We start from the raw sequence: 54,651 nt of genomic DNA on the forward strand, positions 1-54,651 counted from the left end.
GGCGAATGAATTCGCCCCTACAGGAGCTGCCCTGCCGTTGTAGGGGCGAATTCATTCGCCAAGGACCGCGTAGCGGTGCCGAAAGGGTTCAGTCCCGCAGCGCCTCCAGCCGCCGCTTCTGCCGCCCTTCGCCATCGAAGTTATCCACAGCCAGCCAGCGCTCGAACGCCTCGCGACACTTCGGCCACTCGCTGTCGATGATGGCGAACCAGGCGGTGTCGCGATTCCGCCCCTTGACGATCATGTGCTGGCGGAACAATCCCTCGTAGCTGAAGCCCAGGCGCTCGGCGGCGCGCATGGAGCGGGCGTTCTGCGCGTTGCACTTCCATTCCAGGCGGCGGTAGCCGAGATCGTCGAAGGCATGCCGGGCCAGCAGCCAGACCGCCTCGGTGGAGCCCGGCGTGCGCTGCATGGCCTTGCCGAAGGCGATATGGCCGATTTCGATGCAGCCGTCCTTCGGCGCGATGCGCAGGTAGCTGAGCACTCCCAATGCGCGGCCGCTGGCCAGGTCGATCACCGTATAGAAGAGCGGGTCGCGGCTGTCGGCATTGCCGGCCAGCCAGGCGTCGAAGGCCTCGCGGCTGGCGAAGGGGCCGTAGGCCAGGTAGTCCCAGAGCGCCGGGTCCGGGCCCTGCAAGGCCGGCCAGAGGTCATCGCCGTGGCGCACCGGGTCCAGTGCTTCCAGGCGCACGAAACGGCCCGGCAGCGGGGTGTGGGCGGGGGCAGGGCGGGGCTGCCATTGGCTCAGGTCCTGGGTGGTCATGGCACTCTCCCTTCAGAGGATCTTGCGGTACTGGACGAAGCCGGAGCGATCCGCGATGCGCTCGTAGAGCTGCATGGCGTCGGTGTTGGTTTCGTGGGTCAGCCAGTGCACCCGCGACGCGCCGGCCGCACGCGCCTCCCCGTAGACGTGTTCGATCAGCTGGCGGCCGATGCCGCCGCCGCGCAGGCCCTCGGCCAAGTAGAGGTCCTGCAGGTAACAGTAGTCGCCAATGGTCCAGCAGCTGCGGTGGAAGATGAAATGCACCAGGCCCACGGCCTTGTCGCCGTACCAGGCGAGGGTCGCATGCATGGGCTCGTCCGGATCGAGGAAGCGCTGCCAGGTGACGGCGCTGGTCTCGCTGGCAATCTCGGTCTTGTAGAAACGCTGGTAGCCCTGCCAGAGCGGCAGCCAGGCGGCGTGGTCGGCGGCGCTGACCGGGCGGATTTCGAGTGGTGCGGCGGACATGGGTTCCTTCCTTTGCTGGGTCAGTCGTTGACGTTCATGCGCGCGGCCAGTTCGTGGTCGCGCGGGTTGGGCGATGTGGCCAGCCCTTCGCGCACGCTGCTCTGGTCCGCGGCGGAACGGTTCTGGCCGAGCTTCCACTTGCCCTCCAGACGGCGGATCGGCAGGGCGAAGCCGACGATGGCGCGAAGCATGGCGTCGAGGTAGTCGCGTGGCGCTTCGTCCACCGACCAGGGCTGCCCGCGGCCGGCCTCATGCTGGTCGCTGAGGCGGCGCACCAGGCGCACCAGACGCTCGGGATCGTCGAATACCTCGGCCTGGCCCCAGGCATGCACGGCGATGTAGTTCCAGGTGGGGACCACCTTGCCGTGCTCGGCCTTGGCCGGGTACCAACTGGGGGTTACATAGGCGTCCGGGCCGGAAAACACCACCAACGCTTCGGTGCCTTCGGCCAGGTCGCGCCAGTGCGGGTTGGCGCGGGCGAAGTGGCCGTAGAGGGTGCCGAACTCGCCCTCGCCGGGCTCCAGCAACAGGGGCAGGTGGCTGGCCAGCAGGCCTTGGGCGCCGGCACTGGTGAGCACCGCGAGGCCGGTGTCGCGCATCTGGGCGTGGAGCTGGACGAGATCGTCCTGACGGAAGGCGGAAGGGACGTACATGCAGGCTTCTCCTGGCGGAATGGCTTCATGCTAGGCAGGATATTGGTCTGTTGTAAGAGCCATTACCCGTCAGTTTGATAGAGCCAATCAGGGGCCGAAGATGCCAGCCACGCCACCCCTTCCCGTCGACCTTTCCGGAATTCGCCTGGATTCCTCCCAAGGGCTGGCGCGCCAGCTCTACCAGGCCCTGCGCGAACGCATCCTCGATGGTCGCCTCGGCAGCCGCGCACGCCTGCCGGCCAGCCGCGACCTGGCGGCGCAACTGGGGGTCTCTCGCAACACCGTGACCCGCGCCCTGGACCAGCTCTACGCCGAGGGCTATGTGGATAGCCGGGTGGGCGACGGCACCTACGTGGCCGAGTTATCCACAGCACGGCGAGCGCCATCGCCGACACCTGCCGGTCCCGCGCCGGGGGCGGCGTTCGAGCGCCTGCAGACCCATCACCTTCCACCGCCGGTGACGGGCGCACCGAGGGCCTTCCGCATCGGCGTGCCGGCCTTCGACCTGTTTCCCTTCGAGACCTGGGCGCGACTCTCGGCACGCTTCTGGCGCAAGCCCTCGCCCGCGCGCCTGGGTTATGGCGACCCGGCGGGGGACTGGGGGCTGCGCGAGCTGGTCGCCGCCTACCTGCGCAGCAGCCGTGGGCTGGCCTGCGACCCGGAGCAGGTGGTGATCACCTGCGGCGCCCAGCAAGCCATCAGCCTCTGCGCCCAATTGCTGGTGCAACCGGGCGATCGGGTCGCCATCGAGAATCCCGGCTATCGCGCCGCCGGCCATGCCTTCGCCGTGGCCGGCGCCGAACTCTGCGGCGTGCCTGTGGATAACGATGGCCTGGACAGCGCCGCGCTGGCGCGGGTGGAGGATTGCCGGCTGGCCTACGTCACGCCCTCGCACCAGTACCCCACCGGCGTCACCCTGTCCCTGGCGCGGCGCCTGGAATTGCTGGAGTGGGCCGAGCGCCAGGGCGGATGGATAGTCGAGGACGATTACGATGGCGAGTACCGCTACAGCGGCACCCCGCTGGCGCCCCTGGCGGCGCTGGACCGGCAGGGGCGGGTGATCTATGTCGGCACCTTCTGCAAGATCACCTTCCCGGCTCTGCGCCTGGGTTACCTGGTGCTGCCCCCGGCGCTGGCCGAGGCCTTCGCCCAGCGCCGCGCGGTGGACATGCGCCACTCGGAGATTGGCACCCAGGCGGTGATGGCCGAATTCATCGCCGCCGGCCACTTCCAGCGCCACGTGCGGCGCATGCGCCAGGCCGCGCGAGCCCGGCGCGATGCCCTGCTGCAGGACTGGCCGGCAGCGATTCCCGGCTGCGCGCCCATGCCGCAAGTGGACGCCGGGCTGCACCTCTGCGTGCGGGTTGAGAGCCTGGCCCGCGAACGGGAACTGCTGGCCGCCGCCCGCGCCGCCGGGGTGGAAATGAACGGCCTCAGCGAATACTGGCTGGAGAACAGTGCCGAGCCTGTGGATATCCGCGCCGGGCTGGTGCTGGGCTTCGCCGCCGTGCCGGAGGCGCAAATCGCCGAGGCGATCCGTGCCCTGCGAAAGGCGTGGGGGATCGCCGTGTAGGATGGGTCGGGCGGCGTTCCGCGAGCCTGCGATACCCATCGTTTCCGTTTGATGGGTATCGCTCCGCTCCACCCATCCTACGATCCTGGTGCTGGGTTTCGCCGCGGTGCCGGAGGCGCGGATCGCCGAGGCGATCCGGACCCTGCGAAAGGCGTGGGGGATCGTCGCGTAGATCCAACCTTCGCCATTTCATTCGCGTCCGCAGCCCTGGCTGGGCGGCGGGTTACAGCGCGCACTCGAACAAGGCTGCCGCGCCCTGGCCGCCGCCGATGCACATGGTCACCACTGCGTATTTCACCTGCCGGCGCCGGGCTTCCAGCAGGGCATGCCCGACCAGGCGGGTGCCGCTCATGCCGTAGGGATGGCCGAGGGCAATGGCGCCGCCGTTGACGTTGACCCTGTCCTCGGGCAGCTGCAGCGCACGGATGCAGTACAGCACCTGGGAGGCGAACGCCTCGTTGAGCTCCCATAGGCCGATGTCCTCCACCTGCAAGCCGTTGCGTCGCAGCAGCTTGCGCACCGCCGGCACCGGGCCGATGCCCATCTCGTCCGGCGCGCAGCCTTCCACCACGCAGCTGACCAGGCGCCCCAACGGGAGCAGGTCGTGACGGCGCAGCATCGCCTCGGAGACCACCAGGCAGGCGGCGGCGCCGTCCGACAGCGGGCAGGCGTTGCCGGCGGTGACACTGCCGTTGTCGAAGACCGGCTTCAAGGCGGCGAGGCCCTCCAGGCTGGTGGCCGGGCGGGCGCATTCGTCGTGCTCCAGGCGGATCTCGACCGACTCTTCCCGACCGCTGTCTCTATCGGTGCGCAGGGACTGCACGCGGACGCCGACTATTTCTTCGGCGAAGATGCCGCGCGCCTGGGCCTGCGCGGCGCGTTGCTGGCTGCGCAAGGCGTAGGCGTCCTGCTCGTTGCGGCTGACGGCGTAGCGCCGGGCCACCACCTCGGCGGTCTGCGCCATCGGCATGTAGACGCTGGGCAGACGTTGCATCAGGCCCCGGTCCTGGCGCCGGTGGGCGTTCATGTGCGCGTTCTGCACCAGGCTGATGGATTCCACCCCGCCGGCCAGGATCAGCTCGCCGTCGCCGGCCTGGATGCGCTGGCTGGCGATGGCGATGGACATCAGTCCGGAGGAGCACTGGCGGTCCACCGTCATGCCCGGGGTACGCAGCGGCAGGTCGGCGGCGAGCGCCGCCATGCGGCCGATGTTGTAGTACTGCGAGCCTTCCGGCAGGGCACAACCGAGGATCACATCGTCGACCCGCTCGGGGTCGATGGCGCTGCGCCGGACCAGGGCATCCAGCGCCAGGGCCGCGAGGCTTGGCGCGTCGGTGTCGTTGAAGGCGCCCTTGTAGGCGCGGCCGATGGGCGTGCGGACGTAGGCGGCGACATAGGCCGCCGTCGAGGCGTGATTCATGATGGACTCCGGATCAGGGGCGGGCGTCGCGGAACGGCGCGGTGATCGCTTGCAGTTGGGCGGGGCTGAGGTCGCTGAGGATCTCCCGCAGCAGCAGACCTTCGGCACCGATATCGAACACCGCGTGCTCGGTGATGACCCGGCTCACGCAGCGGCGGGCGGTCAGCGGCAGGTCGCAGCGCTCGACGATCTTGGCGCGGCCGTCCTTGTCGCAGTGCGGCATGGTGACGATCACGCGGCGGGCCTTCTGCGCCAGTTCGGCGCCGCCGCCGATACCGGCGACCACCTTGCCCGGCACCAGCCAGTTGGCCAGGTCGCCATGCCGGGAGACCTGCAGGGCTCCGAGGAAGGTGATGTCCAGCAGGCCGCGGCGGATGATGCCGAACGACGTGGCGCTGTCGACGATGGCTCCGCCGGGAACCAGGGTGACGTAGCCGCCGCCGGCGTCGATCAGTTCGGCGTCGAGCTGATCCCGGGCAGCTTGCGGGCCGACGCCGACAATGCCGTTTTCCGAGTGGATCCAGACTTGCACGCCGTCCGGTACGAAGGCCGGGATCAGGGTTGGCAGACCGATGCCGAGGTTGACCAACTGACCGTCGCGCACTTCGGCGGCGGCGCGCCGGGCGATCACCTGGCGCGGGTCAGCGGGGGATGGGCTGGTATTCATGGGAGCTCCTGTCGACCTGCACCAGGCGGTGCACGAAGAGGCCGGGGGTGTGGATGCTGTCGGGCCGCAGCGGCTGTTCGTGGAGGGCGTAGACCTCGGCGATCACGCAGTCGGCAGCCATCGCCATGAGCGCGCCAAAATTGCGCGAGGTGCCCTGGTGGCGGAGGTTGCCGCTGTGGTCGGCGGCATGTCCGGTGATGAAGGCGTAGTCGGCTTTCAGCGCCGGCTCGACGTACAGATGGCGGCCGCCATAGTTCACCGTCTGGCGCGCCTGGCCGAGTTCCGTCGGGACCTCCAGGTCGGTGAGGAAAGCCGGCAGGCCAACGCCCGCGCAGCGGATGCGCTCGGCGAACAGGCCCTGGGAGACGAACTCCACCTCCAGCGTGCCGGCGGTATAGGCGCGCCGCGCCGCGCCACTGAGGCCGAGGTGGGTAGTGACCATCTTGCGCACGACCCCGGCTTCGATCAGCCGCGAGACGCCGTAGCCGTCTTCGTTGGCGTCGTTCTTGATGATCACCAGGTCGCGCTTGCCTTGCCGGGCCAGTTCGTCCAGCAGGGTGAAGGGCGTGCCCGGCGAGCCGAAGCCACCGACCATGATGGTGCTGCCATCGGCCACCGGAGCGACGGCGTCGGCCAGGGAAAACAGCTTGTTCATGGGCGGACCTGCTGGGCCTGGAAGGCGTCGAAGGTCTGGCCGAGCAGCTCGACGATCTCGTCGCACTGGGCGCGGCTGGTGACCAGTGGCGGCGAGATCAGCGTGTGATCGCCTTTCTCGCCCATCAGCGAGCGGCGCGGGTAGATGATCAGGCCGCGCTCGCGGGCCAACCGGGTCATGGCGTCGCTGACGTTGCGCGCCAGCGGGAAGGGCTCCTTGCTGTCGCGGTCGGCGACGTACTCGATCGCCTGGAGGTAGCCCAGGCCGCGTACATCACCGATGAATTCATAGCGTTTGCCGAGCGCCTGCAGACGCTGCAGCAGGTAGGCGCCATTGTCGGCGACCCGCTGTACCAGGTTCTCGTCCTCGATGGCCTGGAGCACCGCCAGCGCGGTGGCGCAGGCCAGGGGATTGCCCGCGTAGGTATAGCCGTGCTGGAAGCCGCCGGAGGCGAGGATCGGCTCGGTGAGTTCGGCGCGGGTAAGCACCGCCGACACCGGGTAATAGCCGGCGCCGAGGCCCTTGGCCAGGCAGACGATGTCGGCCTTCACGTTCCAGTGCTCGTAACCGAACCAGCGGCCAGTGCGGCCGATGCCGGTCATCACCTCGTCGAGGATCAGGAGGATGCCGTGGCGCCGGCAGATTTCCTCGATTCGTGGGAAGTAGGCGGCGTGGGGGACTTCGGCGCCGGTGCTGGCACCGCCGACCGGTTCGGCAATGAAGGCCGCGACCTTTTCCGCGCCGACCGCCAGGATCGCTGCCTCCAGTTCGTCGGCGCAGGCCAGGGCGTGGGCCTCGGCGGTCAGGCCGGCGGGTACCCGGTACTGGGTGGGCGAGGCGATCTTCGGATAGTGCTGGAACATGGGTTCGAAGGGTGCGGTCAGCGGGGTGTAGCTGGTCATCGCCAGCGCGCCCATGGTCGAGCCGTGGTACGCCGGCTTGCGGCTGATGAACACCTGGCGCTGCGGCTCGCCCCGGTTGAACCAGTACTGGCGGGCGATCTTCAGCGCCGACTCCACCGACTCGGAGCCGCCGGAAGAGAAGAACACCCGGTCGAAGCGCTGGCCGGTAAGGTTGACCAGGCGTTCGGCAAGGTCCAGCGCCGGCTGGTTCTCGAACTGTGTGCGGTAGGCGAAGGCAACCTTGTCCAGCTGCGCCAGCATGGCCTCGCGCACCGCCGGGTGGCCGTGGCCGAGCTGGGCGACTATGGCCCCGGAGCAGGCGTCGATGTAGCGCTTGCCGTGCTCGTCCCAGGCGTAGATGCCTTCGGCACGGTCGATGGTCGGCAGGCGCGTGGCAGATTGGTAGAACAGGTAATCGGACATGTGGGACCCCATGGGAAACGGGCGGCAGCGGCGTCAGCCGATATCCGCGAGGAACTGTCGGGTGCGTGGTTGTTGTGGTGCGCCGAATACCTGCGCCGGCGTGCCCTGCTCGACGATGTTGCCGCCGGCCATGAACACCACGCGGTCGGCGACCTTTTCGGCGAAGCGCATCTCGTGGGTCACCACCATCATGGTCATGCCGCTGCTGGCCAGGCTTTCCATGACCGAGAGGACGCCGCCGACCATTTCCGGGTCGAGCGCCGAGGTCGGTTCATCGAACAGCATGGCGTCCGGCTTGAGCGCCAGCGCCCGGGCGATGGCGACGCGCTGCTTCTGTCCGCCGGAGAGGTTGCCGGGGTAGACGTCGCGCTTGTCCAGCACGCCGACCTTGGCCAGCAGCTCTTCCGCTTCGGCACGGGCCTGGCGCGGGTCGACGCCCTGTAGCTGGGTCGGCGCGATGGTGATGTTTTCCAGGACCGTGAGGTGCGGAAACAGATTGAAGTGCTGGAACACCATGCCGACCTTCATGCGCATGGCATTGAGGTAGCTCTCCCTGGCCCGGTGACTGCGCTTGCGGTCATTGACCAACTGGTCCTGGAACAGGATCTGGCCGGCGCTCGGCTCCTCGAGCATGTTCACGCAGCGCAACAAGGTGCTCTTGCCGGAGCCGCTGGGGCCGATCAGCACCACCACTTCGCCCTTGTGCACATCCAGATCGATGCCTTTGAGGACTTCCAGCGCGCCGTAGCGCTTGTGCACGTTCTTCAACTGGATCTGCGCATTGCCGGTGTTCATGTGCGTCCTCCCTTGAGCAGCAGGCGCCGCTCGAACAGTTGCAGCATCAGGCTGGTGATGGTGGTGAGCAGCGCGTAGATCAGCGCGCAGGCGAAATACAGCTCGAACGGCTTGAAGGTGGCGCCGACCAGTTGCTGGGTGCGCATGAACAGTTCGGCCAGGGTGATGGTGGAAACCAGCGAGGTGTCCTTGATCAGGATGATCAGGTTGTTGCCCAGCGGCGGCACGATCAGCTTGAAGGCCTGCGGCAGGATGATCAGGCGCATGGTCCGGCCGGCGCCGAAACCGAGCGAGCGCGAGGCTTCGACCTGCCCGTGGGGGATGGCCTGGATCCCGGCGCGGATGGTTTCTGCGTTGTAGGCGCCGACGTTGAGTGCCAGGCCGATCACCCCGGAGACGAAGGGGGAAAGCTCCAGGCCGAACTGTGGCAGGCCGAAGTAGATGATGAACAGTTGCACCAGCAGCGGCGTGGAGCGGATCAGCCAGATGTAGCCGGCGGCGAGCCAGCGCAGGGGCGTGTGCCGAGACAGCCGGGCGAGGGCGGCGAGGAGGCCGAACAGCAGGCCGAGGAGAATGGCGAGCACGGTCAGCTCGACGGTGATGCCGGCTGCCTTGAACAGCATCGGCAGGTATTGGAGCACCAGGTTGAAGTCGAACATTCTTATTCTCTTGTGCTGTCGACGGAGGGCATGACGCGCCATGGTGAGTTACTTCACGCTGGCGGTCGGCGGAGATTGACCGGGTCTTACCTATCAATTGTTTTCATACCCTGACGTTTCATTGAAGCCCTTTACTTGCAAGGGCTACAGTGCTGTCTGAGCGCGTAGTGAGTCTTGCATTGGGAAAAAACAGCGTCAATTTATGATATTTTTTAATCATTTGACCGACCCGGAGCTCTGCCATGCGTACGGACTTCAGCCTGCGGGACCTGGAAATCTTTCACGCCATCGCCACCACCGGCTCTACCCGCCAGGCGGCGCTGCAGCTGGGCCTCACCCAGTCGGCGGTCAGCCATGCCCTGGCACGGCTGGAGGAGTCACTGAAGATTCGCCTGTTCGCCCGCGAGAACCAGCGGCTGCAGATCACCGCGGCGGGGCGCTACATGCTCAACGAGGCGGTGCAGCTGATGGCCAACCTGGCGCGTATCGAAGGGGATATTTCCGTGCTCCAGGACAGCGGCGTGGCATCGCTCAGGCTCGGCTGCGCGCCGGGCCTGGGGCATCGCTTCGGTCCGCGCCTGGTGTGGCACTACCTGCAGGCGCACCCGGGGATCGCCGTCTCCCTCGACGTCGCCGCCAGCGGCTGGCTGATCGCCGAGGTAGAGGCGGGACGGCTCGATCTCGCGCTGGTGGCCTACGAGGTGCATGAGCCGAACCTGCTGTTCACGCCAGTGGTGGCGGCGCGTATGCGCGCGCTGCTGCCGGCGGACAGCCCGTTGGCGGCACAGGCGCAGGTCGAACTGGCCGACCTGGACGGTCAGACGCTGATCAAGCCCATCCAGTCCGACCACCTGATCTATCGCGACAACAGCTTGCGCCGCCTGTTGCGCCACGAGCTGCAGGCCAGCCTGTCCTCCATCGGCGCGATGATCGAGTTCAGCGGCGGCCTGAGCCTGGTGAATGCGATTACCGCCGCCGACCTTTGCGAAAACCCCCGCCTGTGCAGCCGGCCCTTCGCCCTGGAGCAGTGGTTCAATTTCTACCTGGTGTACCGGCAGGAGCTGAAGAGCAATCGCCTGGTCGGCGATATCCGCCAGGCCCTGGACGCGGTGGTGGAGGAGATGCGTCGGCGCGAGGATTGCGCCGACGCGTTGCGCCAGGGGCCGACGGGCTGAAGCCGGAGCGTGCCGGGGTCAGGCCTGGCGCCTTGACCCCAGGAAGCCACCGAAGAACTGCTCGGCATTGGCTTGCAGGCTGTCCAGGTGGTAACCGCCTTCCTGCACGATCAGCGTTGGCAGGCCGAGCAGGCCGATGTCCCGGCCGAGCCGGGCGAAACCTGCGCTGCTCACGGCCACTTGCGACTGCGGGTCTTCCACGTAGATGTCGAACCCCAGCGACAGCACCAGCACGTCTGGCTCGAAGCGCCGCAGCGCGGCGACAGCGCGCTCCAGTTGCTCGAAGAACACGGACTCCGGTGAGCCGTGGGGCATGCAGAGGTTGATGTTGTAGCCGTGTCCGGCGCCGCTTCCGCGTTCGTCCTCGTAGCCGGCGACCACCGGATAGTAATTGGTCGGATCGCCGTGGATCGACACGTAGAGCACGTCGTCGCGCTCGTAGAAGATTTCCTGGATGCCCTGGCCGTGGTGCATGTCGGTATCCAGGATCGCCACTCTCTCATAGCCCTGTCGCAGGTACTGGGCGGCGATAGCAGCGTTGTTCAGGTAGCAGAAGCCGCCGGCGGCGTCGTGCCGCGCATGGTGTCCCGGCGGACGGCACAGGGCATAGGCTTCGGCGCGGCCATCGAGCAGGGTGCGGGCCCCGGCGATGGCGCTTTGCGCCGACCAGTAGGCGGCGCGCCAGGTCTGTTCGCCCACCGGGCAACTGCCATCGGCCAAGTAGCGCGCTGCCTTGGCGAGAATGCCGCGCAGCGGGTTGGGTTCGCGGATGAAGACGTTGGACATCACCTCGTCGCCCCAGTCCTGCCCGGTGGCCAGCCATTCGCGATGGGCCTCCTCGAGGAAGCGCAGGTATTCGGCGCTGTGCACGGCCTGCAGCGGCTGCATGCCGAAGTCCTCCGGCTGGCGCAGCTCGAAGCCGAGGCGCTCGACCGCTTGCAGCAGGCGTCGCGGGCGTTCGGGTATTTCCTGCGGGGTGCGCATCTGTCCGCGCGAAAGGTAGCTGCGCGGATGGTGCAGGTACTGGTCGGGGTGGAAGTAGGTCAGCATCGTTCGTCCCTCAACGAATGTCGGTTCCCAGCCATTTCTGGCTGATGCCGCTATAGGTGCCGTTGGCGGTGATCTCGGCCAGTGCGGCATTGATCGCGGCTTTCAGCTCGGGGCTGTCCTTGCGCACGGCGATACCCATCTTTTCCGGATAGAGCAGTTCGCCTGCCGGCCTGGCGTCCAGGCGCCGGTCGCGAATGGTCAGCAGGCCGGCGATCTTGTCGGTGACGAAGCCGTCGATGCGCTTGTTCTGCAGGTCGAGGAGGATATCGGGCAGGCCCTTGTAGGTCTTCAGGGTGACGTTCGGCTTGTGCTCGCGCAGCCAGCCCTCGTAGGTCTCGCCAAGGGTAATGCCGATCACCTTGGCGTCCATTTCGTCGATACCCCGGACGGGGCTGTCCTGGCGGACGAACAATTGGGCGCCGGACTGGTAGTAGGGTTCGGAGAAGTCCACGGCCTTGAGGCGTTCGTCGGTGATCGCCAGGCTGCCGATGATGGCGTCGTACTTGCCGGCCAGCAGGCCGCCGATGATGCCGTCCCAGGCGGTGGTGACCGGCATGGGTTGCACGCCGATGCGCTGTGCCAGGCTGTCGCCGATGTCGACGTCGAAACCCTGCAGCTTGCCGTCCAGGTCGATGAAGCTGAACGGCGGGTACTTGCCGGTCAGGGCGAACTTCAGCTCGCCCTTCTGCTTCACGGTTTCCAGGTCGCCGGCATGGGCAGCGAGCGAAGCGATGCAGGAAGTGGCCAGCAGGATGCCGGCGGCCAGGGTACGGATTGTTTTTATCATTGGCGTGGTTCCCGGTTGGTTGTGGGGCGGTGCAACGGACCGCCGCAGTGTTTCAATCGGCTCCCAGTGGCGTCAATCTATGTTGTTTTTCAATCAGTTGAGTCGTTTTTGTAAGCACCTTGGCGGATTTTCGCGGCCACTTGCGTGGGCTGGCCTTGGGCAAGGTCACGCCCGGCACAGGTCTCGGGATGATGGATTGGCTGCGGACCGTTGTTGCGGAGGATCGGGCCCCGCGATCCGGTAGGGGCGATTCAGTTGGCTGTGTCTGCATTAAGTGTTGCTAGAACGCCCTGAGCCAAGCTGATTATCGAGTGGACTGTGAGTCCTTGTTTCGCCTCCCGGCGAGTCACTTCTTTCAAACGCCAAAGAAGTAACCAAGAACGCTTGCCCCTACATCCGGCCCCGGCTTCGCCGGGGTTCCCTCCCTCCATCGTTGCGCCGGGGGCTCGGCGTGAGGGGCCATCCGTGGCCCCGCACGCCTCTCGCGGCATCCATGCCGCTCGTCCCCCTCTGCAACGATTCCGCTCGGCCTCCTGACGGGGCGGAGGCGCTGCCCCACCTCTCCGGCGTCGGTTCAGGCACTGAGCAGGCATCAGGACTGCCGCGCCTTGTCAGGCGCGCGTCACCCCTCTCCCTCCGGGAGAGGGGCCGGGGGTGAGGGAAGTGTCAGGCGGATACGGAGAGCTGAAGGGCCCGCACTAGAGGCTTCTATTCGGTTCTGCAACAACTAACGCAGACATAGCCAATCAGTTCGCCAGGGAGCGCGCAGTGGTCCCGCTTTCCTGCAGGCAAAAAAAAGGATGGTCAGGCGACCATCCTTTGGAATGAGGGGCTGCGCCCCTCCTGGTGAGTTCGTTGCCTGATCAGCCCTTCAGCGGCACGAGGCGCGGGGCGATCATGTTTTCCGGGCGCAGGATGTCGGCCAGCATGGATTCGTCCAGCAGCTTCTCCTCGCGCACCAGTTCCAGCACGCCGCGGCCGCTTTCCAGGGCTTCCTTGGCAATGCGGGTGGCGTTCTCGTAGCCGATATAGGGGTTCAGCGCGGTGATCAGGCCGATGGAGTTCTCCATCAGGCGGCGGCAGTGCTCGACGTTGGCGGTGATGCCGACGATGCAATGCTCGCGGAGCATGTCCATGGCGCGTTGCAGCAGGCGGATCGAGTCGAAGATCTTGTAGGCGATCAGCGGCTCCATCACGTTCAGCTGCAGCTGGCCGCCTTCGGCCGCCAGGGTCAGGGCCAGGTCGTTGCCGATGACTTCGAAAGCCACCTGGTTGACCGCCTCCGGGATCACCGGGTTGACCTTGCCCGGCATGATCGAGCTGCCCGGCTGGCGCGGCGGCAGGTTGATCTCGTTGATGCCGGTACGCGGGCCGCTGGAGAGCAGGCGCAGGTCGTTGCAGATCTTCGACAGCTTGACCGCGGTGCGCTTGAGCATGCCGGAGAACAGCACGAAGGCGCCCATGTCGGAGGTGGCTTCGATCAGGTCGGCGGCTGGGACGACCGGGTGGCCGCTGATGGCTGCCAGGCGCTCGACGGCCAGCTTCTGATAGCCCGGGTCGGCGTTGATGCCGGTGCCGATGGCGGTGCCGCCGAGGTTCACTTCAGTCAGCAGCTCGGGCGCCAGGCGACGCAGGCGGTCGAGGTCTTCGCCCAGGGTGGTGGCGAAGGCATGGAATTCCTGGCCGAGGGTCATGGGCACCGCGTCCTGCAGCTGGGTACGGCCCATCTTCAGTACGTCGGCGAACTCTTCGCCCTTGGCGGCGAAGGCCTGGATCAGGCTGTCGAGGCTGGCCAGCAGGGCGTCGTGGCCCAACAGCAGGCCGAGGCGAATGGCGGTGGGGTAGGCGTCGTTGGTCGACTGCGCCATGTTCACGTCGTTGTTCGGGTGCAGGTACTTGTACTCACCCTTCTGCTTGCCCATGGCCTCGAGGGCGATGTTGGCAATCACCTCGTTGGCGTTCATGTTGGTGGAGGTACCGGCGCCACCCTGGATCATGTCCACCACGAACTGGTCGTGGAAGTCGCCGCGGATCAGGCGGGCACAGGCTTCGCTGATGGCGGCGTGTTTTTCGGCGCTGAGGTGGCCGAGCTGCTTGTTCGCATCGGCGGCGGCCTGCTTGACCATGGCCAGGGCGATGACCAGCTTCGGATAGTGCGACAGCGGCACGCCGGACAGGCGGAAGTTGTGAACCGCGCGCAGGGTCTGGATGCCGTAGTAGGCCTCGGAGGAAACTTCGAGGGTACCGAGCAGGTCTTTTTCGATGCGGAAGGATGCAGCGGAGGACATGATGTCATTCATCTCTGGGGGAGCGCGGCAAGTGCCGCGATGCCCAATAATCTAGGCCTGTAGCCATTTGTCGGCCAATGCTGTTATTCGCTGCCCTATGCACAATCGGCATAATGTCCGAGTGACGCGGGTTTGACCGCGAGCGTGTGCACCAAAATCGAGCATTCTGGAAACCTCAGATGAACCTGGAAACCAAGTGGCTGGAAGACTTCGTCGCCCTGGCCAATACCCGCAGCTTCTCCCAGGCCGCCGAGCGGCGCTTCGTCACCCAGCCTGCCTTCAGCCGGCGCATCCGCAGCCTCGAGGCGGCGCTGGGGCTGACCCTGGTGAACCGCTCGCGCACGCCGGTGGAGCTGACCGAGTCGGGCCAGCTGTTCCTGGTCACCGCGCGCAGCATGGTGGATCAACTGGGCGAGGTGGTGCGCCACTTGCACCACCTGGAGGGCCAGCAGGGCGAGGTGCTGCAGTTCGCCGCCGCCCACTCCCTGGCCCTGGGCTTCTTCCCGCAGTGGATCGCGCGGCTGCGCGGCGAAGGGCTGAACATCGCCAGCCGCCTGATCGCCACCAACGTGGGTGAGGCGGTGCACTCGCTGCGCGAGGGCGGTTGCGACCTGATCCTGGCCTTCTACGACCCGGATGCATCTCTGCAGATGGACCCGGAAATCTTTCCGTCGATGCACCTGGGCCGCACCGAGATGCTCCCGGTCTGCGCGGTGGGCGACGACGGCAAGCCGCTCTTCGAGCTGGACAGCGGGCAGAGCGTGCCGCTGCTCGCCTACAGCGCCGGCGCCTTCCTCGGCCGTTCGGTGAACATCCTGCTGCGCCAGCGCGCGCTGCGTTCGACCACCGTCTACGAGACCGCCATGGCCGACAGCTTGAAGAGCATGGCCCTGCAGGGCCTGGGGGTGGCCTGGGTGCCGCGCTTCAGTGCCCAGGCCGAACTGGCGCGCGGTGACCTGGTGGTCTGTGGCGGCAGCCAGTGGCACGTGCCGCTGGAGATTCGCCTGTACCGCTGCGCCCTGGTGCGCAAGGCCGCCGTACGCCTGCTCTGGCGCAAGCTGGAAGGCGGCATGGGCGGCGAGGGCTGAGGGTGGGGGAGCCGGCCGGGCCGGCTCCCGTAGGGATCACATCTCGACGACGATCCGCCCTTCGATCCGGCCGGCGCGCATTTGCTCGAAGATGCCGTTGATGTTGTCCAGCTTGTCGCGGTGGATGGTGGCCTTGACCAGGCCTTCGCCAGCGAAGTCCAGGGCTTCCTGCAGGTCGGCGCGGGTGCCGACGATGGAACCGGTGATGCTGATGGCCTTGAGCACCACGTCGAAGATCGGCGTGGGGAAGTCTCCCGGCGGCAGGCCCACCAGGGCCACGGTGCCACCGCGCCGGGCCATGCCGATGGCCTGGCCGAAGGCGCTGTTGGATACCGCCGTGACCAGCACGCCGTGGGCGCCACCGATGTCGCGCTGGATCACCTCGGCAGGGTTCTCGTTGCGGGCGTTGATGGTCAGGCTGGCGCCCAGCTTGCGTGCCAGTTCCAGCTTGGCGTCGTCGACGTCGATGGCGGCCACGTGCAGGCCCATGGCGCGGGCGTACTGCACGGCGACATGGCCGAGGCCGCCGATGCCGGAAATCGCCACCCACTGGCCGGGCCGCGCCTGGGTGACCTTGAGGCCCTTGTAGACGGTGACGCCGGCACAGAGGATTGGCGCGATCTCGGCGAATTCGACGTTTTTCGGCAGGATTCCGACGTAGTTGGGGTCAGCCAGCACATACTCGGCATAGCCGCCGTTCACCGAGTAACCGGTGTTCTGCTGGCTCTCGCAAAGGGTTTCCCAGCCGGTCAGGCAATGCTCGCAGCAACCGCAGGCGGTGTAGAGCCAGGGCACGCCGACCCGGTCGCCTTCCTTGACCCGGGTCACGCCGGCGCCCACCGCCGCCACATGGCCCACGCCCTCATGGCCGGGGATGAAGGGCAGGCTCGGCTTCACCGGCCAGTCGCCTTCGGCGGCGTGCAGGTCGGTGTGGCAGACACCCGAGGCCTCGATCTTCACCAGGATCTGTCCGGGGCCGGGCAGGGGAACCTTCACTTCCTCGATCCGCAAGGGCTCGCCAAAGGCGTGGACCACCGCGGCTTTCATGGTCTGGTTCATGGCATTCACCTCCTTGGTTGAGGTGTCCGATTCTGCGCCGCCGAGTGGTGCGGACCTTGCTCTGGAGCAAGGTTTTGCCGGGTCGGGAGGCTCTATTGCCGGGCTCTGGACGAGTGGTCAGTGCAAATGCACGCCGGACGCGGCTTTGCGTTATACTGCGCGGCCTTCGGCCGGCAGCGCGCCCCGCAATACCGGCCCCCATTGCACAACAAGCCACGCCATTGCGTGGCTTGTTGGTTTTTCGACCATTGACGAGGCACGACGATGAGCGCACTGGTAGGCGTGATCATGGGCTCCAAGTCCGACTGGAGCACCCTCAGCCACACCGCCGACATGCTGGAAAAGCTGGGCATTCCCTTTGAAGTGAAGGTGGTTTCCGCCCACCGCACCCCGGACCTGCTGTTCCAGTACGCCGAAGAGGCCGAGGCCCGTGGCATCGAGGTGATCATCGCCGGCGCCGGTGGTGCCGCCCACCTGCCGGGCATGTGTGCCGCCAAGACCCACCTGCCGGTGCTCGGTGTGCCGGTGCAGTCGTCCATGCTCTCGGGCGTCGACTCCCTGCTGTCCATCGTGCAGATGCCCGCCGGCATCCCGGTCGGCACCCTGGCCATCGGCAAGGCCGGCGCGATCAACGCTGCCCTGATGGCCGCCAGCATCCTCGGCGGCAAGTACCCGAAGTACCACGTGGCGCTGAAGGACTTCCGTCGCGAGCAGACCGACATGGTCCTGGACAACCCGGACCCGCGTGAGGCCTGACCCATGAAGATCGGCGTAATCGGTGGCGGCCAGCTAGGCCGCATGCTGGCCCTGGCGGGCACCCCGCTGGGCATGAACTTCGCCTTCCTCGACCCGGCGCCGGACGCCTGCTCCGCCGCCCTGGGCGAGCATATCCGCGCCGACTACGGCGACCAGGACCACCTGCGCCAACTGGCCGATGAGGTGGACCTGGTGACCTTCGAGTTCGAGAGCGTGCCGGCCGAGACCGTGGCCTTCCTCTCGCAGTTCGTGCCGGTCTACCCGAGCGCCGAATCCCTGCGCATCGCCCGCGACCGCTGGTTCGAGAAGTCCATGTTCAAGGACCTCGGCATTCCCACCCCGGAATTCGCCGATATCCAGTCCCAGGCCGACCTCGACGCCGCTACCGCCCGCATCGGCCTGCCGGCGGTGCTCAAGACCCGCACCCTGGGCTACGACGGCAAGGGCCAGAAGGTCCTGCGCACCCCTGCGGACGTGGCCGGCGCCTTTGCCGAGCTGGGCAGCGTGCCCTGCATTCTCGAAGGCTTCGTGCCCTTCACCGGCGAAGTCTCGCTGGTGGCGGTACGCGCCCGTAATGGTGAAACCCGCTTCTACCCGCTGGTGCACAACACCCACGAGACCGGCATCCTGCGCCTGTCCATCGCCAGCACCGACCATCCGCTGCAGGCCCTGGCCGAGGATTATGTCGGCCGGGTGCTGGAGAAGCTCGACTATGTCGGCGTACTGGCCTTCGAGTTCTTCGAAGTGGACGGCGGCCTGAAAGCCAACGAGATCGCCCCGCGGGTGCACAACTCCGGCCACTGGACCATCGAAGGCGCCGAGTGCAGCCAGTTCGAGAACCACCTGCGCGCCGTCGCCGGCCTGCCGCTGGGCTCCACCGCCAAGCTGGGGGAGAGCGCCATGCTCAACTTCATTGGTGAAGTGCCGGCTGTGGATAAGGTCGTCGCCATCGCCGACTGCCACCTGCACCACTACGGCAAGGCCTTCAAGGCCGGCCGCAAGGTGGGCCACGCCACCGTCCGCAGCGCCGACCGCGCGACCCTCGATCGCCAGATCGCCGAAGTCGAAGCGCTGATCGTCAAGGCCTGATGCCCGCCCGGCCGCTCCGCAAGGGGTGGCCGATGGCGAGCCATATTGCGGGCAACTAGGCTCAGGCATGCCTCAACTACCTTCGGAGGGCATGACATGGGCATCATCGGCACCATCATCATCGGGCTGATCGTTGGCCTGATCGCACGCTTCATCAAACCCGGCGACGACAGCATGGGCTGGATCATGACGATCCTGCTCGGCGTTGGCGGTTCGCTGTTGGCCACCTATGGCGGCCAGGCCGTGGGCATCTACCAGGCCGGACAGGCAGCGGGCTTCATCGGCGCGGTGGTAGGCGCGGTGGTGCTGCTGGTCATCTACGGCGTTGTGAAGAAGACTTAGCTGACCGCTCCTCGGTGGGGCTGGGAACCGGCCCGGTGCAGGGTTAGTCTTAGCGCCTGACGTTCCCGCCCCACGCTTTCACGAGTCTTTCCATGCGCCGTCTCGCCTGCCTCCTGCTGCTGTTCTGCTGCACCCTCGCCCGCGCCGAACTCCCCGAAACCGACTGGTTGGAACTGATGCCGCCCGAGGACCGCAAGGCCCTCGAGGAAATGCCGGAAATCAGCCACGACAGCCCCGAGGCCGATGGCACCTTCGACCAGAAGGGCGGCCTCAAGCAGCAGAAGGACCTGCCGGCGGTGATGTATTCGGCCAGGACGGTCGCCGCCCTGGATGGCAAGGAAATCCATATCGGCGGCTATCCGGTGCCCCTGGAAAGCGACGCCAAGGGGCGCAGCACCCTGTTCTTCCTGGTGCCATACCCCGGCGCCTGCATCCACGTGCCGCCGCCGCCGCCGAACCAGATCGTCCTGGTGCGCTACCCCAAGGGCATCGCCCTGGACGATATCTACGCGCCCATCTGGGTGGACGGCACCCTCAAGGTGGAGAAGGTCAGCAACGACCTGGCCGACGCCGCCTATGCGATGGACGCCGGGCAGGTGCGGTTGGTGGAAGAGGGCGACCTCTGATCCATTCGCCCGCTGGCAGGAGAGGCGCTTTTGGCGCCCTCTCCCTCCGGGAGAGGGCGGGGGGTGAGGGATGGTTCAGGCCGTCGCGGTCTGCAAAGGCAGGCCTGCGGCCTGCTTGGCGAATGAATTCGCCCCTACAAGAATCAACCCCAGCGAGTCGGTCGCCCAGGCGCTCGTAATCAGAGCGGCTTGCTGGTGACCTTGAGCTCCATCCTGTGCTCCTCACCGGGCCTTAGCACCAGGAAGTCGTCCGTCACCCGCGCCGTCTCGATGCAGAGCATGCCCTGCCACGCGTCCTCGGCGAATTGGCTGAGGCGCTTGGACTTGTCGATCCAGGGGTTCCACACCACGGCCGAAGCGGAGCCGCTCACCTCCAGCTGGATGCGGCGTTTCCAGGCGCGGTCGAGGATGGCCATGCGCCGGGACGTTTCCAGGTAGATGCGGTCGGTTTCGCCGCTGAAGACGATGTTTCCCTGCTGTTTTCGCTGCTGCCAGTCTTCCAGGGTCTCGATATAGCGGCAACCGTCCAGGCCTTCCACCTCTACCTCACGGATGTCGCTGACGGTGAAGTAGCTGTGCAGCGCCTGGCTCAGGGCCAGGGGGCTGTCGCCGGTGTTACGGGTGGAGAGGGCCAGTTGCAGGTTCTCGTCCAGCAGGATGGAGAATTTCAGTTGGGCGCAGTGGGGCCAGCCCGGCAGGGGCTCTTTGCTGGTGTCCAGGGCGAATTCCAGGCGCACCGCCGGCCCTTCGCTGTCGATGCCCAGCAGGTCCCATTCGCGCTCGCGCACCAGGCCGTGGGCCGGGCAAATGGGGCCGCCCCGGTGCATGCCCTGGATTTCGGCCGGATTGCGCCGCAGGTCGCCGAACCAGGGCCAGCACACCGGTACGCCGCCGCGCACAGCCTTGCCCTTCTGGTACACCGCCTGGTCGCTCAACCAGATCACCGGCTCCTCGCCATGGGGCTGATAGCTCAGCACCTGTGCACCTTGCTGGGCCACCAGCAATTCCGCGTGGCGGGTATGCACCCGCCAGCAAACCAGTTCATCCACCTCAAGCTGTTCCACGGTGGGCAGGGTTTCGTCGTACATCGCAATCTCCGCTTGCTGTGCTGTCGGGCCGCCGAGGCGCCATCTGCTATTTCGAATCAGCATGGCAGAGGCGGCAAGGGCTTTCTCGGCATTCGACCAAGTGATCGGCAATTGGGTTGCGAGTGACCGGATTTTGACGCGTTCGCATTTGGCTCTCGCAAGTGAGGGTCCACTTGTCGGCGTTTTGACATGGATGGTCAGAGACCCCGTAGCCCCTGGTTTGCGATTGGCGCTGCTAAGGCTGTGATTTCTCGACTCTCCTTGCCGGAAGGCCGGTTGCGGACGGGACATTGGTACCGAAAGGCCCCCCACTGGCGGACCTAGACTTTTTTTATTCGCTCGCAAGTGGAGTCGATGCCATGCGCAAGCTGTTGATAATAATTCCTATTTTCGTCGCCGTGGCGGCGCTCGCGGGCTTCTGGGCGCGCCCCGAGCCCGTGCCGGTGCAACTGGTGGAAGTGGCCAAGGGCGAGGTGGAAACCCTGGTGGCCAACACCCGCGCGGGCACCGTGAAAGCCTGCCGGCGCGCCCATCTGTCGTTCAAGACCGGTGGCCAGGTAAGCGAGCTGCTGATCCATGCAGGGCAGCGGGTGCAGGCCGGCGATGTGCTCATGCGCCTGCGTCAGGACGACCTGCAGGCGCGGGTGGACGAGGCCCGCGCGCGGCTCGACGCCCAGCGCAATCTGCGCGAGCAGAGCTGTAGTCAGGCGAGCCAGGACCAGCGCGACCTGCAACGCCTGGACCGCCTCGCCGAACGCAATTTGGCCCCCCAGGATCAGCGGGACCAGAGCGCCACCCGTGCGCGCCTGTCGCAGCTCCTGTGCAGCGGTGGTGAGGCAAGGATTCGCGAGGCCGAAGCCAGCCTTGAGCTGCAATTGGCGCAACTGGACCAGGCCACCTTGCGTGCGCCCTTCGCCGGCATAGTCGCCGAGATCAACGGCGAGCTGGGCGAAGTGGTGACGCCCTCGCCGCCGGGTATTCCGACGCCGCCGGCGGTGGACCTGATCGACGATCAGTGCCTCTATGTAGAAGCCCCGATAGATGAGGTGGATGCCGCGCTGGTACGTCCCGGCATGCCGGTGCGCATCACCCTGGACGCTTTCCGTGGGCGCAGCTTCGAAGGACGGGTCAGCCGCATCGCACCCTTCGTCCGTGAGCTGGAGAAGCAGGCGCGTACCGTCGATGTCGAAGTGAAGTTCGAGCGGGTGCCAACGGACCTGATGCTGCTCAGCGGCTACAGCGCCGACGTGGAAATTCTCCTGGCCCACCGTGAGCAGGCCCTGCGGGTGCCCACCGAAAGCCTGCTGGAAGGCGGCAGGGTGCTGCGTTACGACCCCAGTAACGGCCATCTGCGCGAGCAGAAGGTGGAGATCGGCCTGGCCAACTGGCGCTGGAGCGAGGTCAGGGGCGGGTTGGCGCCCGGCGACCGCATCCTGCCGAGTCTGCAGCACGACGGCCTGGTCGACGGTAGCGTGGTCAGCCCCAGCGGTGAGGCCCGGGAGCGCGCACCGTGATTCTCATGCAGCAGGTCAGCCGCAGCTTCCTGCTGGGCGGGCAGCAGGTGTGCGCTCTCGACCACCTCGATCTGGACGTGGCCGACGGTGAGTACCTGGCCATTTCCGGCGCCTCCGGCTCCGGCAAATCCACGCTGCTGAACATCCTCGGGCTGCTGGACGCTCCGGACAGCGGCGAGTTCTGGCTGGACGAGGAGCCCACCGCGGGCCTTGCCGAAGAGCGTCGTGCCACCCTGCGCAGCCACTTGATCGGTTTCGTCTTCCAGTCCTTCCACCTGGTTCCGCGCCTGACCACCCTGGAAAATATCGAGCTGCCGATGCTGCTGGCCGGCATCGACCCCGCCGAACGCCGCCGCCGCAGCCTGCAGCTGGCGGAACGCCTGGGCCTCGGTGACCGGCTGCGCCATCACCCGGCCGAGCTGTCCGGTGGCCAGCGCCAGCGCGTGGCCATCGCCCGCGCCATGGTGATGCGGCCGCGCCTGCTGCTGGCCGATGAGCCCACCGGCAACCTCGACAGCCAGTCCGGCACCGAAGTGGTCGCCCTGCTGGAAGAGCTGAATGCCGAGGGCCTGACGCTGATCCTGGTGACCCACGACGCCCAGCACGCCGCCCGGGCTCATCGGCAGGTGCAGATGCGCGACGGACGCATTCTCTGCGACCGCCGCCGGGGCGTGGTGGCCTGATGGACCTGTTGGATGCCTGTCGCTTCTGGCTCGGCGCCCTGAGCGGGCACCGTTCACGCAGCCTCATGCTGCTCCTGGCGATGGCGGTGGGCGTGTTCTTCGTGACCTTGCTGGGTGGCCTGGGGGAGGGCGCCCGGGCCTATGTGCTGGGGGAGTTCTCCCTGCTCGGGCGCGACATCCTTATAGTCCTGCCCGGGCGCAATGAAACCACCGGCGGCATGCCGCCCATCACCGGTATGGCGCCGCGCCCGCTGACCCAGGCCGACGCCGCGGCGCTGGTCCGCCTGTCGGCGGTGCAACGGGTTGCGCCGCTGCATGCCGGGCAGCTGGAGGTCAGCCGCGACAACCGCAATCGCGAGGCCCTGACCCTGGGTACCACCCGCGCCTTTTTCGCCATCCGCCAGTTGCGCCTGGCTCAGGGGCAGCCGCTGCCGGAACTGGAGCCTGGCCAGACGGAACAGGTCTGCGTGATCGGCAGCCACCTGCGTCGCGAGCTGTTCGGCAGCGCCCCGGCGCTTGGCCAGTGGCTGCGTGCCGGCGACCGCCGCTTCCGGGTGATCGGGGTGCTGGATGAGCGTGGTGAATCCCTGGGAATGGACTTTTCCGAGGCGCTGATCGTCCCGGTGGCCAGCGCCGAGGCGCTGTTCGATCGTGAAGGGCTGTTCCGGGTCTTCGTCGAGGCCCGTGGTCCCAGCTACCTGGATAGTGCCCGGCGCCAGGTGCTGGCAGCCCTCAAGGACCGCCACCAGGGCGAGGAGGACGTCACCCTGCTCAGCCAGGACTCGATGCTCGCCGCCTTCGACCACATCCTCGGCGGCCTGACCCTGGCGCTGGCCGGCATAGCGGCCATCAGCCTGTTGGTGGCGGGCATCCTGGTCATGAACGTGACCTGGATCTCCGTGTTGCAGCGCACTGCCGAGATCGGCCTGCTCAAGGCCGTGGGCGCCAGCTCGACCCAGGTGCGCCTGCTGTTTCTCGGTGAAGCCGCGCTGCTGGCGCTGCTCGGCGCCGGCTCCGGGCTGGCCCTCGGCGAACTGCTGCTGTGGATCGGCCGGCTGGCCAGTGACCTGCCGCTGCAGGCGCCCTGGTGGGCGCGGCTCGGTGCGCCGGCCCTGGCCCTCGGCGCCGCGCTGTTGTTCGCCTGGCTGCCGGCCAGCCATGCCGCCGCCCAGGCGCCGGTTCAGGCGTTGCGTCCGCAGGGTGGCCTCTGATGCGCTGGCGCGACGGTCTCGGCCTGTGTGGCTCGGCCCTTTCCAGCCAGCCCATGCGCAGCCTGCTGACCCTGCTCGGGGTGGCCATCGGCATCGCCGCCGTGGCGCTGCTCACGGCCATGGGCGAGGGGCTGCGCGAGCGGGTGCTGGACAGCTTCGCCCAGTTCGGCACCCGGGTGGTGACGGTGCGTCCCGGCACCCTGCCCACCGGCGGTATCGGCGGGATACTCGCCAGCGCGCGGCCGCTGACCATTGCCGACGCGGACGCCCTGGGCCGCCTGGCCCATGCGGAGGCGGTGGTGCCGATCATCCAGGGCAATGGCGATATCCAGGCCGGTGGGCGCCAGCGGCGGGTGGATATCCTCGGCAGCGGTTCCCAACTGGCGGCCGCCTGGCGCGTGCACATGGCCCAGGGGCAGTTCCTGCCGCCCTCGCGGGACGGCCGCACGCCACCCTATGTGGTGCTGGGTTCGAAACTGGGGGTGGAGTTGTTCGGCAGCGCCAATCCGGTTGGCCAGCGAGTGCGGGTGGGGGGCATGAGCTTCCGGGTGATCGGGGTGATGGCGAGCAAGGGCAACCTGTTGGGGTTCGACCTCGACGACATCGCCTATATACCGGTGGACTGGGCGGAGAACCTGTTCAACCGCGAAGGTCTGGTCAAGATCCATGTGCTGTTCGATGACAGCGTCCCGGCCGAGGCCTTCGCCGCGACCGTACGGCGGCTGCTGGTGGAGCGCCACGGCCGCGAGGACTTCCGCATGACCTCCCAGGGCGACCTGCTGGGCAGCCTCAACCGCATCCTCGCCGCCATCACTCTGGGCATCGCCGCGCTGGGCGGAATCTCCCTGCTGGTGGGGGCGGTGGGCATCCTCACCATCATGACCACTACAGTCGGCGAGCGAACCGCCGAGATCGGCCTGCTCCGCGCGGTGGGCGCCGCGCCGCGCCAGGTGCTGGCGCTGTTCCTGGCCGAGGCGACCTTGCTATCGCTGCTCGGCGGCGTGCTCGGCCTGGTGATGGTGGGCATTCTGTTGGGTGCGCTGCACTGGCTGGTGCCGGGGTTGCCGCTGCGCCTGAGCCCGCCGCTGGTGCTGCTGGCGCTGCTGCTATCGGTGCTGGTGGGCATCGCTGCCGGCCTGGCGCCGGCGCGGCGCGCGGCGAAGTTGCATCCGGTGGATGCGCTGCGCCTGTAGGTCGGGGCGGGCGGCGTTGGGCTGGTCCGTGGGAGATTCCGTATCAATCGAGGCGTAGGGTGGAAATCCCTTTGGGGATTTGCACCATCGGTGTCTGTGATCGGCCTCGCTGGTGGATAGAAAAGCGCTATCCACCCTACACGGCTGACCGGGTAGGGTGCGCCGTGCGCACCAAGGGTTGAGCGAGGCGCAGAGGCTGATCCCGCGATCGGTGCGCATGGCGCACCCTACGGTGGGGCAAGTGCAGGAGTTTCGCCCCAGGTGCGTAGCTAGACTCCGCCCCCTTACAGGGGCAAAAGCCAGACCACGCTCTACGAGCGTGGATGTTTGCTCGCGATTGAAATCGCCCCCACAAGCGAGGCATGACCGGCCTTTAGTGTTCGCCCCATGAAAAAGGGCCGCTTGAGCGGCCCTTTCTGCATTGCGGCTCAGCCGCGACGCGGCGGGACCGGGCGGGTGCGGCCGCTGCCGTCGATGGCGACGAAGACGAACACGGTCTCAGTGACCTTGCGCCATTCGCTGGAAAGGGGGTCGTCGCTCCAGACTTCCACCAGCATCTGGATGGAGCTGCGGCCGATCTCCAGGGTCTGGGTATAGAAGGAGAGCTGGGCGCCCACGGCCACCGGTACCAGGAACGCCATGCGGTCGATGGCCACCGTGGCCACGCGGCCTGCGGCCACCTTGCTGGCCATGGCAGTACCGGCCAGGTCCATCTGGGAGACCAGCCAGCCGCCATAGATGTCGCCGAAGCCGTTGGTTTCCCGCGGGAGCGCGGTGATCTGCAGGGCGAGGTCGCCTTGCGGGGTGAGGTTCTCTTCTTCTTCGATTTCGATCATGCCGGGAGTGCCTGTTTCATGTGTGTGTGGCGCCAATGCCTGGAAAGGGCGTGCCCTTTCCTTCCCTGTGCGCCAGCCGACCCACTGCATGCCGACCCGCGCTTGACAGTGCGCAGTATATCGCCATGGGGTGGCGCCAGACGACCGTCGCGGCGCCACAGCGGCGGTTTTCTGGCCAAGACTGTGTAGCTCTGACGGTTTTTGATATGTTGCCAGGCGTTTTTTCCGCCCAAGCAGCGGGAAACGCCCGCACCCCCAGACGAGAATCCCAATAATGTCTTCCGTGCTTGCCACCGAGGCGACCGCCTCGCGACCGCTGACCCGCAGCGACTACAAGACCCTGTCGCTCTCTGCCCTGGGCGGTGCCCTGGAGTTCTACGACTTCATCATCTTCGTCTTCTTCGCCGCGGTGGTGGGCAAATTGTTCTTCCCCGCCGAGATGCCGGAGTGGCTGCGCCAGCTGCAGACCTTCGGCATCTTCGCCGCCGGCTACCTGGCGCGGCCCCTGGGCGGCATCGTCATGGCGCACTTCGGCGACCTGCTGGGGCGCAAGCGCATGTTCACCCTGAGCATCTTCCTGATGGCGGTGCCCACCCTGACCATGGGCCTGTTGCCCACCTACGAACAGATCGGCATCTGGGCACCGCTGGCGCTGCTGCTCATGCGCGTGGTGCAGGGCGCGGCCATCGGCGGTGAAGTGCCGGGGGCCTGGGTCTTCGTCGCCGAGCACGTGCCGTCGCGGTATATCGGCTACGCCTGCGGCACCCTGACCTCGGGTCTGACCGCCGGCATCCTGCTGGGTTCGCTGATGGCGACCCTGATCAACAGCCTCTATTCCCCGGCCGAGGTGCTGGACTGGGCCTGGCGCCTGCCCTTCCTGGTGGGCGGCGTGTTCGGCCTGTTCGCCGTGTACCTGCGCCAATGGCTGCACGAGACCCCGGTGTTCGCCGAGATGCAGCAGCGCAAGGCGCTGGCCGACGAGGTGCCGCTGAAGACCGTGTTGCGCGAGCATCGTGGCGCCATCGTGCTGTCCATGCTGCTGACCTGGGTGCTGTCGGCCGCCATTGTCGTGGTCATCCTGATGACCCCGACCCTGCTGCAGACGGTCTACGGCTTTGAAGCCGCCACCGCGCTGAAGGCCAACAGCCTGGCCATCGTCCTGCTGTCCATCGGCTGCGTCGTGGCCGGCGTCCTGGCCGACCGCTTCGGCGCCGGGCGCACTTTCCTCGTCGGCGGCCTGCTGCTGGCGATCAGCTCCTGGACTTTGTACACCAGCCTCAAGGCCCATCCGGACTGGCTGTTCCCGCTCTACGCGCTGACCGGCTTGTTCGTCGGCACCATCGGCGCCGTGCCCTACGTGATGGTCAAGGCCTTCCCGCCGGTGGTGCGTTTCTCCGGCCTGTCGTTCTCCTACAACCTGGCCTACGCCATCTTCGGCGGCCTGACGCCGATGGTGGTGTCGCTGCTGATGAAGTGGGACAGCCTGGGACCGGCCTACTATGTGGGGACGCTCTGCGGCGTGGCGGTACTGATCGGTGTGTTCCTCATCGCAAAGAAGCGCTGAGGTGAGAGCCATGTAGGGTGGAAATCCACGTGTTGGATTTCCACCGCGATGGTGGATAGAGAAGCGCTATCCACCCTACGGGGCTCCTAGGCCCTACTTCTTCGCCGCACTCACCCGCCAGACCTTGTTGCCCACGTCGTCCGTCACCAGCAGGGCGCCTTTGAGGTCCAGCCTCACATCCACCGGGCGACCCCGGACATTGCCCTCGGCGTCGAGGAAGCCGGTCAGCACGTCCATCGGCTGGCCGTGGGGCTTGCCATTGCGGAAGGGCACGAAGATCACCTTGTAACCGTTGTCGGGTTTGCGGATCCAGGAGCCGCGCTGGCTCACGAACAGGCCGTTGCGGAACTTCGGCAGCTTGCTGCCCTTGGCGAAGGCGATGCCCATCGAGGCGGTGTGCGGGCCGAGGGCGTAGTCAGGCACCAGGGCCTTGGCCACCAGGTCCGGCCGTTGTGGCTGCACGCGTTCGTCGACATGCTGGCCGAAATGGCTGTAGGGCCAGCCATAGAATCCACCGTCCTTCACCGAAGTGATGTAGTCCGGCACCAGATCGCTGCCGAGTTCGCCGCGCTCGATGACTGCGGCCCACAGCTTGCCGGTCTGCGGCTCCCAGGCCAGGCCGTGGGGATTGCGCAGGCCGGTGGCGAAGAGGCGTTTGGCGCCGCTGGCACGATCCACTTCCCAGATCGCCGCGCGGCCTTCCTCCTCCGCCATTCCGTTCTCGCCGGCATTGCTGTTGGAGCCGACCGTGACATAGAGCTTGCGGCCGTCGCGACTGGCAATGACGTTCTTGGTCCAGTGACGGTTCAGCCCGGCGGGCAGGTCGGTGACCAGGGTGGGTGGCTCGCTGATCTCGGTCGCTCCCTTCACATAGGGGAAGCGCACCAGGGAGTCGGCATTGGCCACGTAGAGGTCCTTGCCCACCAGCACCATGCCGAAGGGCGAACGTAGGTCTTTCAGGAAGGTGCTGCGCAGGTCGGCTACGCCATCGCCGTTGATGTCCCGCAGCAGGGAAATGCGGTTGACGCTTTTTTCCTGGGCGTCGCGACTCTTCATGGTCAGGCCGGAAAACCAGCCCTGGATACCGGCGGGCTTGGGGGTATCCGGTGCGGCACTTTCAGCCACCAGCACATCGCCATTGGGCAGCACATAGAGCCAGCGGGGGTGCTGCAGGCCCTCGGCGAAGGCATTCACCCGGGCGCCATCGGTGGCCTGCGGCGTGGTGTCCCGGGGCCAGCCGATGGGCTCTTTCGTTGCGGGTCTGATGCCTTCCGCTATGTCGCGCAGGGCCTGTTGGCTGCACGCTGTGCACAGTGCCAGGGCGGCGATGGGCAGCAGGGGATGGAGCTTCATATGGGGTGGTCTCCTGAAGGTTTTCCGGGCTCTATCCCAGGTTGGACAAGCGATGATGGCTATTCATCCAATTGTCACAATCAATTCATAGAGTGGTCATACGGCCTCCCGATACTGGCCCCCGTTGCATTCAACCCCCTCGTCCTGCTTAGGAGCAAGGCATGAAACTGAAGCGTTTGATGGCGGCCCTGACCTTCGTCGCTGCCGGCGTCGCTACCGCCAGCGCGGTTGCCGCTGTCGACCCGTCCATTCCGGCCTACCAGAAGACCACTGGTGTTTCCGGCAACCTCTCCAGCGTAGGTTCCGACACCCTGGCCAACCTGATGACCCTGTGGGCCGAGGCGTACAAGCGCGAATATCCGAACGTGAACATCCAGATCCAGGCCGCCGGTTCCTCCACCGCGCCGCCGGCTCTGACCGAAGGCACCGCCAACCTGGGCCCGATGAGCCGCAAGATGAAGGACGTCGAACTGCAGGCCTTCGAAGAGAAGTATGGCTACAAACCGACCGCCGTACCGGTGGCCGTCGACGCCCTGGCGATTTTCGTGCACAAGGACAACCCCATCAAAGGCCTGACCATGCAGCAGGTCGATGCGATCTTCTCCGCCAACCGCCTGTGCGGTGGCAAGAGCGACGCCAAGACCTGGGGCGACGTGGGCGTGACCGGCGACCTGGCTTCCAAGCCGATCCAGTTGTTCGGTCGTAACTCGGTATCCGGCACCTACGGCTACTTCAAGGAAGAAGCCCTGTGCAAAGGCGACTTCAAGGCTAATGTGAACGAACAGCCGGGTTCCGCTTCCGTCGTTCAGTCCATCAGCCAGTCCGTCAACGGCATCGGCTACTCCGGCATCGGCTACAAGACTTCCAGCGTGAAGACCGTGGCCCTGGCCAAGAAAGAAGGTGGCGAGTTCGTTGAAGACAACGAGCAGAACGCCCTGAACGGCAGCTACCCGCTGTCCCGTTTCCTCTACGTCTACGTGAACAAGGCGCCGAACAAGCCGCTGGCTCCCCTGGAAGCCGAGTTCGTAAAGTTGGTTCTGTCCAAGCAGGGTCAGGAAGTGGTCGTCAAGGACGGCTACATCCCGGTTCCGGCTAAAGTTGCTGAGAAGACCCTGAAGGAACTGGGCCTGTAATCCAGGCCGGATAAGGGGGCGGCGGCCTTGAGCACGCCGCCCCGCAAGGACGCAAGGGCGACGGGAGACCCCCGCCGCAGAAGCCCACCCGAGGCCTCCTCCGGGTGGGCTTCGCCACGTCAACTCGCTGTAATTTTTCTGTCACACGAAGACCGTAGGCTGTGCCCCCATCGTAAAAGCCTGCGCGCGCCGACTGTGGCAAGAGCCTGAATCCATGACTGACCTGGCCAACTCCCTGACAACTCCGAAGAACCCACCCGCCCGCATCGACTTCAATACGCCTGCGCTGGTGCGCAAGCGCAAGATGCGCGCCCTGAAGGACCGCCTGACCCGCTGGTACGTGCTGGTAGGCGGCCTCGCCGTTCTCGGCGCCATCACCCTGATTTTCTTCTACCTGGCCTATGTGGTCCTGCCGCTGTTCCAGGGCGCCGAACTGACCGCGAAAAAGGTGCAGAGCCCGGCCTGGTTGCAGCAGGATGCCGGCAAGCCGCTGCTGCTGGCCCTGGAAGAACAGAACATGGTGGGCCTGCGTGTCGCCGACAAGGGCGAAGTGCAGTTCTTCGCGGTGAAGGACGGTGGCTTGCTGAAACGCCAGCAATTGCCCCTGCCGGCAGGCGTCAGTGTGGTGTCCATCGGCCAGGACCAGCCCGGCAGTCCGCTGGTGGTCCTGGGTCTGTCCAACGGCCAGGCGCTGATCTTCAAGCACAGCTACAAGGTCACCTACCCGGACAACAAGAAGACCATCGAACCCCAGGTCAGCTTCCCCTACGGCGAGGCGCCCATGGCGCTCGACGCTGAGGGGCGTCCGCTGGAGCACATCGCTCTCAGCATCAATGACGAGACCCTGGTGCTGGCCGGCTCCACCGGCAACCAGCTCCACGTGCAGCAGGTGGTCAGCGAAGAGAACATGCTGACCGGCGAGACCACCCAGGAGCAGTCCAGCGTCGAACTGCCGCAGATGGTCGAGCCGATCAAGGCGATCTACATCGACCCGCGCCACCAGTGGCTCTATGTCCTCAACGGTCGCGCCCAGGCTGACGTCTTCAGCCTGCGCGAGCACGCCCTGAACGGCCGCTACAAGCTGCTGGAAGACGGCGAACGCGAGGTTTCCGCCAGCAGCATGCTTCTGGGCGGCATCTCCCTGATGGTGGGCGACTCCAAGGGCGGCATCAGCCAGTGGTTCATGGCCCGCGACCCGGATGGCTCCTCGCGCCTCAAGCACATCCGCGACTTCCAGCTGGGCACTGCCCCAGTGGTGCAGATCACCGCGGAAGAGCGCCGCAAGGGCTTCGTCGCCCTGGACGCCACCGGCCACCTCGGCGTGTTCCACAGCACGGCCAATCGCACCTTGCTGGTGGAGCCGGTAACCGACGCATCCGGCCTGCTGGCCCTGTCGCCACGCGCCAACCGTGTGGTGGTCGAGGAAGGCGGCCAGCTGATGCCATTCCGCCTCAGCAACCCGCACCCGGAGGTCTCCTGGAGCGCGCTGTGGGGCAAGGTGTGGTACGAGAGCTATGACGAGCCCAAGTACGTCTGGCAATCCACCGCCGCCAACACCGACTTCGAGCCCAAGCTGAGCCTGGCGCCGCTGACCTTCGGCACCCTCAAGGCAGCCTTCTACGCCATGCTGCTGGCTGCCCCGCTGGCCATCGCCGCGGCCATCTACACCGCCTACTTCATGGCACCGGCCATGCGCCGCAAGGTCAAGCCGGTGATCGAGCTGATGGAAGCCCTGCCCACCGTGATCCTGGGCTTCTTCGCCGGCCTGTTCCTGGCGCCCTATGTGGAAGGCCACCTGCCCGGCATCTTCAGCCTGCTGCTGCTGACGCCCATCGGCATCCTGCTGGCCGGCTTCATCTGGAGCCGCCTGCCGGAGTCCATCCGCCTGCGCGTGCCGGACGGCTGGGAAGCGGCCATCCTGATCCCGGTGGTGGGCCTCACCGCCTGGATCGCCCTGGGCATGAGCCCGCTGCTGGAAAGCTGGTTCTTCGGCGGCGACATGCGCCTGTGGATCAGCAACGACCTTGGCATCACCTACGACCAGCGCAATGCCCTGATCGTCGGCCTGGCCATGGGCTTCGCGGTGATCCCGAACATCTTCTCCATCGCCGAAGACGCCGTGTTCAGCGTGCCCAGGAGCCTCACCTACGGCTCCCTGGCACTGGGCGCAACGCCCTGGCAGACCATGACCCGCGTGGTCCTGCTGACCGCCAGCCCGGGCATCTTCTCGGCGCTGATGATCGGCCTCGGCCGCGCCGTGGGCGAGACCATGATCGTACTGATGGCCACCGGCAATACCCCGGTGATGGAAGCGAACATCTTCGAAGGCATGCGCACCCTGGCCGCCAACGTGGCGGTGGAGATGCCGGAGTCGGAAGTCGGCGGCAGCCACTACCGCGTGCTGTTCCTCTCGGCCCTGGTGCTGCTGACCTTCACCTTCATCATGAACACCCTGGCCGAGCTGATCCGCCAGCGGCTGCGCAAGAAGTACGCATCTCTGTAAGAGCGACGCCCCAGGCGTCGCATCTGATCCCCCTCTCCCTCCGGGAGAGGGTGGTCCGCAGGACCGGGTGAGGGATGTCTGGCCGAGCGCTGAAGCCCTATCCCCAATCCTCTCCCTTCGGGTGCGGGGGTAAACAACACGAAACCTCCGGCAGTGATGCGGGAGGAAATGGAAGACTCAAGCGGTGGAGAAATCCGTGAAAAAGGTTTCCCTGAAAAACTGGTTCAAGAGCGGCGCACCGGGCGTCTGGATAAGCGGCGGCGCGGTGTCCATCGCGGTCATCATGACCATCGGCCTGCTCTCGGTGATCGCCGTGCGCGGTCTCGCCCACTTCTGGCCGGCGGACCTGGTGGAAGCGCAGTACGCGATTCCCGGCCAGGCCGCCAAGCCGGTGATCGGCGAGGCGGTGCAGATCGAGGAAGTGTCCCGTGCGCGCCTGAAGGGCGCCGGTCTGCCGGTGCCGGACGAGGGCCCGGAGTTCATGACCCGCGAGCTGCTCAAGGTGGGCAACCGTGACGTCTATGGCAGCGACTTCAGCTGGGTGGTGGGGGATTGGCTGCAGGAGCAGAAGCATCCGACCGACCTGGTGGCGCTGGAGCGCCGCGAATGGGGCAACTTCTATGGCCGTCTGGTGGCGGTCAAGGAAAACGGCCAGGTGGTGGCCGAAGGCGAAGCCGCCATGGCCGAGCTGCAGCAGCGCCTGGAACGGGTCAATGACCTCTATGCCCAGCTCTACCAGCTGGAGAAGAAGGACATCGGCGGCATCAACCATGGCCTTGAGCGCCTGCGCCTGCAGACCCGCAAGCTGGAGCTCAACGACGCCCTGACCCCCGAGGCCCAGGCCGACATCGCCGCCGAGCGCGCCGAGCTGGAGCAACGCTACAAGGGCCTGGAAGAGCAGCTGATGGGGCTGCACCAGCAGTTCAACCGCGACAGCGTGGTGGTCCGCGAAGCGGGTGGCAAGGAGCAGGAAATCAGCCTCGGCAAGGTGGTCCACGCCTATCAGCCGAACGCCATGGGCCTGTTCGACAAGCTCGGCTTCTACTTCGCCAAACTGTGGGAGTTCCTCGCCGACGACCCGCGTGAGGCCAACACCGAAGGCGGTATCTTCCCGGCCATCTTCGGCACCATCATGATGACCCTGATCATGGCCGTGATCGTCACCCCCTTCGGTGTGATCGCCGCCATCTACCTGCGCGAGTACGCCAAGCAGGGCCCGCTGACCCGCGTGATCCGCATTGCGGTGAACAACCTGGCGGGCGTTCCGGCCATCGTCTACGGCGTGTTCGGCCTGGGCTTCTTCGTCTACGTGCTGGGCGGCTCCCTGGACCGCCTGTTCTTCCCCGAGTCCGCCCCGGCGCCGACCTTCGGCACCCCCGGCCTGCTCTGGGCGTCCCTGACCCTGGCGATCCTCGCCGTGCCGGTGGTGATCGTCGCCACCGAGGAAGGCCTGGCGCGGATTCCCCGTGCGGTACGTGAAGGCTCCCTGGCCCTCGGTGCGACCAAGGCCGAGACCCTGTGGAAGGTGGTCCTGCCCATGGCCAGCCCGGCGATGATGACCGGCCTGATCCTCGCCGTGGCCCGCGCCGCCGGCGAAGTGGCGCCGCTGATGCTGGTGGGCGTGGTGAAACTGGCCCCCAGCCTGCCGGTGGACGGCAACTACCCGTACCTGCACCTGGACCAGAAGATCATGCACCTGGGCTTCCACATCTATGACGTCGGCTTCCAGAGCCCCAACGTCGAGGCCGCCCGCCCGCTGGTTTACGCCACTGCGCTGCTGCTGGTGATGGTGATCGCACTGCTGAACTTCTCGGCCGTCGCCATCCGTAACCACCTGCGCGAGAAATACAAGGCGCTGGACAGCTGATCCGTCCACCGCGAACCGCTTTGCCTGAAGCACACAGCTTGTAGCTCGGAGCTACGAACGGAGTGAATATGCAACACGAAACCCATAGCCACGGCGTCAACATTTCCGCCCTCGGCCGCGACAAGCAGAACCTGCGCCTGGCCGAGGAGACCGTTGCCCTCGAAGTGCCCGGCCTCTCCCTGTTCTATGGCGAGAAGCAGGCCCTGCACAACGTCAGCATGAACATCCCGAAGCAGCGCGTAACCGCCTTCATCGGGCCGTCCGGCTGCGGCAAGTCCACGCTGCTGCGCTGCTTCAATCGCATGAACGACCTGGTGGACGGTTGCCGCGTCGATGGCGAGATCCGCCTTGACGGCAACAACATCTACCGCAAGGGCGAAGACGTGGCCGAGCTGCGTCGCCGCGTGGGCATGGTGTTCCAGAAGCCGAACCCCTTCCCCAAGAGCATCTACGAGAACGTGGTCTACGGCCTGCGCATCCAGGGCATCAACAAGAAGCGCGTACTGGACGAAGCCGTGGAGTGGGCGCTGAAGGGCGCCGCGCTGTGGGATGAGGTAAAGGACCGCCTGCACGAATCCGCCCTGGGCCTCTCCGGCGGCCAGCAGCAGCGTCTGGTGATCGCCCGCACCATCGCGGTGGAGCCTGAAGTGCTGCTGCTCGACGAGCCCTGCTCGGCCCTGGACCCTATCTCCACCCTGAAGGTGGAAGAGCTGATCTATGAGCTCAAGAGCAAGTACACCATCGTCATCGTGACCCACAACATGCAGCAGGCGGCGCGGGTTTCCGACTACACCGCGTTCATGTACATGGGCAAGCTGATCGAGTTCGGCGACACCGACACCCTGTTCACCAACCCGGCCAAGAAGCAGACCGAGGACTACATCACCGGTCGCTACGGTTAAGCGCGCGAAGCGCGCCAGCTGCAAGCCGCAAGCCTCAAGCGGCAAGTCAGCCCAAGGACACGAATCAACCGACTTGACGCTTGCAGCTTGAAGCTTGCAACTTTCGCGGAGCGAAAAAATGATCGACAAAGACAGCCTTACCCATCACATCTCCCAGCAGTTCAACGCCGAACTGGAGGAAGTGCGCAGCCACCTCCTGGCGATGGGTGGCCTGGTCGAGAAGCAGGTCAACGACGCGGTCACCGCGCTGATCGACGCCGACTCGGGCCTGGCCCAGCAGGTGCGCGAGATCGATGACCAGATCAACCAGATGGAGCGCAACATCGACGAAGAGTGCGTGCGCATTCTCGCCCGCCGCCAGCCGGCCGCTTCCGACCTGCGTCTGATCATCAGCATCTCCAAGTCGGTGATCGACCTGGAGCGCATCGGCGACGAAGCGTCGAAGATCGCCCGCCGCGCCATCCAGCTTTGCGAAGAGGGCGTGGCGCCGCGCGGTTACGTCGAGGTGCGCCACATCGGCGACCAGGTGCGCAGGATGGTCCAGGAAGCCCTGGACGCCTTCGCCCGTTTCGATGCCGACCTGGCCCTGTCGGTGGCCCAGTACGACAAGAACATCGACCGTGAGTACAAGACCGCCTTGCGTGAGCTGGTCACCTACATGATGGAAGACCCGCGCGCCATCAGCCGCGTGCTCAACGTCATCTGGGCCCTGCGTTCCCTGGAGCGCATCGGCGACCACGCCCGCAACATCTCCGAGCTGGTGATCTACCTGGTGCGCGGCACCGACGTTCGCCACCTGGGCCTGGCGCGCATGACCGAAGAGGTCAAGGGCAACGGCAAGGACGCCTCGCAAGGCTGATCCCGACCTGTGGATAAAGCGCCCGGCCCTGTGCCGGGCGTTTTGCTTCCAGGCCGCCACCTGGTTCGACTGGCCGGCCGAGTCGCAATCAGGCTTGGCAATTGGCTATCAGCCGGGGCTATGCTAAGCCCCGTTTCCCAAGGAGCAGTCGATGGGCAAGGTCAATGTGCTGGTGGTGGACGATGCATCCTTTATTCGCGACCTGGTGAAGAAGGGGCTGCGCGACCATTTCCCCGGCATCCAGATCGAAGAGGCGATCAATGGGCGCAAGGCCCAGCAGTGGCTCGCCCGCGCCAGCGTCGACCTGATCCTCTGTGACTGGGAAATGCCCGAAATGTCGGGTCTGGAGCTGCTCACCTGGTGCCGCGAGCAGGACAACCTGAAGGCCACGCCCTTCATCATGGTCACCAGTCGCGGCGACAAGGAGAACGTCATCCAGGCCATCCAGGCCGGCGTCTCCGACTACATCGGCAAACCCTTTTCCAACGATCAGCTGGTGACCAAGGTGAAGAAGGCCCTGGCCCGCACGGGCCGGCTCGAAGCCCTGGCGGCCAGCGCGCCGGTGCGCCTGCCCAACGCCGGCGGCTTCGCCAACGACTCCCTGGCGGCGCTCACCGGTGGCAAGGCCGAGGTGGTGCGCCCGGCCGATGCCGCGCCGGCTGCCTCCATTGCCAGGCCCGCTACCCCCGCGCCGTCGGCCAGGTCCGCCGCCCAGACCCCCGGTGGCCGGGGCCAGGCCCAGCTGCGCCTGACGGCCGGCGTGCTGAGCTGCGTGATCAAGGCCCTGAGCCTGAAGGACGCGCAGCTGGTGGTGCGCCGTGGCGAGCCGCTGCCGCAGGTGCTGGAAAGCGCGGTGCTCGACCTGGAGCAGGGTGAGGGTGGCGAAGTGGCGCGGCTCAACGGCTACCTGCACGGGGTCGCGGCACTGGAGCCAAGCCCCGACAGCGAGTGGCTGCAGCTCACCTTCCGCTTCGTCGACCGCGATTCGCAGAAGCTCGATTACCTGTCGCGGCTGATCGCCCGCGGCACGGTGCAGAAGCATTTCGTCCCCGGCGCCTGATCCGCCAGCCAACCCCGTCACAGCCCGACGGGCGACGTCTCGCCGGCCGCTGGCCACGCTGCTAGTCTTCGGCTACACGGAGCACAGAAGAACAACGGGCTGTCATGCTGGGGCGATTCCTTTCTCTGCTGCTGTTGGCCGGCGCGAGCCTGCCGGCGGCGGCGCTGACCATCTACAAGTACACCGATGCCAACGGTGTGGTGACCTATACCGACCAGGCCGTGGCCGGCGCCAGCGTGTTCGTGTTCCGCGATCGCATGGTGGAGCGCCTGGACCTGTCGGTGAAGCTGGAAACCAAGAAGCACGCGGCCGGGGAGACCCTGCTACTGCGCAATGAACTGTTCGCGCCGGTGGAAGTGGAGCTGCGCATCGACCAGGCGGAGAACGTTTCCGGCGCTCCCGACCAACCGATCCGCTGGGTGCTGGCACCGCGCAGCAGCATGCGCATGGCCACCCTGGCGCCGACCGATGCCAGCCGGCCCATGCGCTACAAGCCGAAACTGCGCTACGCCTTGGGCGACCCGCGCCAGCAACCGCTGGTCTATCGTTACCCCCTGCCCTGGCAGGGTGGGCCCTTCCGCCTGACCCAGGGTGCCAACGGCCGCTACAGCCATTTCACCCCCAAGGGCCGCTATGCCCTGGATATCGCCATGCCCGAAGGCACACCCATCGTCGCGGCGCGGCCCGGGGTCGTGGTGAAGATCGAGAACCAGCAGAGTGGCCGGGGCAACAATCCCTCCGGCAACTTCGTGCGCATCCTGCACGACGACGGCACCATGGGCGTCTACCTGCACCTGATGCGCGGCTCGGTGCAGGTGCGCGAGGGCCAGCAGGTGGCCATCGGCGAACGCATTGCCCGCTCCGGCAACACCGGCAACAGCACCGGCCCGCACCTGCACTTCGTCATCCAGCGCAACGTCGGCCTGGCGCTGGAGTCCATCCCCTTCGACTTCGCCCAGCCGGTGGACACCCTGCCGAACTTCGCCGTCGGCGGGGAATAAGGGCAGAAAGCCGATAAGGGCGGTGCAGCACCGGAAGAACTCCGACCAGCCGTAGGGTGGAAAGCGCTTTTCTTTCCACCATCGTGGCTGGGGTGGATGCCGAATGGTGGACCGAAAAGCGTGGTCCACCCTGCGCGGGGCTATGAGCCGCCAGCCTTCAGTCCAGCTTGAGCACCTTGGCCAGGACGATCTTCGGGCCTTTCATCTTCTTCACGATGATGCGCAGGCCGTCGGTTTCCAGCACTTCTTCTTCTTCCGGCACGCGGTTGAGGGTCTCGTAGACGAGGCCCGCAAGCGTGTCGGCTTCGACATGGTCGAGGTCGATGCCGAGCAGGCGCTCCACCTTGAACAGGGGGGTGTCGCCGCGCACCAGCAGCTTGCCCGGCTGGTAGGCGAGGACGCCACGTTCGGTCTTGCGGTGTTCGTCCTGGATATCACCCACCAGCACTTCCAGCACGTCCTCCATGGTCAGGAAGCCCACCACCTTGCCGTCGGCCTCCTCGACCACGGCGAAGTGCGCGCCGCCCTGGCGGAATTGCTCCAGCAGGCGCGACAGCGGCATGTGCTTGGTGACCCGTTCCAGCGGATGGGTGAGTTCGGCCAGGTCGAAGGTCTCCGGCAGGCTGTCCAGGGCGGACAGGGCCAGCAGCAGGTCCTTGATGTGCAGCACGCCGATGAACTCGCCCTTCTGGTCGTCATGCACCGGGTAGCGGCTGTACTTGTGGCGGCGGATGACGCTGAGGATGTCCGCCAGCGGCGCGTCATGTTCGAGGAAGATCAGGTCTTCCCGCGAATTGGCCCAGTCCACCACTTCCAGTTCGCCCAGTTCCACCGCCGAGGCCAGCACACGCATGCCCTGGTCGCTGGGGTCGCGGGCGCGGCTGGAGTGGAGGATCAGTTTCAGCTCATCGCGGCTGTAGTGGTGCTCATGGTGCGGACCGGGCTCGCCTTGCCCGGCGATGCGCAGGATGGTGTTGGCGCTGGCGTTGAGCAGCCAGATGGCCGGGTACATCAGCCAGTAGAAGAGGTAGAGCGGCACGGCGGTCCACAGGGAGAGCAGTTCCGGCTTGCGGATGGCCCAGGACTTGGGCGCCAGTTCGCCGACCACGATGTGCAGGTAGGAAATGATGAAGAACGCGGTGAAGAAGGCGACGCCGTGGACCAGCTTCTCCGAAGCGATGCCGACGTAGGCCAGCACGGGCTGCAGCAGGTGGGCGAAGGCCGGCTCGCCGACCCAGCCCAGGCCCAGCGAGGCCAGGGTGATGCCCAGCTGGCAGGCCGAGAGATAGGCGTCCAGCTGGTTGTGCACGGTGCGCAGGATACGGCCCCGCCAGCCGTGCTGGTCGGCAATGGCTTCGACGCGGGTGGAGCGCAGCTTGACCATGGCGAACTCGGCAGCCACGAAGAAGCCGTTGAGCAGCACGAGAAAGAGGGCAAAAAGAATCAGGCCGAAATCGGCGAAGTAAGAGAGGAAATTGGAACTGGGGGAAGGGTCCATGGAGGCTTTTGCTGAGAAATGACCGGCTAAGGGTGAAGGCTGCACCCCGAGTTTGCAAGTCGGGGCGCGCCGGCGATCAGTTCCGCCGAGCCACCTGGGTGGCCGGGAAATTACAGGTGAAGGTGCTGCCGTGGTTGAGCACCGAGCTGATGTCGAGGCGCCCGCGATGACGGATCAGCACGTGCTTGACGATCGCCAGGCCCAGGCCCGTGCCACCGGTGCTGCTGTTGCGGCTGGAGTCGACGCGGTAGAAACGCTCGGTCAGGCGCGGCACGTGCTTGGCCTCGATGCCGATGCCGCTGTCCTGCACCGCGAGGTGCGCCCCGCTGTCATCGCCCCACCAGCGGATGCGGATCTCGCCCTCGTCCGGGGTGTACTTCACCGCGTTGAACACCAGGTTGGAGAAGGCGCTGCGCAGTTCCGCCTCGCTTCCGCGCAGCTTGTAGTTGTGGTCGGCTTCCAGGGTGATGCGGTGGTGGCGGTTGCCGGACAGGGCGATGGCGTCGGCCTTGATCTGCAGCAGCATCAGGTCCACGGCCACCGGCTGGTTGTCCGAGGGGTAGTCGGTGGCTTCGAGCTTGGCCAGCAGCAGCAGATCGTTGAGCAGGTTCTGCATGCGCTTGCCCTGCTGGCTCATCTGCTGCAGCGCGCGGGTCCAGCGCGGGTTCACGTCTTCGACATTGTCCAGCAGCGTCTCCAGGTAGCCGGCGATCACCGTCAGCGGGGTGCGCAGCTCGTGGGAGACGTTGGCGACGAAGTCCTTGCGCATCTGCTCCAGCTGGTAGAGGCGGGTGACGTCGCGCACCAGCATCAGGTGCTCGCTGTTGCCGTACTGGGTGATGTGGAACTGCAGCTGCAGGCGGTCATTGACCGGCGAGGGCAGGTCCAGCGGCTCGTGGTAATTACCCTGCTCGAAGTATTCCTTGAAGCGCGGATGGCGGATCAGGTTGGTCACCGGCTGGCCGCTGTCCTGGGGCGTCTTCAGGCCCAGCAGGGTTTCCGCGGCGCGGTTCCACCAGTCCAGGTTGCCGTCGCTGTCGAGCATCACCACGGCGTCCTTCAACGCGGCGGTGGATTCCTGCACCCGGTCGATCACCGCCTGCAGGCGGCCGCGCACGCGCTGGTCGCGGCGCTGGAGGTGGTAGATGCTGTCGAATACCTCGCCCCACAGGCCGTAGCCGTCGGGCGGCGGCTCGTCGGGCTGGTGTTCCTTGAGCCATTGGTACAGGCGCAGCAATTGCGCCAGGGTCCAGCCCAGGTAGGCGCCGAGGCCGACCACCAGGGCCCAGGCATAGTGTCCGGTGACCAGGCCCACCAGCAGGCAGGCACCAATCAGCAACAACAGGCGGCGGATGACTACGCCGCGCCAGTCTTTATTCACCTATCGCGTCCTTGTGCTCGGCCTTGAAGGCCCGGTTCAGCTTTTGGTGGAGAAACGATAGCCGGTGCCGCGGACGGTCTGAACCAGATTTTCGTATACCTCGCCGAGGGCCTTGCGCAGGCGGCGGATGTGCACGTCGACGGTGCGCTCCTCGACGTAGACGTTGCCGCCCCAGACCTGGTCCAGCAGTTGGCCGCGGGTGTAGGCACGCTCCTGGTGAGTCATGAAGAACTGCAGCAGGCGATATTCGGTGGGGCCCATCTCGGCGGGTTTGCCGTCGATGGTCACGCGGTGGCTGATGGGGTCCAGCAGCAGGCCGCCGATGGCGATCGGCGCTTCGCTGTCGCTGGGGCCGGCACGGCGCAGCACGGCCTTGAGGCGGGCAACCAGCTCGCGCGGGGAGAAGGGCTTGGTGATGTAGTCGTCGGCACCGACCTCCAGGCCCTGGATCTTGTTGTCCTCTTCGCCCTTGGCGGTGAGCATGATGATCGGGATGTCGTTGGTCAGGTCGTCGCGCTTCAGGCGGCGGGCCAGTTCGATGCCGGAGGTGCCGGGCAGCATCCAGTCGAGGAGGATCAGATCGGGTTTGCGGTCGACGATGATGGCGTGGGCCTGCTGGGTGTTCTCGGCTTCCAGGCAGTCGTAGCCGGCCATCTCGAGGGCGACGGCGATCATCTCGCGGATCGGCGCTTCGTCGTCGACTATCAGGATGTTCTTGCCAACCATGTTCAAGCCTCAAAAAGGTCGCGTGTTTGTCTGATTGCGCCGCATTAGATAACGGAATTATTGCAGGGATGTGACATGCGGATGTTGGGGCTGCAGAGGTTTCGTCACGGGCTGCGTCTCAGCACTATCGGTCACGGAACTCCAAGGGACTGGCCTCGTCTATGCTCAATGAGGCCGCCGCCAATGTGGGACGGCCTGGAGCCTGGCACAGGGCGCCGTCGGCACCGATGGGCGTTCGTGGCTCCTTCCGTCCTGTACCGCTGTGACCTCAAGCCGTGATCCAGCTGCCGCCAGGCTGTCGCTGTTCATTCCGAGGAGAGGCTAGAAAATGAGAAGAATTTCCCCCCGATTCGTTCCGCTGCTTGCCGGTGCCTTGCTGAGCTGGCCCCTGCTGGGCCTGGCGGCCGAGCCGGCGATGGAGAAGAACGGCATGCTGGTGGATGCCAAGGGCATGACGCTCTACACCTACGACAAGGATGCCGACGGCAAGTCCGCCTGCAACGGCCAGTGCGCGCAGAACTGGCCGCCGCTGATGGCCGAGGCCGGGGCCAAGGCAGAAGGCGAATGGAGTGTGGTCAAGCGCGACGACGGCTCCATGCAGTGGGCCTATGACAAGAAGCCGCTGTACACCTTCGTCATGGACAAGAAGGCCGGTGATGTGACCGGCGATGGCAAGATGGGGGTCTGGCACGTAGCCAAGCCGGAAGCCTACTAGCCGCGTCGAAACCTGCGCGCTGCGCGGGCTCAGCGCAGCGCGTAGTCGGCGGCGATGCCGAGCAGGATCGCCAGGCCGGCCCAGTGGTTGTGCAGAAAAGCCTTGAAGCAGGCCTGCGGGTCGCGCGTGCGCGTGCTGTGGTACTCCCAGGCGAAGCAGGCGGCCGCGACCACCAGGCCCAGGTGGAAATACAGTCCGAGTTCGAAACGATTGCCCGCCAGCAGCAGGCAGAGCAGCGCCGAGCCCTGGAGGATGGCGATGATCAGGCGGTCGGCGTCGCCGAAGAGAATGGCAGTGGATTTCACCCCGATCTTCAGGTCGTCCTCACGGTCGGTCATGGCGTAGTAGGTGTCGTAGGCCACCGTCCACAGCAGGTTGGCGATGTACAGCAGCCAGGTCGCCGCCGGCAGTTCGCCGGTCTCGGCGGTGAAGGCCATGGGCATGCCCCAGGAGAAGGCCGCCCCCAGTACCACTTGCGGGTAGTAGGTGTAGCGCTTCATGAAGGGATAGCAGGCGGCCAGCGCCAGGCCGCCGAATGACAGCCAGATGGTCGTGGCGTTGGTGAACAGCACCAGGACGAAGCTGATGGCCACCAGCACGGCGAAGAATACCAGCGCCTCGCGCGGCGTGATCCGGCCGCTGGCCAGGGGCCGGGCGCGGGTGCGGCTGACGTGGCCGTCGACGTTGCGGTCGGCGTAGTCATTGATCACGCAACCGGCGGCGCGCATCAGGTTCACGCCGAGGATGAAGATCACCAGGTTGGCCAGGCTGGGGCTGCCTTCTCCGGCGATCCACAGGGCCCAGAGCGTGGGCCAGAGCAGCAGGTAGATGCCGATGGGCTTGTCCAGCCGGGTCAATTGGATGAAGTCCATGGCGCGGGGATGCAGGCGATTCAGCGATTGCAGCAGCGTGAGGTACATCGGCAGCTCTCCTTGGGAGCGCGGATTATACGGCCTCGACGCCGGCCTCGCGCCACAGCGCGGGCAGGAAGATCTCCGCCACCAGCACGCCCAGTTCCCCCCGGGAGAAACAGGAACGGCGGCCCCAGAGGCGTTCCTCGCGCACCGCTGCCGGCAGCAGGGGCGCGGGATAGCGAGTGGCTTCGATGGCGCCGCGGTCGAAGGCGCGATCGCTGAACAGCAGCTCGCCGAGTGAGCGGCTGCCGAGCTGGTGCAGATCCAGCCCCGAGCCTTCCAGGGCTGCACGTGCGGCCACGCTGCGGGCGAATACCCAGATCTCGCCGTGGCCGCGCAGATAGACTTCGCGCACCCAGCCCTGGCTGCCGGCGGGCATGCCGAGGGCGCTGCACTCGTCAGCGCGCAGCGTCTGCCAGCCTTCCTCCAGCGGGGTGACGCTAAAGGCGTTGTCCGAAAGGGCGGTGAGCCGGCGGGTCAGGGAGCCCTGGTCGAACAGCCAGTCGCGGACGCCGGCGGCAGGAGCGGGATGAAGCTGGGCGGCGGTCAGCCAGCGGGGCGGATGGGCAAGGGCAGCGTGGGGCACGGGCGGGGCTTGGGCGGTGGGAGACGGCGCAGATTAGCACGGTCGGTGCCGGTCGGCTGCCTCTTGCCCCTTGGCGGGATAAACCAGTACAAACGTCCCTGAAGTAACCGGAACGTCCACAAGAGGCGTCGGTTCGAGAACGCCAGATCGTGGAGAGTTGAGTGATGAAGAAGTGGCAATGCGTGGTGTGTGGCCTGGTCTATGACGAGTCCCAGGGTTGGCCGGACGAGGGCATCGCCGCCGGCACACGCTGGGAAGATGTCCCGCAAGACTGGCTCTGCCCCGACTGCGGCGTGGGCAAGCTGGATTTCGAGATGATCGAGATCAACTGATCCCCGCACTGAATAAGCCGGCCTGGGGCCGGCTTATTTGTGCCCGAAATAAGAGCCTATCCTCTGTCTGGACGGGGCCGGAGGCCCTTGGCGGCCGTCGGTCGATTGGAGTAGGTTCAATACGGATTTCCGCTCTGGCGGAGGTGGTCATGCGCAAGTGGCAATGCATTGTCTGCGGTTTTATCTACGACGAGGCCCAAGGGCTGCCCGAGGAGGGCATTGCGCCCGGCACGCGTTGGGAAGACATCCCGCCGGATTGGGTATGTCCCGACTGCGGGGTCGGCAAGATCGATTTCGAGATGATCGAGATCGCCTGATCCATCCGCCATCCAACCCCATTCAAGCGACGGCCCATGGGCCGTCGCGTCGTTTCCCGAGCAGGAGTGAGCAATGAGTGCACCCGTGGTGATAGTCGGCACCGGCCTGGCCGGTTACAACCTGGCCAAGGAGTTTCGCAAGCTGGACAGTGAAACCCCGCTGCTGCTGATCAGCGCCGACGATGGCCGCTCCTACTCCAAGCCCATGCTGTCCACCGGTTTCGGCAAGAACAAGGACGCCGACGGCCTGGCCATGGCCGAAGCCGGCGCCATGGCCGAGCAGCTCAAGGCGGAAATCCGCACCCACACCCGCATCACCGGCATCGACCCGGGGCACAAGCGCCTGTGGATAGGCGAGGAAGCCGTGTCCTATCGCGACCTGGTGCTGGCCTGGGGCGCCGATACCATCCGCGTACCGGTGGACGGCGACGCCCAGGAGGCGATCTTCCCGATCAACGACCTGGAGGACTACGCGCGCTTTCGCAGTGCCGCCGCCGGCAAGCGTCGCGTACTGATCCTCGGTGCCGGCCTGATTGGCTGCGAATTCGCCAACGACCTCAGCCTGGGTGGCCTGGAAGTCGCGCTGGTGGCGCCCTGCGAGCAAGTCATGCCAGGGCTGCTGCATCCGGCTGCCGCGGCCGCCGTGCAGGCCGGCCTGGAAAGCCTGGGGGCGCGCTTCCACCTGGGCCCGGTGCTGGTGCGCCTGGACCGTGGCGAAGACGGCCTGGAAGCGCAGCTCTCCGATGGCACGCGCATCCATTGCGATCTGGTGGTATCCGCCGTGGGCCTGCGTCCGCGTACCGAACTGGCCACGGCCGCGGGCCTGACGGTGAATCGCGGTGTGGCGGTGGACCGCCAGCTGCGCACGTCCCACGCCAACATCTACGCCGTGGGCGACTGCGCCGAGGTGGATGGCCTCAACCTGCTCTACGTGATGCCGCTGATGGCCTGCGCCCGTGCCCTGGCGCAGACCCTGGCGGGTAATCCCACCCCGGTGGCCTATGGCGCCATGCCGGTGACCGTGAAAACCCCGGTCTGCCCGCTGGTGGTGTCGCCACCGCCGCGGGGCCTGGACGGCAACTGGACGGTGGAAGGTTCCGGCAGTGACATCAAGGTGCTGTGCCGCGACGCCGCCGGCCGCCTGCTCGGCTATGCCCTGACGGGGGCTGCGGTGCAGGAGAAGCTGGCGCTGAACCGTGAACTGCCGCCACTTCTGGCGTAAATGCCGGCCCTTCTGTCGGATTAATCCTTCGGTTCCTTCGGAAATACTTCCGACGACGCTGGCGTAGTGCCAATCGGCGTGCCATCCTCCCTCTGGTCTGCCGCAGCGCAGAGCCGTTGCGGCGCCTTGGGCGCTGTTCTGGAAGAACAGCACGGACACAAAAACAACAAACCGTCAAAGAGGCATCTATGCGTAAACCGGAACTCGCCGCCGCCATCGCCGAGAAAGCCGATCTCACCAAGGATCAGGCCAATCGCGTACTCAATGCGGTGCTCGAAGAAATCACCAATGCGCTGAACCGCAAGGACAGCGTGACCCTGGTGGGCTTCGGCACCTTCCTGCAACGTCATCGTGGTGCCCGTACCGGGAAGAACCCGCAGACGGGCCAGCCGGTAAAGATCAAGGCCAGCAACACCGTTGCCTTCAAACCGGGCAAATCTCTGAAAGAAGCCGTGAACTGAGCTTCTTCTGCCCGGAACCGGGGAGGTTCCGGGCAGTACACCCTGCCTATCGCCGTCCCCACTTTTGGCTGGCTGTAGTCCGGCCGGCAAACCGCTACAATGCGCCGCTTTCTCTCACCTTCGAGGCCGTGCGCGCATGAAATTCCGCTTTCTTCTCTGGATGCTGGGTCGCCTGATGGCCAAGGCCAGCCGTGACAACGCCGAGTTCCAGAAGCAACTGGCGGGCAAGGACCTGGTGTTTCAGTTGCACACCCTGGACGGCAAGATCGCCCGTCACTTCATCGTCAGGGACCAGCGCGTGGTCAGCAAACGTGGCGCGGCCAGTGCGCCGGCCTTCGCCATCGGCTTCAAGGATGGCGCCTACGGCTTCGCCACCATGAGCGCGAAGAACAAGCAGCTGGCCTTCATGCAGGGCATCCAGAACAAGGACATCCAGATCCAGGGCAATCCGGCGCTGGTGATCTGGTTCCAGGGCCTGACCAAGCACCTGGTGCCGAAGAAGAAGGCCACCGAGAAGAAGGCGGCCTGAGGGACGCGAGCGATTTCAATCGCGAATGAACGCTCCACCGGAGGTGGTTTCAGCCGTAGGGTGGACCACGCTTTACCGGTCCACCATTCGAGGCCCGGCATCGCGCCGTTGGTGGATGGAGAAGCGTCATCCACCCTACAGATCCAATGAAAAGGGGCGCCTTGGCGCCCCTTTTTCATGCCTGTCGATCAGTGCAGCGCGTTGAACTGCAAGGCCAGCTCGCGCAGCGCCGCTTCGGCCTGCAGCACCTTGTTCACCGCGTCTTCCGCCTTCTCGCGGGCCAGGCCAAGGGCCTCGAAGAGGTCATCTGGAATCGCCACTTCCGGGCCGGAGCCGATGCCGCGGTTGCGCAGCAGGCTTACCGCCAGGCACACCAGATTGGGGTAGGCGGCGTTGTCGCCCTGGTAGTCGGGGTCGTGCTGGAAGCGCAGGGCGGTGTAGAGCTCTTCCGGCATGTCCCAGAAACGCATCAGCCAGCTGCCGATCTGCTCGCGGGTGATGCCCAGCAGGTGTTGCTCGATGTAGCTGTGGGACAGGTGCGGGTTGACCTCCAGGTGCCGGCAGATCAGCGAGAAATGCGGCGGGAAGACATGGGCCAGCACCAGGTAGCCGAAGTTGTGCAGCAGGCCGGCGAGGTAGGTCAGGCCGGTCTCGGGGCGCTGGGCGCGCGGCATGGCGCGGGTCAGGCCCTCGATCACGGCGGCGGTGTAGATCGCCTGCTGCCAGTAGGGCGTGGCCTGCTGTGGCTGGTCCTTGGGCAGGCTCAGGGACTTGCCCAGGGCAAGGCCGAGGGCGAGGTTGATCACCAGGTCGAAGCCCAGGACGCGGACGATGGCGTCTTCCACCGAGCGGATCTTGCCGGGCGCGGCGTAGTAGGGCGAGGCGGCCCAGCTCACCACCTGGGCGGCCAGGGCGGGGTCGGTTTCCACCACCCCGGTGATGTCTTCCACCGTGGCGTTGGGGTCGACCCGCAGCTTGATGATCTTCTGCGCCGACTCGGCCAGCGGCGGGATCTCGATGGTCTCTTCCAGGCGCTGCTGGATGCGCCGCGCGGTGAAGGCCTGGACGGCCTGGGTGATTTCGGCGCGGTCGTCGGCCGGGCGATCGAGGTTGGGGCGGATGGTCGACAGCGGCTCGCCGAAGCGTGCGGCGCTGGCCTTGCCCAGCAGGCCGCGGTAGTCCTCGCTGGCCAGTTCCAGCAGCACGCCGGGCTGGCCGGATTCCACCAGCAGGTGCGGCTCCTGCAGCAAGCGTTCGTCGTACAGGCAGGGCGAGCTGGTCAGCGGCGGCAGGCCGGGCAGGGCGCCCAGTGCGTGCTTGCCGAGCATGCGTTCCAGGCGTTCCGGCTTGACCGCCACCAGTTTGCGGCCGGTGAGTTCGGCGAGGCGGTTCAGGCCCAGCAACTGGCTGCGCGGGTAAAGCACCAGCAGGGCGCCGACCGCGTCCTCCAGCAGCACAGCCTGGACCCGCTGTGCGGCCGGCAGGCCTGGATGCTCCAGACAGACCTGGAACGCCAGCCCGAGCTTCTCGAGCAGCTGCACTATCACTTCAGGCGGTTGTGGCGAGGAATCCGGGGCGAGGGCGACATCGGTCATGGCAGCTTCCAGCTTGGAGTTTTTCTGCCCGGAGTATAACGAGCAGGTCGAAGGGGTTTACCACGAGGCGACGGTTGAGCGTGAATCCCATCACACTTGGCCGTACTGCTGGCCGTGGCGCAACCAGCGCTCCAGCAGCGGGCTGACGTGCTGCGGCCAATGGGCCAGCAGGGCCTGGGCGGCATCACGGACGGCAGGCAGCAGGTCCGCGTCGCGCATCAGGTCGGCCACCTTGAACTGCAGCAGGCCGGTCTGTCGGGTGCCGAGCATTTCGCCGGGGCCGCGCAATTCCAGGTCCTTCTCGGCGATGACGAAGCCGTCGCAGGTTTCGCGCATGATGGCCAGGCGCTCGCGGCCGAGTTGCGACAGCGGGGCGTGGTAGAGCAGCACGCAGTGGCTGGCGGCGCTGCCCCGGCCGACGCGGCCGCGTAGCTGGTGCAATTGGGCCAGGCCCAGGCGTTCGGGATTCTCGATGATCATCAGGCTGGCATTGGGCACGTCCACGCCGACTTCGATCACGGTGGTGGCGACCAGCAATTGCAAGGCGCCTGCCTTGAACTCCGCCATGACCGCGGCTTTCTCGGCGGGCTTCATACGCCCGTGGATCAGGCCCACGCGCAATTCGCCGAGGGCCGAGCAGAGCTCCTCGAAGGTGGTTTCCGCCGCCTGGCAGGTCAGCTCCTCGGATTCCTCGATCAGCGTGCACACCCAGTAGGCCTGGCGGCCCTCGTGGCAGGCGGCGCGGACCCGCTCTATCACTTCGATGCGGCGGCTGTCGGCCACCAGCACGGTGTTCACCGGGGTCCGGCCGGGGGGCAGCTCGTCGAGAATGGAAGTGTCCAGGTCGGCGTAGGCGCTCATGGCGAGCGTCCGAGGGATCGGCGTGGCGGTCATGATCAGCTGGTGCGGGCAGAGCCGGCCGTCCACACCCTTCTGGCGCAGGGCCAGGCGCTGCTGGACGCCGAAGCGGTGCTGCTCGTCGATGATCACCAGGGCGAGGCGCTTGAAGCGCACCTCGTCCTGGAACAGCGCATGGGTGCCGACCACCATGGGCACGCCGCCTGCGATCTGCTCCAGGGCGGCGGCGCGGGCCTTGCCCTTGAGCTTGCCGGCGAGCCAGGCAACCTCGATGCCCAGCGGTTGCAGCCACTTGCTGAAGTTGAGGTAGTGCTGCTCGGCGAGGATTTCCGTGGGCGCCATCAGCGCCACCTGATAGCCGGCCTCCAGGGCCTGGAGCGCGGCGAGGGCGGCGACCACTGTCTTGCCGGCGCCGACATCGCCCTGCACCAGGCGCAGCATGGGTTCCTGCTGGGCCAGGTCGTAGGCGATCTCGGCGCCGACCCGCTGCTGGGCGCCGGTGGGCTTGAAACCGAGGTTGGCGAGGTACTGCTTCGGCAGCTTGCTCGCCGGCGGCAGTTGCGGCGCCTGCTGGGCGCGCACCTGCTCGCGCACGCGTTGCAGCGACAGCTGGTGGGTCAGCAGTTCCTCGAAGGCCAGGCGTTGCTGTGCCCAGTGCTGGCCTTCGGCGAGCTCTTCCAGGTCGGCGTCCGGCGGGGGCCGGTGCAGGTAGCGGATGGCTTCGTCGAGGGAGCCCAGGTGGTAGTCGCGGGCCAGCTCCTTCGGTAGCCAGTCCGGCAGGCTGTGAGGGCCGAGGCGCGCCAGGGCGAGCTGGCTGAGACTGCGCAGGCGCTGCTGGGTGAGGCCTTCGGTGGTCGGGTAGATGGGCGTCAGGGTCTGCTCAACGGGTGGTGGCTCGTCGCCACTGAGGGAGCGGTATTCCGGGTGGTAGATCTCGAGCCCCGTGGCGCCGGGGCGGACTTCGCCATAGCAGCGCAGCTGGCTACCGCGCTTGAGGCCGTCCTTCTGCGCCTGGCTGAAGTGGAAGAAGCGCAGGCTGAGGGTGCCGGTGCCATCCTGCAGGCGCACCAGCAGGCTGCGGCGGCGGCCCATGACCACATCGGCGCCGGCGACCAGGCCTTCCACCACCGCGTCTCCACCGGGGCGCAGTTCGCCGATCGGGGTGATGCGGGTGCGGTCCTGGTAGCGGGTGGGCAGGTGGAAGAGGATGTCCTGGAGGTTCTCCAGGCCGACCTTGGCGAGCTTCTCCGCCAGGGCGGCGCCCACGCCCTTGAGCGCGGTGACCGGGACTTGCGCCAGCTCGGTCATGCCGGCTGCGGTTCGCCCTGGGTTTGCGGGTGGGCCACCGAGCAGAGGCGGATGGAATCCGCCAGCACTTCGATGGCGCGAGGACGCGGGAAGCTGGCACGCCAGGCGATGGCCACGGTGCGATACGGCACGGGGGGCGTCAGCGGGCGGATCTCGATCACCCCGGGGGCGTAATGGTGGCTGTCCACCGCGGAGAAGGGCAGGATCGACACGCCGAGGCCGGAGGCGACCATGTGGCGGATGGTTTCCAGGGAGCTGGACTCCACCGTGGTGTGCTTGGCGCTGTCTTCGCCGCCCTTGCGCAGGCTGGGGCAGGCTTCCAGGACCTGGTCGCGGAAGCAGTGGCCTTCGCCCAGCAGCAGCAGGCTCTTGTCGTTGAGCATCTCGCTGTCGATGGTCTCGCGCTCGGTCCACGGGTGGTCGGTGGGCAGCAGCACGTAGAAGGGCTCGTCATAGAGCGGCTTGGTCAGCACGTCGGCTTCGGCGAAGGGCAGCGCGATGATGATCGCGTCGAGTTCGCCGGTGCGCAATTTGTCGCGCAGGACGTGGGTGAAGTTCTCTTCGATGTACAGCGGCATCTGCGGGGCGACCCGGTGCAGCTGGGGGATCAGGTGCGGGAAGAGGTAGGGCCCCACGGTGTAGATGGCACCCACCTTGAGCGGCGCGGCCAGCTGGTTCTTGCCTGCCTGGGCCATCTCGCGGATGCCCTGGGCCTGTTCCAACACCTTTTGCGCCTGGGTGACTATGCCTTCGCCGACCGGGGTCAGGCGGACCGCGCTCTTGCTGCGCTCGAAGATGAGCACGCCGAGCTCGTCCTCCAGTTTCTTCACCCCGACCGACAGGGTCGGCTGGCTCACGTGGCAGCGCTCGGCGGCACGGCCGAAATGCTGTTCCTGGGCGAGGGTGACGATGTAGCGCAGTTCGGTGAGGGTCATAGCAATTTTCCATTGAGGTCCGGCAAGCATAGCGGCTGCAGTCAATGGAACCAAGCGCCTGCGCCGGGGCGGCGCAGGCGCTTGGGGATCAGCGGCGGTCCAGCGAGTAGACGAAGGGCGCGACCACTTCCAGGGAGCCGTTGTTCAGCAGCTCCGGCGGGGGCGGCGGCAGCGGCTGGGCGCGGCGGATCATCTCCAGGGTGGCGCGATCCAGCGAGGCGCTGCCGGATTTGCCCACCAGCGAGTAGGAGATCACCTTGCCTTCGCCATCGACCACGAAGCGCAAGCGGTTGACCCCTTCGAAGCCGCGCCGGCGGGCGTCTTCCGGGTAGCGCTTGTAGCGCGCGAGGTGGGCGAGCAGCTTGCTCTGCCAGGTCGGCTTGGCGTCCGAGGGCGCGCTGGAGGTGGCCTGCTGCTGGGCGGCGGACTTGGCATCGCTCGGTGCGGCGGTCGGCGCGGCGACGCTTTCCTTCACGCTTTCGGTTTCCCGCGGCTTTTCAGGCTTCGGCTCGGGCGGCTTGGGCTTGGGCGGCTGGGGTTTGGGTTTCGGCTTGGGTGCGATGGCGATCTTCGGCTTGGGGGCTTCCACCAGCTTGGGCAGCGGCTCGGGTTCGGGCTCGACCTGTGGCGGGGGCGGCGGCGCCGGCTTGGGCGCCGGGGCCGGCAGCGGCTCCAGCTCCACCAGCATGGCCGCGGGCGGCAGCTCGATCGGCTCGGCGTGGGGGCGCCAGTAGAGCGCCCAGAGGCCGAGGCCGACGTGCAGGCCGAGCACCACGACCAGGCTGACGCCCCATTGCGACAGCTTGCGTTTGCCTTGGCTCATTTGGCGCCGACCGTCTCGAGTCCGACCAGGCCGATCTTCAGGTAGCCGGCAGCGCGCAGGGCGTCCATGACTTCCATCAGGCGGCCGTACTCCACCACCTTGTCGCCACGGACGAAGATGGTCTTTTCCTTGTCGGCGTTGGTCAGCTTGTCCAGCACGCCGCCCAGTTGCTCCTCGGTGACCTGGTCGTTGTCCAGGTACAGGCTCTTGTCTTCCTTGATGCTCAGGTAGATCGGCTTGTCCGGCCTGGGTGCGGGCTTGGCGGTGGAAGCGGGCAGGTCGACCTTGATGTCGACCGTGGCCAGGGGCGCCGCGACCATGAAGATGATCAGCAGCACCAGCATCACGTCGATGAAGGGAGTGACGTTGATCTCGTGGGTTTCCTGGAGATCGTCGCCACCTTCGTTCAGATGGATTCCCATGGCTCAGCCCACTTTCGCCATTTGCGGAGACTGGCCACGGTCGGCCGTGTGATGGTCGAGGTCGCGGCTGACCAGCAGCAGGACCTGAGCCGACGCGTCGGCCACCTGGGCCTTGTAGCCGGCGATGGAGCGGGCGAAGACGTTGTAGATGACCACAGCCGGGATCGCCGCGACCAGGCCCAGGGCGGTTGCCAGCAGGGCCTCGGCGATGCCGGGGGCGACCACGGCGAGGTTGGTGGTCTGGGATTTGGCGATGCCGATGAAGCTGTTCATGATGCCCCAGACGGTGCCGAACAGACCGACGAAGGGCGCGGTGGAACCGATGGTGGCGAGTACGCCGGTGCCCTGGCTCATCTGCCGGCCGCTGGCGGCCACCAGGCGCTCGAGGCGGAAGCTGACGCGCTCCTTGATGCCTTCCTTCTCGCGGAGATTGGTGGAGAGCTTCAGCTCTTCCTGGGCGTCCTGCACCAGCAGGCGGGAGACGCAGGCCACGTTGTTCACCTTGTCACCGGCCTCGTTCAGGCTGCGCGAGCCCTTGAGGGTCGCCAGCTCGCGGCGCAGGCGGCGCTTGGCACCCAGCAGCTCGAAGCCCTTGGCGATCCACACGGTCCAGGTCAGGACTGAGGCCAGGGCCAGGCCGATCATCACGGCCTTCACCACGATGTCGGCGTTCTGGTACATGCCCCAGGGCGACAGGTCGTGGGCCAGCATCTGCTCGCCTTCCTGCTCGGCGGCCAGCGGGTCGGTGGGCAGGGCGTTCGGGTCCTGGGCGGCTGGTGCGGCAGTGCCGTCGGCGGCAGCCGGCGCGATGGCATTGTTGCCTGCCTGGGCCGGAGTGGCGGCCTGGGTGGCGGCGGCCGGAGCAGCCTGGGCAGCCGGCTCTTCGGCGAAGGACGCGCTAGGCGCCAGCATCAGGCTGATCAGCAGGGCTGCCAGCAGGCGTGGCGGGCGGGATGCGATGTTGGGCTGGGCGTTGCGGGCGTTAGGATTCATGCTGGCCGGACCTGAAGGAAAGGAAGCGGTTTCGTCCATCGGCGCCGGAGCGTCGGCCTGGACCGAAGGATGAGCATTATTGCAATTAATTCTTGTTTGTAAAAGTGACACTGTTGCTCGTGCATTGTCATCCGATAACGGGCACCTCGATATTTGGTCCCTTTTGCCCCTTGCCCTATCCTGTCGTTTTCCGCTGGAGCTCCCGAGATGTCTGCTTCCCTCCTGATCGCCGGATGTGGCGATGTCGGCGGCCGCCTGGCCAGCCTGATGCTGCAGGCCGGCTGGTCCGTACATGGAATGCGGCGCCATGTCGCGGCCTTGCCCACCGGCGTCCTGCCGGTCGCCGGCGATCTGTCGCAGGCCGCCGTCCCGCCGGCCTGGCCCACGGGCCCGCTGGACTACCTGGTGTACTCCGCGGCGGCTGGCCAGCATGACGAAGCCGGTTACCGTGCCGCGTACGTCGACGGACTGCGCCATGTACTCGACTGGCTGGCACAGCATGGGCAGAAGCCGCGGCGGCTGTTTTTCGTCTCCAGCAGCGGTGTCTATAGCCAGCGCGATGGCGAGTGGATCGACGAGCGCTCGCCCGCCGAGGCCGAGAGCTTTTCCGGCCAGGTGATGCTGGAGGCTGAGCGCCTGGCCCTGGGCAGCGGCATTCCGGCCACCCGTGTGCGCCTGACCGGCATCTATGGTCCGGGCCGCGAATGGCTGCTGAAACAGGTGCGCATGGGCTACCGGGTGGTCAGCGAGCCGCCGCTCTACGCCAACCGCATCCATGTCGATGACTGCGCCGGGCTCTTGGCCCACCTGCTCAAGGCCGATGCGCAGGGCGTGGCGCTGGAGGACTGCTATATCGGCGTCGACGATGCACCGGCGCCGCTGCACGAGGTGGTGGGCTGGCTGCGCGAGCGGATGGAAGTGACCGGCTGGGCGGAAGAGTCCACTGTGCGCCGCTCCGGCAGCAAGCGCTGCAGCAACGCCCGCGCCCGTGCCCTGGGCTGGGCGCCGCGCTACCCCAGCTTCCGCGAAGGCTA

Annotated in this window: 53 protein-coding genes (1 of these 53 only partly in view); 26 read left to right on the top strand and 27 right to left on the bottom strand. The window is 66.5% G+C overall.

Going from position 1 to position 54,651, the window contains the following annotated elements; translation table 11 throughout:
• Positions 1–88: 88 nt before the first annotated feature.
• Genes ACFW0H_RS18795 through ACFW0H_RS18805 form a run of 3 tightly spaced genes read right to left on the bottom strand, consistent with a single transcriptional unit; the run spans position 89 to position 1,881 of the window.
• Positions 89–763, bottom strand: coding sequence for a GNAT family N-acetyltransferase (locus ACFW0H_RS18795; RefSeq protein ID WP_422915383.1), 675 nt, complete (start codon positions 761–763; stop codon positions 89–91).
• A 12-nt stretch (positions 764–775) separates the two neighbouring features.
• Positions 776–1,228 (bottom strand): GNAT family N-acetyltransferase, encoded by a 453-nt coding sequence (locus ACFW0H_RS18800; protein WP_422915384.1) that lies wholly within the window; start codon positions 1,226–1,228, stop codon positions 776–778.
• 20 nt (positions 1,229–1,248) lie between these two features.
• On the bottom strand, positions 1,249–1,881 hold the full coding sequence (locus tag ACFW0H_RS18805) for an FMN-binding negative transcriptional regulator (RefSeq protein ID WP_422915385.1): 633 nt from the start codon (positions 1,879–1,881) through the stop codon (positions 1,249–1,251).
• A gap of 100 nt (positions 1,882–1,981) precedes the next feature.
• Between ACFW0H_RS18805 and pdxR the strand changes: the two genes are divergently transcribed.
• Complete coding sequence (gene pdxR, locus ACFW0H_RS18810; protein WP_422915386.1) at positions 1,982–3,454, top strand: MocR-like pyridoxine biosynthesis transcription factor PdxR; 1,473 nt, start codon at positions 1,982–1,984, stop codon at positions 3,452–3,454.
• Positions 3,455–3,677: 223 nt separating this feature from the next.
• Here the strand turns inward: pdxR and ACFW0H_RS18815 are convergent, their stop codons facing one another.
• From ACFW0H_RS18815 to ACFW0H_RS18840, 6 genes are read right to left on the bottom strand one after another with little or no spacing between them, the layout of a single operon-like run.
• Complete coding sequence (locus ACFW0H_RS18815) at positions 3,678–4,874, bottom strand: thiolase family protein (RefSeq protein WP_422915387.1); 1,197 nt, start codon at positions 4,872–4,874, stop codon at positions 3,678–3,680.
• A 13-nt stretch (positions 4,875–4,887) separates the two neighbouring features.
• Positions 4,888–5,541 (bottom strand): 3-oxoacid CoA-transferase subunit B, encoded by a 654-nt coding sequence (locus tag ACFW0H_RS18820; RefSeq protein WP_422915388.1) that lies wholly within the window; start codon positions 5,539–5,541, stop codon positions 4,888–4,890.
• The gene (locus tag ACFW0H_RS18825) at positions 5,516–6,196 is read right to left on the bottom strand and encodes a CoA transferase subunit A (RefSeq protein ID WP_422915389.1); all 681 of its coding nucleotides are present in this window, start codon (positions 6,194–6,196) and stop codon (positions 5,516–5,518) included. Before ACFW0H_RS18825 ends, ACFW0H_RS18820 begins: the two co-directional genes overlap by 26 nt.
• Positions 6,193–7,521 carry an aminotransferase family protein gene (locus ACFW0H_RS18830; protein WP_422915390.1) on the bottom strand — a complete coding sequence of 443 codons (1,329 nt, stop codon included), beginning with the start codon at positions 7,519–7,521 and terminating at the stop codon, positions 6,193–6,195. Before ACFW0H_RS18830 ends, ACFW0H_RS18825 begins: the two co-directional genes overlap by 4 nt.
• A 33-nt stretch (positions 7,522–7,554) precedes the next feature.
• Complete coding sequence (locus ACFW0H_RS18835) at positions 7,555–8,316, bottom strand: amino acid ABC transporter ATP-binding protein (protein WP_422915391.1); 762 nt, start codon at positions 8,314–8,316, stop codon at positions 7,555–7,557.
• Positions 8,313–8,975 carry an amino acid ABC transporter permease gene (locus ACFW0H_RS18840; RefSeq protein WP_422915392.1) on the bottom strand — a complete coding sequence of 221 codons (663 nt, stop codon included), beginning with the start codon at positions 8,973–8,975 and terminating at the stop codon, positions 8,313–8,315. Before ACFW0H_RS18840 ends, ACFW0H_RS18835 begins: the two co-directional genes overlap by 4 nt.
• A gap of 242 nt (positions 8,976–9,217) precedes the next feature.
• Here ACFW0H_RS18840 and ACFW0H_RS18845 point away from each other — a divergent pair, with 242 nt between their 5' ends.
• Positions 9,218–10,150 (top strand): LysR family transcriptional regulator, encoded by a 933-nt coding sequence (locus ACFW0H_RS18845; RefSeq protein ID WP_422915393.1) that lies wholly within the window; start codon positions 9,218–9,220, stop codon positions 10,148–10,150.
• An 18-nt stretch (positions 10,151–10,168) separates the two neighbouring features.
• Here ACFW0H_RS18845 and ACFW0H_RS18850 read toward each other — a convergent pair whose 3' ends face one another.
• From ACFW0H_RS18850 to aspA, 3 genes are all read right to left on the bottom strand, one after another.
• Positions 10,169–11,200 carry a histone deacetylase family protein gene (locus ACFW0H_RS18850; protein ID WP_422915394.1) on the bottom strand — a complete coding sequence of 344 codons (1,032 nt, stop codon included), beginning with the start codon at positions 11,198–11,200 and terminating at the stop codon, positions 10,169–10,171.
• Between the two features lie 10 nt (positions 11,201–11,210).
• A complete protein-coding gene (locus ACFW0H_RS18855) occupies positions 11,211–11,987 on the bottom strand; it encodes an ABC transporter substrate-binding protein (protein ID WP_422915395.1) in 777 nt (258 codons plus the stop codon).
• Positions 11,988–12,850: 863 nt separating this feature from the next.
• Complete coding sequence (gene aspA, locus ACFW0H_RS18860; protein ID WP_422915396.1) at positions 12,851–14,275, bottom strand: aspartate ammonia-lyase; 1,425 nt, start codon at positions 14,273–14,275, stop codon at positions 12,851–12,853.
• A gap of 179 nt (positions 14,276–14,454) precedes the next feature.
• Here aspA and ACFW0H_RS18865 point away from each other — a divergent pair, with 179 nt between their 5' ends.
• Positions 14,455–15,363, top strand: coding sequence for a LysR substrate-binding domain-containing protein (locus ACFW0H_RS18865; RefSeq protein WP_422915397.1), 909 nt, complete (start codon positions 14,455–14,457; stop codon positions 15,361–15,363).
• Positions 15,364–15,399: 36 nt separating this feature from the next.
• Here the strand turns inward: ACFW0H_RS18865 and adhP are convergent, their stop codons facing one another.
• Positions 15,400–16,422 carry an alcohol dehydrogenase AdhP gene (adhP, locus tag ACFW0H_RS18870; protein WP_422915398.1) on the bottom strand — a complete coding sequence of 341 codons (1,023 nt, stop codon included), beginning with the start codon at positions 16,420–16,422 and terminating at the stop codon, positions 15,400–15,402.
• Positions 16,423–16,686: 264 nt separating this feature from the next.
• On the opposite strand from adhP, the gene purE reads away from it, so the two are divergent.
• From purE to ACFW0H_RS18890, 4 genes are all read left to right on the top strand, one after another.
• Positions 16,687–17,178 (top strand): 5-(carboxyamino)imidazole ribonucleotide mutase, encoded by a 492-nt coding sequence (purE, locus tag ACFW0H_RS18875; RefSeq protein WP_422915399.1) that lies wholly within the window; start codon positions 16,687–16,689, stop codon positions 17,176–17,178.
• 3 nt (positions 17,179–17,181) lie between these two features.
• On the top strand, positions 17,182–18,267 hold the full coding sequence (locus tag ACFW0H_RS18880; protein ID WP_422915400.1) for a 5-(carboxyamino)imidazole ribonucleotide synthase: 1,086 nt from the start codon (positions 17,182–17,184) through the stop codon (positions 18,265–18,267).
• A 96-nt stretch (positions 18,268–18,363) separates the two neighbouring features.
• Complete coding sequence (locus tag ACFW0H_RS18885) at positions 18,364–18,609, top strand: GlsB/YeaQ/YmgE family stress response membrane protein (protein WP_422915401.1); 246 nt, start codon at positions 18,364–18,366, stop codon at positions 18,607–18,609.
• Between the two features lie 92 nt (positions 18,610–18,701).
• A complete protein-coding gene (locus ACFW0H_RS18890) occupies positions 18,702–19,235 on the top strand; it encodes a DUF3299 domain-containing protein (protein ID WP_422915402.1) in 534 nt (177 codons plus the stop codon).
• Positions 19,236–19,414: 179 nt separating this feature from the next.
• Here ACFW0H_RS18890 and ACFW0H_RS18895 read toward each other — a convergent pair whose 3' ends face one another.
• Complete coding sequence (locus ACFW0H_RS18895) at positions 19,415–20,323, bottom strand: D-hexose-6-phosphate mutarotase (RefSeq protein WP_422915403.1); 909 nt, start codon at positions 20,321–20,323, stop codon at positions 19,415–19,417.
• A gap of 359 nt (positions 20,324–20,682) precedes the next feature.
• Between ACFW0H_RS18895 and ACFW0H_RS18900 the strand changes: the two genes are divergently transcribed.
• From ACFW0H_RS18900 to ACFW0H_RS18915, 4 genes are read left to right on the top strand one after another with little or no spacing between them, the layout of a single operon-like run.
• A complete protein-coding gene (locus tag ACFW0H_RS18900) occupies positions 20,683–21,837 on the top strand; it encodes an efflux RND transporter periplasmic adaptor subunit (protein ID WP_422915404.1) in 1,155 nt (384 codons plus the stop codon).
• Between the two features lie 5 nt (positions 21,838–21,842).
• Complete coding sequence (locus ACFW0H_RS18905) at positions 21,843–22,520, top strand: ABC transporter ATP-binding protein (protein WP_422915507.1); 678 nt, start codon at positions 21,843–21,845, stop codon at positions 22,518–22,520.
• Entirely contained in the window at positions 22,520–23,731 is a 1,212-nt protein-coding gene (locus tag ACFW0H_RS18910) for an ABC transporter permease (RefSeq protein ID WP_422915405.1), read from the top strand. The genes ACFW0H_RS18905 and ACFW0H_RS18910 overlap by 1 nt, the downstream gene beginning before the upstream one ends.
• Entirely contained in the window at positions 23,731–24,924 is a 1,194-nt protein-coding gene (locus ACFW0H_RS18915) for an ABC transporter permease (protein ID WP_422915406.1), read from the top strand. The genes ACFW0H_RS18910 and ACFW0H_RS18915 overlap by 1 nt, the downstream gene beginning before the upstream one ends.
• A gap of 428 nt (positions 24,925–25,352) precedes the next feature.
• Here the strand turns inward: ACFW0H_RS18915 and ACFW0H_RS18920 are convergent, their stop codons facing one another.
• A complete protein-coding gene (locus ACFW0H_RS18920; protein ID WP_422915407.1) occupies positions 25,353–25,760 on the bottom strand; it encodes an acyl-CoA thioesterase in 408 nt (135 codons plus the stop codon).
• A gap of 274 nt (positions 25,761–26,034) precedes the next feature.
• Here ACFW0H_RS18920 and ACFW0H_RS18925 point away from each other — a divergent pair, with 274 nt between their 5' ends.
• Positions 26,035–27,324: an MFS transporter gene (locus ACFW0H_RS18925; RefSeq protein ID WP_422915408.1), complete on the top strand. Its 1,290-nt coding sequence runs from the start codon at positions 26,035–26,037 to the stop codon at positions 27,322–27,324.
• Between the two features lie 93 nt (positions 27,325–27,417).
• Here the strand turns inward: ACFW0H_RS18925 and ACFW0H_RS18930 are convergent, their stop codons facing one another.
• Positions 27,418–28,677, bottom strand: a complete 1,260-nt coding sequence (locus ACFW0H_RS18930; protein ID WP_422915409.1) for a PQQ-dependent sugar dehydrogenase — start codon at positions 28,675–28,677, stop codon at positions 27,418–27,420.
• Positions 28,678–28,838: 161 nt separating this feature from the next.
• Between ACFW0H_RS18930 and ACFW0H_RS18935 the strand changes: the two genes are divergently transcribed.
• From ACFW0H_RS18935 to ACFW0H_RS18965, 7 genes are all read left to right on the top strand, one after another.
• The gene (locus ACFW0H_RS18935) at positions 28,839–29,810 is read left to right on the top strand and encodes a phosphate ABC transporter substrate-binding protein PstS family protein (RefSeq protein ID WP_422915410.1); all 972 of its coding nucleotides are present in this window, start codon (positions 28,839–28,841) and stop codon (positions 29,808–29,810) included.
• 214 nt (positions 29,811–30,024) lie between these two features.
• On the top strand, positions 30,025–32,313 hold the full coding sequence (locus tag ACFW0H_RS18940) for an ABC transporter permease subunit (RefSeq protein WP_459077320.1): 2,289 nt from the start codon (positions 30,025–30,027) through the stop codon (positions 32,311–32,313).
• Positions 32,314–32,509: 196 nt separating this feature from the next.
• Complete coding sequence (gene pstA / locus ACFW0H_RS18945; RefSeq protein WP_422915411.1) at positions 32,510–34,180, top strand: phosphate ABC transporter permease PstA; 1,671 nt, start codon at positions 32,510–32,512, stop codon at positions 34,178–34,180.
• 68 nt (positions 34,181–34,248) lie between these two features.
• Complete coding sequence (gene pstB, locus ACFW0H_RS18950) at positions 34,249–35,082, top strand: phosphate ABC transporter ATP-binding protein PstB (RefSeq protein WP_422915412.1); 834 nt, start codon at positions 34,249–34,251, stop codon at positions 35,080–35,082.
• 118 nt (positions 35,083–35,200) lie between these two features.
• Positions 35,201–35,941, top strand: a complete 741-nt coding sequence (gene phoU / locus ACFW0H_RS18955) for a phosphate signaling complex protein PhoU (RefSeq protein WP_422915413.1) — start codon at positions 35,201–35,203, stop codon at positions 35,939–35,941.
• Positions 35,942–36,092: 151 nt separating this feature from the next.
• Complete coding sequence (locus ACFW0H_RS18960) at positions 36,093–37,001, top strand: response regulator (protein WP_422915414.1); 909 nt, start codon at positions 36,093–36,095, stop codon at positions 36,999–37,001.
• A 104-nt stretch (positions 37,002–37,105) separates the two neighbouring features.
• Positions 37,106–38,002 (top strand): peptidoglycan DD-metalloendopeptidase family protein, encoded by an 897-nt coding sequence (locus tag ACFW0H_RS18965; protein WP_422915415.1) that lies wholly within the window; start codon positions 37,106–37,108, stop codon positions 38,000–38,002.
• 157 nt (positions 38,003–38,159) lie between these two features.
• Here ACFW0H_RS18965 and ACFW0H_RS18970 read toward each other — a convergent pair whose 3' ends face one another.
• The 3 genes from ACFW0H_RS18970 to phoB all read right to left on the bottom strand — a co-directional run bounded on the left by ACFW0H_RS18970 (position 38,160) and on the right by phoB (position 41,607).
• Complete coding sequence (locus tag ACFW0H_RS18970) at positions 38,160–39,500, bottom strand: hemolysin family protein (RefSeq protein WP_422915416.1); 1,341 nt, start codon at positions 39,498–39,500, stop codon at positions 38,160–38,162.
• 76 nt (positions 39,501–39,576) lie between these two features.
• Entirely contained in the window at positions 39,577–40,881 is a 1,305-nt protein-coding gene (gene phoR / locus ACFW0H_RS18975) for a phosphate regulon sensor histidine kinase PhoR (protein ID WP_422915417.1), read from the bottom strand.
• Positions 40,882–40,917: 36 nt separating this feature from the next.
• Positions 40,918–41,607 (bottom strand): phosphate regulon transcriptional regulator PhoB, encoded by a 690-nt coding sequence (gene phoB / locus ACFW0H_RS18980; RefSeq protein ID WP_422915418.1) that lies wholly within the window; start codon positions 41,605–41,607, stop codon positions 40,918–40,920.
• A 328-nt stretch (positions 41,608–41,935) separates the two neighbouring features.
• Between phoB and ACFW0H_RS18985 the strand changes: the two genes are divergently transcribed.
• Complete coding sequence (locus ACFW0H_RS18985) at positions 41,936–42,322, top strand: COG4315 family predicted lipoprotein (protein WP_422915419.1); 387 nt, start codon at positions 41,936–41,938, stop codon at positions 42,320–42,322.
• 29 nt (positions 42,323–42,351) lie between these two features.
• Here ACFW0H_RS18985 and ubiA read toward each other — a convergent pair whose 3' ends face one another.
• On the bottom strand, positions 42,352–43,242 hold the full coding sequence (gene ubiA / locus ACFW0H_RS18990; protein WP_422915420.1) for a 4-hydroxybenzoate octaprenyltransferase: 891 nt from the start codon (positions 43,240–43,242) through the stop codon (positions 42,352–42,354).
• Between the two features lie 25 nt (positions 43,243–43,267).
• Complete coding sequence (locus tag ACFW0H_RS18995) at positions 43,268–43,822, bottom strand: chorismate--pyruvate lyase family protein (RefSeq protein WP_422915421.1); 555 nt, start codon at positions 43,820–43,822, stop codon at positions 43,268–43,270.
• Positions 43,823–43,986: 164 nt separating this feature from the next.
• Between ACFW0H_RS18995 and ACFW0H_RS19000 the strand changes: the two genes are divergently transcribed.
• The 5 genes from ACFW0H_RS19000 to ACFW0H_RS19020 all read left to right on the top strand — a co-directional run bounded on the left by ACFW0H_RS19000 (position 43,987) and on the right by ACFW0H_RS19020 (position 46,683).
• A complete protein-coding gene (locus tag ACFW0H_RS19000; protein WP_422915422.1) occupies positions 43,987–44,154 on the top strand; it encodes a rubredoxin in 168 nt (55 codons plus the stop codon).
• A 149-nt stretch (positions 44,155–44,303) separates the two neighbouring features.
• Positions 44,304–44,471, top strand: a complete 168-nt coding sequence (locus tag ACFW0H_RS19005; protein WP_016495403.1) for a rubredoxin — start codon at positions 44,304–44,306, stop codon at positions 44,469–44,471.
• Between the two features lie 73 nt (positions 44,472–44,544).
• A complete protein-coding gene (locus ACFW0H_RS19010) occupies positions 44,545–45,693 on the top strand; it encodes an NAD(P)/FAD-dependent oxidoreductase (protein ID WP_422915423.1) in 1,149 nt (382 codons plus the stop codon).
• 188 nt (positions 45,694–45,881) lie between these two features.
• Positions 45,882–46,154, top strand: coding sequence for an HU family DNA-binding protein (locus ACFW0H_RS19015; RefSeq protein ID WP_016495401.1), 273 nt, complete (start codon positions 45,882–45,884; stop codon positions 46,152–46,154).
• Between the two features lie 136 nt (positions 46,155–46,290).
• Positions 46,291–46,683 (top strand): helicase, encoded by a 393-nt coding sequence (locus tag ACFW0H_RS19020; protein WP_422915424.1) that lies wholly within the window; start codon positions 46,291–46,293, stop codon positions 46,681–46,683.
• A 188-nt stretch (positions 46,684–46,871) separates the two neighbouring features.
• On the opposite strand, the gene ACFW0H_RS19025 is transcribed toward ACFW0H_RS19020, so the two are convergent.
• The 6 genes from ACFW0H_RS19025 to exbB form a co-directional block, all read right to left on the bottom strand.
• Complete coding sequence (locus tag ACFW0H_RS19025; protein ID WP_422915425.1) at positions 46,872–48,278, bottom strand: HDOD domain-containing protein; 1,407 nt, start codon at positions 48,276–48,278, stop codon at positions 46,872–46,874.
• A 90-nt stretch (positions 48,279–48,368) separates the two neighbouring features.
• Positions 48,369–50,444, bottom strand: coding sequence for an ATP-dependent DNA helicase RecG (recG, locus tag ACFW0H_RS19030; RefSeq protein WP_422915426.1), 2,076 nt, complete (start codon positions 50,442–50,444; stop codon positions 48,369–48,371).
• Entirely contained in the window at positions 50,441–51,379 is a 939-nt protein-coding gene (locus ACFW0H_RS19035) for a hydrogen peroxide-inducible genes activator (RefSeq protein ID WP_422915427.1), read from the bottom strand. Before ACFW0H_RS19035 ends, recG begins: the two co-directional genes overlap by 4 nt.
• Before the next feature lie 88 nt (positions 51,380–51,467).
• On the bottom strand, positions 51,468–52,202 hold the full coding sequence (locus ACFW0H_RS19040) for an energy transducer TonB (protein ID WP_422915428.1): 735 nt from the start codon (positions 52,200–52,202) through the stop codon (positions 51,468–51,470).
• On the bottom strand, positions 52,199–52,624 hold the full coding sequence (exbD, locus tag ACFW0H_RS19045) for a TonB system transport protein ExbD (protein ID WP_422915429.1): 426 nt from the start codon (positions 52,622–52,624) through the stop codon (positions 52,199–52,201). The genes ACFW0H_RS19040 and exbD overlap by 4 nt, the downstream gene beginning before the upstream one ends.
• Before the next feature lie 3 nt (positions 52,625–52,627).
• Positions 52,628–53,617 carry a tonB-system energizer ExbB gene (gene exbB, locus ACFW0H_RS19050; RefSeq protein ID WP_422915430.1) on the bottom strand — a complete coding sequence of 330 codons (990 nt, stop codon included), beginning with the start codon at positions 53,615–53,617 and terminating at the stop codon, positions 52,628–52,630.
• A 207-nt stretch (positions 53,618–53,824) separates the two neighbouring features.
• Between exbB and ACFW0H_RS19055 the strand changes: the two genes are divergently transcribed.
• Positions 53,825–54,651, top strand: partial view of an NAD-dependent epimerase/dehydratase family protein gene (locus ACFW0H_RS19055; protein ID WP_422915431.1) — the 5' portion only. Its footprint extends 25 nt past the window's final position; only the first 827 of its 852 coding nucleotides appear in the window; it begins with the start codon at positions 53,825–53,827; its stop codon lies beyond the right edge, outside the window.

Source organism: Metapseudomonas cellulosilytica, from assembly GCF_049334135.1.
GTDB lineage: Bacteria > Pseudomonadota > Gammaproteobacteria > Pseudomonadales > Pseudomonadaceae > Metapseudomonas.

Bases quoted from the DNA above. Each gene is read 5' to 3' on its own strand.
- ACFW0H_RS18805 (WP_422915385.1), bottom strand. From the start codon at position 1,881: ATGTACGTCCCTTCCGCCTTCCGTCAGGACGATCTCGTCCAGCTCCAC.
- pstB (WP_422915412.1), top strand. From the start codon at position 34,249: ATGCAACACGAAACCCATAGCCACGGCGTCAACATTTCCGCCCTCGGC.
- ACFW0H_RS18925 (WP_422915408.1), top strand. From the start codon at position 26,035: ATGTCTTCCGTGCTTGCCACCGAGGCGACCGCCTCGCGACCGCTGACC.
- phoU (WP_422915413.1), top strand. From the start codon at position 35,201: ATGATCGACAAAGACAGCCTTACCCATCACATCTCCCAGCAGTTCAAC.
- ACFW0H_RS18865 (WP_422915397.1), top strand. From the start codon at position 14,455: ATGAACCTGGAAACCAAGTGGCTGGAAGACTTCGTCGCCCTGGCCAAT.
- ACFW0H_RS18935 (WP_422915410.1), top strand. From the start codon at position 28,839: ATGAAACTGAAGCGTTTGATGGCGGCCCTGACCTTCGTCGCTGCCGGC.
- ACFW0H_RS18900 (WP_422915404.1), top strand. From the start codon at position 20,683: ATGCGCAAGCTGTTGATAATAATTCCTATTTTCGTCGCCGTGGCGGCG.
- ACFW0H_RS18845 (WP_422915393.1), top strand. From the start codon at position 9,218: ATGCGTACGGACTTCAGCCTGCGGGACCTGGAAATCTTTCACGCCATC.
- ACFW0H_RS18820 (WP_422915388.1), bottom strand. From the start codon at position 5,541: ATGAATACCAGCCCATCCCCCGCTGACCCGCGCCAGGTGATCGCCCGG.
- adhP (WP_422915398.1), bottom strand. From the start codon at position 16,422: ATGAACCAGACCATGAAAGCCGCGGTGGTCCACGCCTTTGGCGAGCCC.
- ACFW0H_RS18960 (WP_422915414.1), top strand. From the start codon at position 36,093: ATGGGCAAGGTCAATGTGCTGGTGGTGGACGATGCATCCTTTATTCGC.
- ACFW0H_RS18920 (WP_422915407.1), bottom strand. From the start codon at position 25,760: ATGATCGAAATCGAAGAAGAAGAGAACCTCACCCCGCAAGGCGACCTC.
- ACFW0H_RS18850 (WP_422915394.1), bottom strand. From the start codon at position 11,200: ATGCTGACCTACTTCCACCCCGACCAGTACCTGCACCATCCGCGCAGC.
- ACFW0H_RS19010 (WP_422915423.1), top strand. From the start codon at position 44,545: ATGAGTGCACCCGTGGTGATAGTCGGCACCGGCCTGGCCGGTTACAAC.
- ACFW0H_RS19005 (WP_016495403.1), top strand. From the start codon at position 44,304: ATGCGCAAGTGGCAATGCATTGTCTGCGGTTTTATCTACGACGAGGCC.
- ACFW0H_RS18930 (WP_422915409.1), bottom strand. From the start codon at position 28,677: ATGAAGCTCCATCCCCTGCTGCCCATCGCCGCCCTGGCACTGTGCACA.
- ACFW0H_RS19035 (WP_422915427.1), bottom strand. From the start codon at position 51,379: ATGACCCTCACCGAACTGCGCTACATCGTCACCCTCGCCCAGGAACAG.
- pdxR (WP_422915386.1), top strand. From the start codon at position 1,982: ATGCCAGCCACGCCACCCCTTCCCGTCGACCTTTCCGGAATTCGCCTG.
- ACFW0H_RS18830 (WP_422915390.1), bottom strand. From the start codon at position 7,521: ATGTCCGATTACCTGTTCTACCAATCTGCCACGCGCCTGCCGACCATC.
- ACFW0H_RS18885 (WP_422915401.1), top strand. From the start codon at position 18,364: ATGGGCATCATCGGCACCATCATCATCGGGCTGATCGTTGGCCTGATC.
- ACFW0H_RS18965 (WP_422915415.1), top strand. From the start codon at position 37,106: ATGCTGGGGCGATTCCTTTCTCTGCTGCTGTTGGCCGGCGCGAGCCTG.
- ACFW0H_RS18940 (WP_459077320.1), top strand. From the start codon at position 30,025: ATGACTGACCTGGCCAACTCCCTGACAACTCCGAAGAACCCACCCGCC.
- ACFW0H_RS19000 (WP_422915422.1), top strand. From the start codon at position 43,987: ATGAAGAAGTGGCAATGCGTGGTGTGTGGCCTGGTCTATGACGAGTCC.
- ACFW0H_RS18815 (WP_422915387.1), bottom strand. From the start codon at position 4,874: ATGAATCACGCCTCGACGGCGGCCTATGTCGCCGCCTACGTCCGCACG.
- ACFW0H_RS18835 (WP_422915391.1), bottom strand. From the start codon at position 8,316: ATGAACACCGGCAATGCGCAGATCCAGTTGAAGAACGTGCACAAGCGC.
- ACFW0H_RS18840 (WP_422915392.1), bottom strand. From the start codon at position 8,975: ATGTTCGACTTCAACCTGGTGCTCCAATACCTGCCGATGCTGTTCAAG.
- ACFW0H_RS18855 (WP_422915395.1), bottom strand. From the start codon at position 11,987: ATGATAAAAACAATCCGTACCCTGGCCGCCGGCATCCTGCTGGCCACT.
- ubiA (WP_422915420.1), bottom strand. From the start codon at position 43,242: ATGTACCTCACGCTGCTGCAATCGCTGAATCGCCTGCATCCCCGCGCC.
- ACFW0H_RS18880 (WP_422915400.1), top strand. From the start codon at position 17,182: ATGAAGATCGGCGTAATCGGTGGCGGCCAGCTAGGCCGCATGCTGGCC.
- ACFW0H_RS19020 (WP_422915424.1), top strand. From the start codon at position 46,291: ATGAAATTCCGCTTTCTTCTCTGGATGCTGGGTCGCCTGATGGCCAAG.
- purE (WP_422915399.1), top strand. From the start codon at position 16,687: ATGAGCGCACTGGTAGGCGTGATCATGGGCTCCAAGTCCGACTGGAGC.
- ACFW0H_RS18895 (WP_422915403.1), bottom strand. From the start codon at position 20,323: ATGTACGACGAAACCCTGCCCACCGTGGAACAGCTTGAGGTGGATGAA.
- ACFW0H_RS18915 (WP_422915406.1), top strand. From the start codon at position 23,731: ATGCGCTGGCGCGACGGTCTCGGCCTGTGTGGCTCGGCCCTTTCCAGC.
- ACFW0H_RS19040 (WP_422915428.1), bottom strand. From the start codon at position 52,202: ATGAGCCAAGGCAAACGCAAGCTGTCGCAATGGGGCGTCAGCCTGGTC.
- ACFW0H_RS18905 (WP_422915507.1), top strand. From the start codon at position 21,843: ATGCAGCAGGTCAGCCGCAGCTTCCTGCTGGGCGGGCAGCAGGTGTGC.
- ACFW0H_RS19015 (WP_016495401.1), top strand. From the start codon at position 45,882: ATGCGTAAACCGGAACTCGCCGCCGCCATCGCCGAGAAAGCCGATCTC.
- ACFW0H_RS18910 (WP_422915405.1), top strand. From the start codon at position 22,520: ATGGACCTGTTGGATGCCTGTCGCTTCTGGCTCGGCGCCCTGAGCGGG.
- ACFW0H_RS18825 (WP_422915389.1), bottom strand. From the start codon at position 6,196: ATGAACAAGCTGTTTTCCCTGGCCGACGCCGTCGCTCCGGTGGCCGAT.
- ACFW0H_RS18890 (WP_422915402.1), top strand. From the start codon at position 18,702: ATGCGCCGTCTCGCCTGCCTCCTGCTGCTGTTCTGCTGCACCCTCGCC.
- ACFW0H_RS18795 (WP_422915383.1), bottom strand. From the start codon at position 763: ATGACCACCCAGGACCTGAGCCAATGGCAGCCCCGCCCTGCCCCCGCC.
- ACFW0H_RS18970 (WP_422915416.1), bottom strand. From the start codon at position 39,500: ATGGACCCTTCCCCCAGTTCCAATTTCCTCTCTTACTTCGCCGATTTC.
- recG (WP_422915426.1), bottom strand. From the start codon at position 50,444: ATGACCGAGCTGGCGCAAGTCCCGGTCACCGCGCTCAAGGGCGTGGGC.
- ACFW0H_RS18800 (WP_422915384.1), bottom strand. From the start codon at position 1,228: ATGTCCGCCGCACCACTCGAAATCCGCCCGGTCAGCGCCGCCGACCAC.
- aspA (WP_422915396.1), bottom strand. From the start codon at position 14,275: ATGTCCTCCGCTGCATCCTTCCGCATCGAAAAAGACCTGCTCGGTACC.
- exbD (WP_422915429.1), bottom strand. From the start codon at position 52,624: ATGGGAATCCATCTGAACGAAGGTGGCGACGATCTCCAGGAAACCCAC.
- exbB (WP_422915430.1), bottom strand. From the start codon at position 53,617: ATGAATCCTAACGCCCGCAACGCCCAGCCCAACATCGCATCCCGCCCG.
- ACFW0H_RS19025 (WP_422915425.1), bottom strand. From the start codon at position 48,278: ATGACCGATGTCGCCCTCGCCCCGGATTCCTCGCCACAACCGCCTGAA.
- phoB (WP_422915418.1), bottom strand. From the start codon at position 41,607: ATGGTTGGCAAGAACATCCTGATAGTCGACGACGAAGCGCCGATCCGC.
- ACFW0H_RS18985 (WP_422915419.1), top strand. From the start codon at position 41,936: ATGAGAAGAATTTCCCCCCGATTCGTTCCGCTGCTTGCCGGTGCCTTG.